General features: G+C 60.8%; 46 protein-coding genes and 3 pseudogenes (2 of these 49 running past the window's edge). 17 read left to right on the top strand and 32 right to left on the bottom strand.

Going from position 1 to position 57,671, the window contains the following annotated elements; all coding sequences use genetic code 11:
• A protein-coding gene (ilvA, locus tag AB4N84_RS08810) for a threonine ammonia-lyase, biosynthetic (protein WP_460046017.1) crosses the window boundary here: on the top strand, positions 1-332 show its 3' portion. The gene continues 1,183 nt to the left of window position 1, outside the view; 332 of the gene's 1,515 nt are visible here — the last part of the coding sequence; its start codon lies off the left edge, out of view; its stop codon occupies positions 330-332.
• 505 nt (positions 333-837) lie between these two features.
• Positions 838-1,266, top strand: coding sequence for a DUF2269 family protein (locus AB4N84_RS08805; RefSeq protein WP_074751430.1), 429 nt, complete (start codon positions 838-840; stop codon positions 1,264-1,266).
• Between the two features lie 37 nt (positions 1,267-1,303).
• Here AB4N84_RS08805 and AB4N84_RS08800 read toward each other — a convergent pair whose 3' ends face one another.
• Positions 1,304-1,960, bottom strand: a complete 657-nt coding sequence (locus tag AB4N84_RS08800; protein WP_460046015.1) for a histidinol-phosphatase — start codon at positions 1,958-1,960, stop codon at positions 1,304-1,306.
• Positions 1,961-2,125: 165 nt separating this feature from the next.
• Here AB4N84_RS08800 and AB4N84_RS08795 point away from each other — a divergent pair, with 165 nt between their 5' ends.
• Together AB4N84_RS08795 and ptsP are read left to right on the top strand one after the other, a co-directional pair.
• Positions 2,126-2,605 carry an RNA pyrophosphohydrolase gene (locus AB4N84_RS08795; protein ID WP_074751434.1) on the top strand — a complete coding sequence of 160 codons (480 nt, stop codon included), beginning with the start codon at positions 2,126-2,128 and terminating at the stop codon, positions 2,603-2,605.
• A gap of 21 nt (positions 2,606-2,626) precedes the next feature.
• Complete coding sequence (ptsP, locus tag AB4N84_RS08790; protein WP_460046013.1) at positions 2,627-4,906, top strand: phosphoenolpyruvate--protein phosphotransferase; 2,280 nt, start codon at positions 2,627-2,629, stop codon at positions 4,904-4,906.
• Positions 4,907-5,043: 137 nt separating this feature from the next.
• Here ptsP and AB4N84_RS08785 read toward each other — a convergent pair whose 3' ends face one another.
• On the bottom strand, positions 5,044-5,790 hold the full coding sequence (locus AB4N84_RS08785; RefSeq protein ID WP_460046012.1) for an NRDE family protein: 747 nt from the start codon (positions 5,788-5,790) through the stop codon (positions 5,044-5,046).
• 115 nt (positions 5,791-5,905) lie between these two features.
• On the opposite strand from AB4N84_RS08785, the gene AB4N84_RS08780 reads away from it, so the two are divergent.
• The 5 genes from AB4N84_RS08780 (at position 5,906) to AB4N84_RS08760 (ending at position 12,392) form a co-directional block, all read left to right on the top strand.
• The gene (locus AB4N84_RS08780; protein ID WP_460046011.1) at positions 5,906-6,688 is read left to right on the top strand and encodes a sulfite exporter TauE/SafE family protein; all 783 of its coding nucleotides are present in this window, start codon (positions 5,906-5,908) and stop codon (positions 6,686-6,688) included.
• Between the two features lie 39 nt (positions 6,689-6,727).
• A complete protein-coding gene (gene lgt, locus AB4N84_RS08775; protein ID WP_460046010.1) occupies positions 6,728-7,540 on the top strand; it encodes a prolipoprotein diacylglyceryl transferase in 813 nt (270 codons plus the stop codon).
• Positions 7,541-7,597: 57 nt separating this feature from the next.
• Entirely contained in the window at positions 7,598-8,431 is an 834-nt protein-coding gene (locus AB4N84_RS08770) for a thymidylate synthase (RefSeq protein WP_074751444.1), read from the top strand.
• A gap of 1,070 nt (positions 8,432-9,501) precedes the next feature.
• Positions 9,502-10,659, top strand: coding sequence for a cyclopropane fatty acyl phospholipid synthase (cfa, locus tag AB4N84_RS08765; RefSeq protein ID WP_460046009.1), 1,158 nt, complete (start codon positions 9,502-9,504; stop codon positions 10,657-10,659).
• A 284-nt stretch (positions 10,660-10,943) separates the two neighbouring features.
• Entirely contained in the window at positions 10,944-12,392 is a 1,449-nt protein-coding gene (locus tag AB4N84_RS08760) for a catalase (protein ID WP_460046007.1), read from the top strand.
• Positions 12,393-12,568: 176 nt separating this feature from the next.
• On the opposite strand, the gene cadR is transcribed toward AB4N84_RS08760, so the two are convergent.
• Entirely contained in the window at positions 12,569-13,027 is a 459-nt protein-coding gene (gene cadR / locus AB4N84_RS08755; protein ID WP_460046006.1) for a Cd(II)/Pb(II)-responsive transcriptional regulator, read from the bottom strand.
• A 138-nt stretch (positions 13,028-13,165) separates the two neighbouring features.
• On the bottom strand, positions 13,166-13,294 hold the full coding sequence (locus AB4N84_RS08750) for a hypothetical protein (protein WP_425262211.1): 129 nt from the start codon (positions 13,292-13,294) through the stop codon (positions 13,166-13,168).
• Here AB4N84_RS08750 and AB4N84_RS08745 point away from each other — a divergent pair.
• Positions 13,253-15,451 carry a heavy metal translocating P-type ATPase gene (locus AB4N84_RS08745; protein ID WP_460046972.1) on the top strand — a complete coding sequence of 733 codons (2,199 nt, stop codon included), beginning with the start codon at positions 13,253-13,255 and terminating at the stop codon, positions 15,449-15,451. The genes AB4N84_RS08750 and AB4N84_RS08745 overlap by 42 nt on opposite strands.
• Positions 15,452-15,824: 373 nt before the next feature.
• Here AB4N84_RS08745 and hutG read toward each other — a convergent pair whose 3' ends face one another.
• The 10 genes and pseudogenes from hutG to hutU form a co-directional block, all read right to left on the bottom strand.
• The gene (gene hutG / locus AB4N84_RS08740; RefSeq protein ID WP_460046005.1) at positions 15,825-16,628 is read right to left on the bottom strand and encodes an N-formylglutamate deformylase; all 804 of its coding nucleotides are present in this window, start codon (positions 16,626-16,628) and stop codon (positions 15,825-15,827) included.
• Positions 16,629-16,641: 13 nt separating this feature from the next.
• On the bottom strand, positions 16,642-17,847 hold the full coding sequence (gene hutI / locus AB4N84_RS08735) for an imidazolonepropionase (RefSeq protein ID WP_460046004.1): 1,206 nt from the start codon (positions 17,845-17,847) through the stop codon (positions 16,642-16,644).
• A 150-nt stretch (positions 17,848-17,997) separates the two neighbouring features.
• Positions 17,998-19,404 carry an amino acid permease gene (locus AB4N84_RS08730; protein WP_460046002.1) on the bottom strand — a complete coding sequence of 469 codons (1,407 nt, stop codon included), beginning with the start codon at positions 19,402-19,404 and terminating at the stop codon, positions 17,998-18,000.
• Positions 19,405-19,609: 205 nt separating this feature from the next.
• Positions 19,610-21,133 (bottom strand): histidine ammonia-lyase, encoded by a 1,524-nt coding sequence (hutH, locus tag AB4N84_RS08725; protein ID WP_460046971.1) that lies wholly within the window; start codon positions 21,131-21,133, stop codon positions 19,610-19,612.
• A gap of 23 nt (positions 21,134-21,156) precedes the next feature.
• Positions 21,157-22,806: a histidine ammonia-lyase gene (gene hutH / locus AB4N84_RS08720; protein WP_460046000.1), complete on the bottom strand. Its 1,650-nt coding sequence runs from the start codon at positions 22,804-22,806 to the stop codon at positions 21,157-21,159.
• A gap of 14 nt (positions 22,807-22,820) precedes the next feature.
• Positions 22,821-23,651 carry a quaternary amine ABC transporter ATP-binding protein gene (locus AB4N84_RS08715; RefSeq protein WP_460045999.1) on the bottom strand — a complete coding sequence of 277 codons (831 nt, stop codon included), beginning with the start codon at positions 23,649-23,651 and terminating at the stop codon, positions 22,821-22,823.
• Positions 23,648-24,499: an ABC transporter permease gene (locus AB4N84_RS08710; protein ID WP_074751460.1), complete on the bottom strand. Its 852-nt coding sequence runs from the start codon at positions 24,497-24,499 to the stop codon at positions 23,648-23,650. The genes AB4N84_RS08715 and AB4N84_RS08710 overlap by 4 nt, the downstream gene beginning before the upstream one ends.
• Positions 24,500-24,657: 158 nt before the next feature.
• A pseudogene (locus tag AB4N84_RS08705) lies at positions 24,658-24,767 on the bottom strand (histidine ABC transporter substrate-binding protein); the annotation flags it as partial.
• Between the two features lie 65 nt (positions 24,768-24,832).
• Positions 24,833-26,302 (bottom strand): purine-cytosine permease family protein, encoded by a 1,470-nt coding sequence (locus tag AB4N84_RS08700; protein ID WP_460045998.1) that lies wholly within the window; start codon positions 26,300-26,302, stop codon positions 24,833-24,835.
• Positions 26,303-26,499: 197 nt separating this feature from the next.
• Positions 26,500-28,197 (bottom strand): urocanate hydratase, encoded by a 1,698-nt coding sequence (hutU, locus tag AB4N84_RS08695; protein ID WP_460045996.1) that lies wholly within the window; start codon positions 28,195-28,197, stop codon positions 26,500-26,502.
• Between the two features lie 425 nt (positions 28,198-28,622).
• On the opposite strand from hutU, the gene AB4N84_RS08690 reads away from it, so the two are divergent.
• Together AB4N84_RS08690 and AB4N84_RS08685 are read left to right on the top strand one after the other, a co-directional pair.
• Positions 28,623-29,207: a sigma-70 family RNA polymerase sigma factor gene (locus tag AB4N84_RS08690; RefSeq protein WP_460045995.1), complete on the top strand. Its 585-nt coding sequence runs from the start codon at positions 28,623-28,625 to the stop codon at positions 29,205-29,207.
• Positions 29,204-29,845 carry a DUF1109 domain-containing protein gene (locus tag AB4N84_RS08685; RefSeq protein ID WP_074751468.1) on the top strand — a complete coding sequence of 214 codons (642 nt, stop codon included), beginning with the start codon at positions 29,204-29,206 and terminating at the stop codon, positions 29,843-29,845. The genes AB4N84_RS08690 and AB4N84_RS08685 overlap by 4 nt, the downstream gene beginning before the upstream one ends.
• Positions 29,846-29,904: 59 nt before the next feature.
• On the opposite strand, the gene AB4N84_RS08680 is transcribed toward AB4N84_RS08685, so the two are convergent.
• The 7 genes from AB4N84_RS08680 to hutC form a co-directional block, all read right to left on the bottom strand.
• Positions 29,905-30,654: an anti-sigma factor gene (locus AB4N84_RS08680; protein WP_460045993.1), complete on the bottom strand. Its 750-nt coding sequence runs from the start codon at positions 30,652-30,654 to the stop codon at positions 29,905-29,907.
• 191 nt (positions 30,655-30,845) lie between these two features.
• Complete coding sequence (locus tag AB4N84_RS08675) at positions 30,846-31,583, bottom strand: anti-sigma factor (protein ID WP_460045992.1); 738 nt, start codon at positions 31,581-31,583, stop codon at positions 30,846-30,848.
• Positions 31,580-32,146, bottom strand: a complete 567-nt coding sequence (locus AB4N84_RS08670) for a sigma-70 family RNA polymerase sigma factor (RefSeq protein ID WP_074751474.1) — start codon at positions 32,144-32,146, stop codon at positions 31,580-31,582. The genes AB4N84_RS08675 and AB4N84_RS08670 overlap by 4 nt, the downstream gene beginning before the upstream one ends.
• Positions 32,147-32,247: 101 nt before the next feature.
• Complete coding sequence (locus AB4N84_RS08665; RefSeq protein ID WP_460045990.1) at positions 32,248-32,778, bottom strand: DUF3455 domain-containing protein; 531 nt, start codon at positions 32,776-32,778, stop codon at positions 32,248-32,250.
• Between the two features lie 122 nt (positions 32,779-32,900).
• Positions 32,901-34,079 carry a Na+/H+ antiporter NhaA gene (nhaA, locus tag AB4N84_RS08660; RefSeq protein ID WP_460045989.1) on the bottom strand — a complete coding sequence of 393 codons (1,179 nt, stop codon included), beginning with the start codon at positions 34,077-34,079 and terminating at the stop codon, positions 32,901-32,903.
• Between the two features lie 148 nt (positions 34,080-34,227).
• Entirely contained in the window at positions 34,228-34,821 is a 594-nt protein-coding gene (locus tag AB4N84_RS08655) for a HutD/Ves family protein (RefSeq protein ID WP_460045988.1), read from the bottom strand.
• Positions 34,818-35,528 (bottom strand): histidine utilization repressor, encoded by a 711-nt coding sequence (hutC, locus tag AB4N84_RS08650; RefSeq protein WP_167362044.1) that lies wholly within the window; start codon positions 35,526-35,528, stop codon positions 34,818-34,820. The genes AB4N84_RS08655 and hutC overlap by 4 nt, the downstream gene beginning before the upstream one ends.
• A 196-nt stretch (positions 35,529-35,724) precedes the next feature.
• On the opposite strand from hutC, the gene AB4N84_RS08645 reads away from it, so the two are divergent.
• The gene (locus AB4N84_RS08645; protein WP_460045986.1) at positions 35,725-37,089 is read left to right on the top strand and encodes a formimidoylglutamate deiminase; all 1,365 of its coding nucleotides are present in this window, start codon (positions 35,725-35,727) and stop codon (positions 37,087-37,089) included.
• A gap of 268 nt (positions 37,090-37,357) precedes the next feature.
• On the opposite strand, the gene AB4N84_RS08640 is transcribed toward AB4N84_RS08645, so the two are convergent.
• The 7 genes from AB4N84_RS08640 to AB4N84_RS08610 all read right to left on the bottom strand — a co-directional run bounded on the left by AB4N84_RS08640 (position 37,358) and on the right by AB4N84_RS08610 (position 47,361).
• Positions 37,358-37,903, bottom strand: a complete 546-nt coding sequence (locus AB4N84_RS08640) for a lipocalin family protein (RefSeq protein ID WP_244165815.1) — start codon at positions 37,901-37,903, stop codon at positions 37,358-37,360.
• Between the two features lie 35 nt (positions 37,904-37,938).
• The gene (locus AB4N84_RS08635; protein ID WP_346828728.1) at positions 37,939-38,193 is read right to left on the bottom strand and encodes an outer membrane protein assembly factor BamE; all 255 of its coding nucleotides are present in this window, start codon (positions 38,191-38,193) and stop codon (positions 37,939-37,941) included.
• Between the two features lie 255 nt (positions 38,194-38,448).
• Positions 38,449-39,051, bottom strand: coding sequence for a DUF924 family protein (locus AB4N84_RS08630; protein ID WP_460045985.1), 603 nt, complete (start codon positions 39,049-39,051; stop codon positions 38,449-38,451).
• Positions 39,052-39,057: 6 nt separating this feature from the next.
• Positions 39,058-40,068: a class 1 fructose-bisphosphatase gene (locus tag AB4N84_RS08625; protein ID WP_074751491.1), complete on the bottom strand. Its 1,011-nt coding sequence runs from the start codon at positions 40,066-40,068 to the stop codon at positions 39,058-39,060.
• A gap of 199 nt (positions 40,069-40,267) precedes the next feature.
• Entirely contained in the window at positions 40,268-41,659 is a 1,392-nt protein-coding gene (locus AB4N84_RS08620; protein ID WP_460046970.1) for a DUF3999 domain-containing protein, read from the bottom strand.
• Positions 41,659-44,508: a DUF2339 domain-containing protein gene (locus AB4N84_RS08615; protein WP_460045983.1), complete on the bottom strand. Its 2,850-nt coding sequence runs from the start codon at positions 44,506-44,508 to the stop codon at positions 41,659-41,661. The genes AB4N84_RS08620 and AB4N84_RS08615 overlap by 1 nt, the downstream gene beginning before the upstream one ends.
• Positions 44,509-44,877: 369 nt before the next feature.
• The gene (locus AB4N84_RS08610; protein ID WP_460045981.1) at positions 44,878-47,361 is read right to left on the bottom strand and encodes a glycogen/starch/alpha-glucan phosphorylase; all 2,484 of its coding nucleotides are present in this window, start codon (positions 47,359-47,361) and stop codon (positions 44,878-44,880) included.
• Between the two features lie 447 nt (positions 47,362-47,808).
• Between AB4N84_RS08610 and pip the strand changes: the two genes are divergently transcribed.
• From pip to mdoH, 4 genes are all read left to right on the top strand, one after another.
• Positions 47,809-48,780, top strand: a complete 972-nt coding sequence (gene pip, locus AB4N84_RS08605) for a prolyl aminopeptidase (protein ID WP_074751497.1) — start codon at positions 47,809-47,811, stop codon at positions 48,778-48,780.
• 150 nt (positions 48,781-48,930) lie between these two features.
• Positions 48,931-49,368, top strand: a complete 438-nt coding sequence (dtd, locus tag AB4N84_RS08600) for a D-aminoacyl-tRNA deacylase (RefSeq protein WP_460045980.1) — start codon at positions 48,931-48,933, stop codon at positions 49,366-49,368.
• A 257-nt stretch (positions 49,369-49,625) separates the two neighbouring features.
• The gene (locus tag AB4N84_RS08595) at positions 49,626-51,626 is read left to right on the top strand and encodes a glucan biosynthesis protein G (RefSeq protein WP_460045979.1); all 2,001 of its coding nucleotides are present in this window, start codon (positions 49,626-49,628) and stop codon (positions 51,624-51,626) included.
• The gene (gene mdoH, locus AB4N84_RS08590) at positions 51,619-54,207 is read left to right on the top strand and encodes a glucans biosynthesis glucosyltransferase MdoH (RefSeq protein ID WP_460045977.1); all 2,589 of its coding nucleotides are present in this window, start codon (positions 51,619-51,621) and stop codon (positions 54,205-54,207) included. The genes AB4N84_RS08595 and mdoH overlap by 8 nt, the downstream gene beginning before the upstream one ends.
• A gap of 83 nt (positions 54,208-54,290) precedes the next feature.
• Here mdoH and AB4N84_RS08585 read toward each other — a convergent pair whose 3' ends face one another.
• The 4 genes and pseudogenes from AB4N84_RS08585 to AB4N84_RS08570 form a co-directional block, all read right to left on the bottom strand.
• Positions 54,291-54,998 carry a methyl-accepting chemotaxis protein gene (locus AB4N84_RS08585; protein WP_460046968.1) on the bottom strand — a complete coding sequence of 236 codons (708 nt, stop codon included), beginning with the start codon at positions 54,996-54,998 and terminating at the stop codon, positions 54,291-54,293.
• Between the two features lie 201 nt (positions 54,999-55,199).
• Positions 55,200-56,108, bottom strand: a pseudogene (locus AB4N84_RS08580) (methyl-accepting chemotaxis protein); the annotation flags it as partial.
• Positions 56,109-56,508: 400 nt separating this feature from the next.
• On the bottom strand, positions 56,509-57,213 hold the full coding sequence (locus AB4N84_RS08575; RefSeq protein ID WP_460046967.1) for a methyl-accepting chemotaxis protein: 705 nt from the start codon (positions 57,211-57,213) through the stop codon (positions 56,509-56,511).
• Positions 57,214-57,411: 198 nt separating this feature from the next.
• Positions 57,412-57,671: pseudogene (locus tag AB4N84_RS08570) on the bottom strand (methyl-accepting chemotaxis protein); its annotated part runs 754 nt beyond the window's last position; the annotation flags it as partial.

The raw sequence follows: 57,671 nt of genomic DNA, 5'->3' as shown, positions 1-57,671 counted from the left end.
CGGTGCTGGACCTCACCGACAACGAGCTGGCCAAGCTGCACCTGCGGCACATGGTGGGCGGGCATTCGGAACGGGTCAGCGATGAAGTGGTGTTTCGCTTCGAATTCCCCGAGCGGCCGGGCGCGCTGTTCAACTTCCTCAACAAGCTGGGCGGCAAATGGAACATCTCGATGTTCCACTACCGCAACCACGGCGCGGCGGACGGGCGTGTCGTCGCGGGGCTGGTGGTGCCGGAGGATGAACGGCATCTGGTGCCCAAGGCGCTGGCGGAGATTGGTTATCCGTACTGGGATGAGACGAACAACCCGGCGTACAGGCTGTTTCTGGGCTGATTGAGTAGCGCCCACTGTAGGAGCGCGCTTGCCCGCGAATGCGGTGAGTCAGTGAACACATCCATGACTGACACACCGCATTCGCTGCCGTCGTAACCTCCGACGTCTCCCACAGGGACCGGGCACACCCAGAACCCCCGGTTGCCGCAAGACCTCTGCCTGCCGCAAGGCTTGTGACTGCCGCAGAACCTGTGGTTGCCTCAAATGTGCGGCTGGCGCAAACCTGGGGTTGCCTCAAATGTGGCTGGCGCAAACCTGTGGGAGCTGCTGGAGGTTACAGTGGCGAATGCGGTGGGCCAGTCAGCACATCCATGACTGACACACCGCATTCGCGAGCAAGCTCACTCCTACAGGTTTTGCGTTGACGCGCGATACGGGGTGAACTTACAGCACATTCGCGGGCAAGCGCGCTCCTACGCCTTCGGCAGAAGCGGATAACGCCGACGCAACTTCCCGGCCACGACTACGCTCAAAGCACGGCTTCTCGATTAAGGATCAAACCCGCATGGAACACTTCGCTGCACTGAAAATCCTGCACACGGTTACCACCGCCTTGCTGTTCATCTGCGGGCTGGCGCTTACGGTCTGGATCGTTCGCGGGCGCAGGGCAGGGGATTTGACGGTACAGAATCGCGCCATGCAGCGGCCTTGGGTGTTCGTCTGGCTGTTGATGGGGTTGTGCTTACTGACCTTGCCCATCAGTGGCTGGTGGCTGGTGCATTACGCGGGGTGGTCGCTGGGGCAGACCTGGCTCCTGGCCGCGAGCATTCTTTATACCTTCGGCGCCTTGAGCTGGGCCTGGCTTGCGGTGCGGGTCAACCGGCTGCGTCGGCCGGTGATCGTGGGCAATCCGACGTTCACCCTGGCGCTGGCGATCTTCAGTGCCGTGTGTTTCGTCGCGATCGCCGGATTGATGGGCGCCAAACCCGTCTAGAGCAACGTCGATACGACGTGCCCCAGTGCGGGCCTCTTCAGTCGCGCAGCGAAATCACTGGCCAGCCGCGACGGGTGGCCTCCGCCCGCAGTTTGTCGTCCGGATCGACCGCCACCGGATTCGCGACCTGCTCCAGCAGGGGCAGGTCGTTCATCGAGTCGCTATAGAAATAGCTGCCTTCCAGGTTGAAGCCGTTCTCTTCGATCCAGCGGTTCAGGCGAGTGACCTTGCCTTCGCGGAAGCAAGGCACGTCAGTGGTCCGACCGGTGTAGCGACCCTCGACGATCTCGCATTCGGTGGCCAGCAGCGTGTCGATGCCCAGGCGATCAACGACCGGGGCGGTCACGAAGCGGTTCGTCGCGGTGATCACCACCAGTTTGTCGCCCGCAGTACGGTGTTTCTCGATCAGCGCCAGCGCCTTGGGCAGGATCAACGGCTCGATGCAGTCGCGCATGAAGTCACGATGCCATTCGTCGAGCTGTGCCATGTCGGTGCGGCCGAGAATTTCCAGGCTGAAATTCAGGTAGTCGGTCAGGTTCAGAGTGCCGGCCAGGTAGTCCTGGTAAAAGGCATCGTTACGCGCTTTGTAGGCGGCACCGTCAAGGATGCCGCGTTCGCACAGGTAATCGCCCCAGGCGTGATCGCTGTCACCGCCGAGAAGGGTGTTGTCGAGGTCGAATAATGCCAGGCGCATGCGGTTACTCGCTGAAATAGCTGAAAAAAGAGCACAAGAATACGAGGTTTCATCAAGAGATCGCATCTATTAATGCAGTTGTCACGATAAGCTGTCGAAGCCTCGTTGCTGCCTTCACGATCTTTGTGGAACAATGCGGCGACATGCGTTTGCGAGGTTGTAGCCGTGATCGACCCCGATGGTTTCCGCCCTAATGTCGGGATAATTCTGACAAATGATGCTGGCCAGGTCTTATGGGCTCGCCGTATCAATCAAGATGCCTGGCAGTTTCCGCAAGGGGGAATCAACCCTCAGGAGACGCCGGAAGACGCGCTCTACCGTGAATTGAACGAAGAAGTCGGGCTGGAACGGCATGATGTTGAAATTCTTGCCTGCACCCGTGGTTGGTTGCGCTATCGTCTGCCGCAACGTTTGGTTCGTACCCACAGCCAGCCGCTGTGTATTGGCCAGAAGCAAAAATGGTTTCTCCTGCGCCTGATCTCCAATGAGCAGCGGGTGCGGATGGATTTGACCGGTAAACCGGAGTTCGATGGCTGGAAGTGGGTCAGCTATTGGTATCCGTTGGGCCAGGTGGTGACATTCAAGCGCGAGGTGTACCGACGCGCACTCAAAGAGCTTGCCCCGCGCCTGTTGGCGCGCGACTGACACGGAGTTCGACCCCGAGCCATGCTCAATACGCTGCGCAAGATCGTCCAGGAAGTTAACTCCGCCAAGGATCTCAAGGCGGCGTTGGGGATTATTGTGTTACGCGTCAAAGAGGCCATGAGCAGCCAGGTCTGCTCGGTCTATTTGCTCGACCCCGAAAGCAATCGTTTCGTGTTGATGGCCACAGAGGGCTTGAACAAGCGCTCTATCGGCAAGGTCAGCATGGCCCCCAATGAGGGTCTCGTCGGCCTGGTCGGTACGCGCGAAGAGCCGCTGAACCTGGAAAACGCCGCCGATCACCCTCGTTATCGCTACTTTGCCGAAACCGGCGAAGAGCGTTATGCGTCTTTCCTCGGTGCGCCGATCATCCACCATCGCCGCGTGGTTGGCGTTCTGGTGATTCAGCAAAAGGAGCGTCGTCAGTTCGACGAGGGCGAAGAAGCCTTCCTCGTGACCATGAGCGCGCAGCTTGCCGGTGTTATCGCCCACGCTGAAGCCACGGGCTCGATTCGCGGATTGGGGCGCCAAGGCAAGGGCATCCAGGAAGCCAAGTTCGTCGGCGTGCCGGGATCGCCGGGTGCGGCGGTCGGTACGGCGCTGGTCATGCTCCCGCCAGCCGACCTTGAAGTGGTGCCGGACAAGACCGTCACCGACATAAGCGCCGAGCTTAAGCTCTTTCAGAACGCCCTTGAGGGCGTTCGTAGCGATATGCGTACCCTTTCGGCGAAGTTGGCTACACAATTGCGCCCGGAAGAGCGTGCGCTGTTCGACGTCTACCTGATGATGCTCGACGATGCCTCGCTGGGCAGCGAAGTCACCAACGTGATCAAGACCGGCCAGTGGGCTCAGGGCGCATTGCGTTCGGTGGTCAACGAGCACGTCAAACGTTTCGAGCTGATGGACGACGCCTACCTGCGCGAGCGTGCATCGGACGTCAAAGACCTGGGTCGTCGTCTGCTGGCGTACCTTCAAGAAGCGCGTCAGCAAGCCCTGGTCTATCCCGACAACACCATTCTGGTCAGTGAAGAGCTGACGCCGGCGATGCTGGGCGAGGTGCCGGAGGGCAAGCTGGTCGGCCTGGTGTCGGTATTGGGTTCGGGTAACTCCCACGTCGCGATTCTGGCCCGGGCCATGGGCATTCCCACGGTCATGGGCGCGGTCGATCTGCCGTATTCGAAGGTCGATGGCATCGAGCTGATCGTCGACGGCTACCACGGCGAGGTCTACACCAACCCGAGTGAAGTGCTGCGCAAGCAGTACTCCGTGGTGGTCGAGGAAGAGCGCCAGCTGTCTCAGGGCCTGGATGCGTTGCGCGAGTTGCCCTGCGTCACGCTGGACGGTCACCGCATGCCGTTGTGGGTCAACACCGGTCTGCTGGCAGACGTGGCGCGCGCTCAACAGCGCGGCGCTGAAGGCGTTGGTCTGTACCGCACCGAAGTCCCGTTCATGATCAACCAGCGCTTCCCGAGCGAGAAGGAACAGCTGGCGATCTACCGCGAGCAACTGGCCGCGTTCCATCCCTTGCCCGTGACCATGCGGACGCTGGACATCGGCGGTGACAAGGCGCTGTCTTATTTCCCGATCAAGGAAGACAACCCGTTTCTGGGCTGGCGCGGCATTCGCGTTACCCTCGATCACCCGGAGATCTTCCTGGTGCAGACCCGCGCCATGCTCAAGGCCAGCGAAGGCTTGAACAACCTGCGGATCCTGCTGCCGATGATTTCCGGCACGCACGAAACCGAAGAAGCCCTGCACCTGATCCACCGTGCGTGGGGCGAAGTGCGCGACGAAGGCACCGATGTGCCGATGCCGCCTGTGGGTGTGATGATTGAAGTCCCTGCGGCGGTCTATCAGACCCGCGAGTTGGCGCGTCAGGTGGACTTCCTGTCGGTAGGCTCCAACGACCTGACTCAGTACCTACTGGCGGTCGACCGGAACAACCCGCGCGTGGCCGATCTGTACGACTACTTGCACCCGGCGGTGCTGCAAGCGCTGCAAAATGTGGTGCGCGACGCGCATGCCGAGGGCAAGCCGGTGAGTATCTGCGGCGAAATGGCGGGTGATCCGGCCGCTGCGGTGCTGTTGATGGCGATGGGTTTCGACAGCCTGTCGATGAACGCCACCAACTTGCCGAAAGTGAAATGGATGCTGCGTCAGATCAACCTGAGCAAGGCCAAGGAACTGTTGGCCCAACTGATGAAAAACGACAATCCGCAGGTCATCAGCAGCTCGCTGCAGCTGGCGCTGAGAAATCTAGGGTTGTCGAGGATGATCAATCCTGGGTCAGTCAAAGGGCATTGATCGGTAGTCAATCCTCTAAAATACCCTCTGTGGGAGCGAATTCATTCGCGAGGGGCCGGTACATTCCACACATGTCTGTCGGATGCACCACCGTATCGCGAATGAATTCGCTCCCACAGGAAATCTGCTTCCGTATGTTAAATCGCTAACTCCACCTCACCCAATCGCCCGCCATACGGCCCGAAACTGTGCTCGATCAATCGCCGACTGCCATCGGCGTTGACGATCAGCACCGTGCTCGCGCGCGTGCCGTAGTTGGGGCTGGCGATGAACACGCTGGACAGCAGTTTCTCGGTGGCCAGGCCCACGCCGGTGCTGGGCAAATCTGCGTCGGCGGCCGCGTCGGGGTCGGCCAGGAATCTGAACAATGCGTCAGGCTGCGGGTCGTCCAGGTGTTCGGAAAGCGCGGCCTTGGCTTTCGTCAGTTTCGGCCATGGCGTATCGAGCCCGGCGTTGGAGACACCGTAGACGCCGGCCTGCAAGCGGCGGGGCACGGGATCGGTGGCGTTGAGAAAGTGCAGCTCCTGACGATCACCCACCAGTAGATTGAAGCCGCCGTACTCTGTCGAACGCCCGGCGACTTCGCTCAGGTATTGGTCAATCGACAATGAACCGCTCAAAAAATGAGCAACGAGTTCACCCCGGGAGCGTCGGCCCAAGGGCTTTCCCGGGGCGCGAATATTGGTCAGTGCCGCAAAACGCCCCTGCGCACTGACACCCAGCCACGTGCCGCCTGCCTCCAGATCACGCCCGGCGTAAACGTGCGGCGTCTCTTCCCATTGCGCGAGGGGCAGGGTCGGACGGGCATAGAATTCGTCACGGTTGGCCGCCAGGATCAGCGGTTGTGAGTGGTCAGGTCGCCAGGCGAAGACGATCAGGCACATGCGGGGCCTCCTTTTTTCGCCACTCTACGCACAGATCCGGCGGACATCCATCGCGCGCTGCTAGAGGTCAATTGCCGGGTCCGGTAACATGCCGCACTGGTTTTCGGAGGCACCCATGGAATTTCTGCTCTATCTGGCCCTGGGCGCCTGCGCGGGCGTGCTGGCTGGCCTGTTCGGTGTGGGTGGCGGCATCATCATCGTTCCGGTGTTGGTGTTCAGCTTCACGCTGCAAGGGTTCGACGCTTCCGTTCTGACGCACCTGGCGGTGGGGACCTCGCTGGCCACCATCGTCTTCACCTCGATCCAGTCGGTCCGCGCGCATCATCGCGTGGGAGCCGTGCAGTGGCGGGTGTTCGCCTGGATGACCGTGGGGATTCTCATCGGTGCAGGGCTCGGCTCGCTGACGGCCAGCTACATTGCCGGGCCTAATTTGCAGAAAATCATCGGGGTGTTCGCCATTCTGGTGGCGATCCAGATGGCGCTGAACTTCAAACCCAAGGCCAGTCTGGGCGTCCCCGGCAAGCCGGGTTTGACCGCGGCAGGCGTGGTGATCGGTTGGGCATCGGCGATTTTCGGCATCGGCGGCGGTTCGCTCACGGTGCCGTTTCTGACGTGGCGCAGTCTGACCATGCAGCAAGCCGTCGCGACATCATCGGCCTGTGGGTTTCCCATCGCGGTGGCCAGTGCCATAAGTTTCATGATTCTTGGGTGGCACGACCCCATGTTGCCACCGCATAGTTTGGGTTTCGTGTATTTGCCCGCATTGATTGGCATTGCCGTAACCAGCATGTTTTTCGCCCGTTTCGGCGCGAAGCTGGCGCACAAACTGTCACCCAGGGTGCTGAAACGACTGTTCGCGCTGTTGCTGGTAGTGGTCGGTACAAGTTTTCTGATTTGATCTGTCGCTCCCCGAGCGTCCTATTTTTAAGGAGTCGCAATGCTGCCTTACCCGCAGATTGACCCGGTAGCCGTGGCCATCGGTCCGCTGCAAATTCACTGGTACGGCCTGATGTATCTGGTCGGCATCGGCAGTGCCTGGTTTCTGGCTTCACGTCGTCTGAATCGATTCGACCCGACGTGGACCAAGGAAAAACTCTCGGACATGATCTTCTGGGTCGCGATGGGTGTAATCGTCGGAGGGCGGCTGGGCTACGTGCTGTTCTATGACCTGCCTAACTACATCGCCAACCCGCTGCTGATCTTCGAGGTGTGGAAGGGCGGCATGGCGTTCCACGGTGGCTTCATCGGTGTGATGATCGCGACCTACTGGTTCGGCAAGCGCAACGGCAAGTCGTTCTTCCAGTTGATGGACTTCATCGCGCCGATGGTGCCGATCGGCCTGGGCGCCGGGCGCATCGGTAACTTCATCAATGGCGAATTGTGGGGCAAACCGACCGACCTACCTTGGGCCATGGTTTTCCCGCCGTACAGCGACCCTGCACAGCTGCCGCGTCATCCGTCGCAGCTCTACCAGTTCGCGCTGGAAGGTGTGGCATTGTTCGTCATTCTTTACTTCTTTTCACGCAAGCCGCGTCCGACCATGGCCGTATCCGGCATGTTCGCGCTGTTCTACGGGATTTTCCGTTTCGTCGTGGAATTCGTTCGCGTGCCGGATGCCCAGTTGGGTTACCTGGCCTGGGGTTGGGTCACCATGGGGCAGATCCTCAGCCTGCCGATGATCATCGGTGGTCTGGTGTTGATCTGGCTGGCGTACCACCGCGCGCCTGCTGCCAACAAGGCAGCCGTTTGATTTGAATGGCCGGGCCTGCACGCCCGGCGGATTCACCGATACAGAGGGCCTTTGGGCATGAAGCAATACCTTGAGCTGTTACAGGACGTCATTGCCAACGGGACGCGTAAGGGCGACCGCACCGGCACCGGCACCACCGCTGTGTTCGGTCGTCAGATTCGCCACAATCTGGCCGATGGTTTCCCGCTGCTGACCACCAAGAAGCTGCACTTCAAGAGCATCGCCAACGAGCTCATCTGGATGCTCAGTGGCAACACCAACACCAAATGGTTGAACGAAAATGGCGTGACCATCTGGGATGAGTGGGCGACCGAAGAGGGCGATCTGGGGCCTGTCTACGGCGCGCAATGGACCGGCTGGCCAACGAAGGACGGCGGGAAGATCAACCAGATCGACTACATGGTCGACTGCCTGAAAAACAACCCGAACAGCCGCCGCATCCTGTTCCACGGCTGGAACACCGAATACCTGCCCGACGAGAAACTCTCGCCGCAGGAGAACGTGAAGGCCGGGCGTCAGGCGCTGGCGGTGTGTCATCTGCTGTACCAGGCGTTCGTTGCCGACGGCAAGCTGTCCATGCAGTTGTACATTCGCAGCTCCGACGTGTTCCTCGGCCTGCCGTACAACATCGCCGCATTGGCGCTGCTGACCCATATGCTGGCCCAGCAATGCGACCTGATCCCGCACGAGATCATCGTGAGTCTGGGTGATACCCATGCGTATTCGAACCACGAAGAGCAGATTGCCACCCAACTGACCCGTACGCCCAAAAAGCTGCCTCAGTTGAAGATCAACCGTCGCCCGGAAAGCATCTACGACTACCGCTTCGAAGATTTCGAAATCGTGGGCTACGACGCCGACCCGAGCATCAAGGCGCCGGTGGCCGTTTAAGTCGAATGTTCGTAACCTCGGATTGCTCCTACAAAGATCGCGTAATGCCGTGGGTGCTGCCCGGCACAATCCTTGTGGGAGCTGCAGGAGGTTACGACGGTGGCGAATGCGGTCTGTCACCCGCCGGAAGTGCGTTGACTGTACCGGCCTCTTCGCGGCCCTCGTAACCTCGGACTGCTCCTACAGGGATCGCGTGACGCGATGGTGGCCCAACACCAATACAGGGACCGCGTGCTGCGATGGTGGTGCCCGGCACAAACCGTGTGGGAGCTGCAAGAGGTTACGACGGTGGCGAATGCGGTCTATCACCCGCCAGAAGTGCGTTGGCTGTACCGGCCTCTTCGCGGCCCTCGTAACCTCGGACTGCTCCTACAGGGACCGCGTGACGCGATGGTGGCCCACCACCAATACAGGGACCGCGTGCTGCGATGGTGGTGCCCGGCACAAATCTTGTGGGAGCTGCCGGAGGTTACGACGGTGGCGAATGCGGTCTATCACCCGCCAGAAGTGCGTTGGCTGTACCGGCCTCTTCGCGGCCCTCGTAACCTCGGACTACTCCTACAGGGACCGCGTGACGCGATGGTGGCCCAACACAAATACAGGGACCGCGTGCTGCGATGGTGGTGCCCGGCACAAACCGTGTGGTAGCTGCAGGAGGTTACGACGGTGGCGAATGCGGTCTATCACCCGCCAGAAGTGCGTTGGCTGTACCGGCCTCTTCGCGGCCCTCTAAACTCGGACTGCTTACAGGGATCGCGGCGGTTTGATGCTTGCGGTGCACTTCCCGCCGAGAAGGATTTCTGGGATTCCAGATTACGTATAAAACCGCACAAACCTTCTATGTTCTAACCGGTACGAACTTGTTTTGTTTTGGTTTATATGTCGGCATGGAAGTTCGTATTGTTGCAGTTGTGTAATAACTGTTTTGCAAGGTGGTAAACAAAATTGTCTTGATAGATATTTTCAATCTACAGATTGAAACTATCGAGTTTAAATCCGTTGAATGTTTGTTCTATAGTCGGCGTCTACCCGAAAGTCTTAGCCTGACACGCGTTTGGAAATAGCCATCCATGACCACGACGAACTTCAGCACTGACACCTTCTCCGACCACACCTCCGGTCTTTATCGCACCGCCGCAAGAATACTCAACGAAGCCGGGATCCAGATTAATGGAACGGCCCCTTCGGATATCCGTTTCAATGGTCCAGGCGTTATCGAAAGGGCGTTTGCGCAAGGGAATCTGGGGTTGGGCGAGGCGTACATGGATGGCCAGTGGGACAGCGAACATCTGGACGAGTTTTTCCACCGGTTGCTCAAGACCGGGATGACCGATGATGTGAAACCCGTCCGCCTGGTGTTGTATGCACTGATGGCGAAGTTCATGAACCGTCAGAACATCAAACGTTCCAAAACGGTCGGCGAAGTGCATTACGACCTCGGCAACGAATTCTATTCGACCATGCTCGATTCCCGAATGACCTACACCTGTGGGTATTGGGAGAACGCGAGCAATCTGGAAGAAGCGCAAGCCGCCAAGCTGGACCTGATATGCCGCAAACTTCAATTGAAGCCGGGTATGCGGGTGTTGGACATCGGCTGTGGTTGGGGAAGCTTCATGAGTTACGCCGCTGAACACTACGGTGTGGAGGCGGTGGGCGTGAGCATTTCAAAAGAGCAGATCGCCTGGGCCAAAGAGCGGTACAAGGACCTGCCACTGGAGTTCCGCTTCCAGGACTATCGCGAACTGGATGAGCCGTTCGATGCCATCGCCAGTGTCGGTATGTTTGAGCACGTAGGTCGCAAGAATCATCGCGAATACATGGAACTGGCCCACCGTTGTTTGAAACCGGGTGGATTGTTTCTGTTGCACACCATCGGCAAGAACCAGCGCAATTCTTATCCTGATCCCTGGATCGACAAATACATATTCCCCAACGGTGATCTGCCGTCGATAGGCCAGATGGGCGATGCCATGGACGGGTTGTTTGTCGTCGAAGACTTGCACAACTTCGGTTCCGATTACGACAAGACACTGATGGCCTGGCACGACAACTTCATGAAAGCCTGGCCGCAGTTCGAGGCGCAGTTGGGTGAGCGCTTCTTCCGCATGTGGCGTTATTACCTGCTGTCTTGCGCTGGGGCGTTCCGGGCACGAGACATCCAGCTGTGGCAGTGGGTCCTGTCCAAAGGCGGCGTGCCACACGGCTACCATCGCAGCCAGATCTAACCCTCTCTACCCGTAGGAGCGCGCTTGCCCGCGATGAACGATGACGAGTTCTGCCTGAGGGACCGCATTGTATTTTTCGCGGGCAAGCGCGCTCCTACATGGCGGCAGGGTCATCACTGCACGCTATCGATCAATAAATAACCGATTGAATTCCTCTATTCACCCAGTGCGGACTCACAATGAGCGTATGCGCCGGGTTTTCCTTATCGTTCTCCCCATCGGACAGACAAAGGTCGGCTTCAACAGAGGTCGCCCAAACAGTGATCATCTGTGGAGAAAAGCGCATGAGCAACAAACTGACGACCGCATTCGGCGCCCCCGTAGTCGATAACCAGAACATCCAGACCGCTGGCCCGAACGGCCCTGCGCTGCTGCAGGATGTCTGGTTCCTGGAAAAGCTGGCTCACTTTGATCGCGAAGTGATCCCGGAGCGCCGCATGCACGCCAAAGGCTCGGGCGCATTCGGCACCTTCACGGTGACCCACGACATCACCCAATACACCCGTGCAAAACTCTTCTCGCAGGTCGGCAAGCAGACTGAAATGTTCGCCCGCTTCTCTACCGTTGCCGGTGAGCGTGGCGCGGCGGACGCCGAACGCGACATCCGTGGTTTTGCGCTGAAGTTCTACACCGAAGAAGGCAACTGGGACCTGGTCGGCAACAACACACCAGTGTTCTTCCTGCGCGATCCGCTCAAATTCCCGGACCTGAACCACGCCGTGAAACGCGATCCACGCACCGGCATGCGTAGCGCCGAGAACAACTGGGACTTCTGGACTCAGCTGCCTGAGTCGTTCCACCAGGTCACTGTGGTCATGAGTGAGCGCGGTATTCCGCGCAGCTACCGTGAGATGCACGGTTTCGGCAGCCACACCTACAGCTTCCTGAACGCGCAGCATGAGCGCTTCTGGGTGAAGTTCCACTTCGTCTCGCAGCAAGGCATCGCCAACCTGAGCGACGCCGAAGCACAGGATCTGGTCGGTCGTGACCGTGAGTCGCACCACCGTGACCTGTACGAGAACATCGAGAGCGGCAACTTCCCGCGCTGGAAACTGTTCGTGCAGATCATGCCGGAGAAGGAAGCAGGCGCGTATCACATCAACCCGTTCGACCTGACCAAAGTCTGGCCGAAGGCTGATTACCCGCTGATCGAAGTGGGTGTGTTCGAGCTGAACCGCAACCCGGAAAACAACTTTGCCGACGTCGAACAGGCTGCCTTCGCGCCCTCCAGCGTCGTACCGGGCATCAGCTTCTCGCCAGACAAGATGCTGCAAGGCCGGTTGTTCTCCTACGGTGATGCGCAGCGCTACCGCTTGACCGTCAACTTTCACCAGATCCCGGTGAACTCGCCACGGGCTGCGCTGCACGTGAACAGCTACCACCGCGACGGCGTGATGCGGATCGACGGTAATCGCGGCGGCATGACCTCATACGAGCCCAACACCAAGGGCGCGTTCGTGGAACAACCTGATTTCAGAGAGCCACCGCTCTCTATCGAAGGCGCGGCGGGGCACTGGAATCACCGTGTGGATGACGACTACTTCTCGCAGGCGGGCAACCTGTTCCGCAACATGAGCCCGACAGAGAAACAGTCCCTGTTCGACAACACCGCTCGCTCACTGCGCGGTGTGTCGGCTCCGATCATTCAGCTGCACATCAAGCACTGCACCCTGGCGGATGCGGCGTACGGCGCTGGCGTGACGGAGGCGATTGAGCGCATTCACCACGCGTGATCACCGCTAAAACAACGCCCCCGACCTGAGAGCCAGGTCGGGGGCTTTTTTGTATCCACACGTTGACGCGTCCAATGTAGGAGCGCGCTTGCCCGCGATGGGGAGTCTCGTGACGAATATGTCGATTTGAGGACCCTTATCGCGGGCAAGCGCGCTCCTACAATGGATCGCATTGATCAATGCCCGTGGCTTCTGCCCACATGGGACTGCTCAACCTCAGGCGTGACCACGCTGCCGCTCACTTCCAGCCGATCCAGAATCCCGCAATGGTCCGGCGCACCTTCACTGCAACGCTGGCGCAGATCGACCAGCTGCTCCTGTAATGCCTGCAAGCTGGCGATGCGCGCGCTGACGTGCCGGATATGCTCGTCGATCAGGGCGTTCACGTTCTCGCACTGATCCTGCGGGCTGTCGCGCAGGGTCAGCAGGCTGCGGATTTCATCCAGGGTCATGTCCAGGCTGCGGCAGTTGCGAATGAACGTCAGGCGCTCGACGTGCTCTTGGGTGTACAGCCGATAATTGCCTTCGCTACGTGCGGGTTCAGCCAGCAGCCCCTCACGCTCGTAATAACGGATGGTTTCCACCGGGCAGTCGGTGAGTTTGGCCAGTTCGCCGATCTTGAAAGACGCGTTCATGGTCATCGCTCTCAAATGGTGTCTTGACCCTATAGTGGCTACAGGGTGTTCACTTGGCAACACGCACCTTTAGAGACTCAACCCATGAGTGACTCTGTACACAAACATTCGCCTCAACGTCCGCTTGATCATGCGCATTCAGATCATGACCATGCCGGGCACGATCACTCGGCCCATGGGCATGACCACGATCACGATCACGCTGCCGACAATCATTCGGCTCCAGTGAAATTCACCCCCGTGGTTAAGCACGAGCACCACGCGCATTCCTGCTGCTCCCACGAAAGCGCCCCGGCCGTCGTGAGCGTTGGCAATGGCTCCACGGAAAACGCGCAGCTGAGCAGTTTCCGCATCGAAGCCATGGACTGCCCGACCGAGCAGACGTTGATCCAGAACAAGCTGGGCAAGATGTCTGGCATCCAGAAGCTGGAATTCAACCTGATCAACCGCGTGCTCGGCGTCTGGCATGAGTTGCCATCGACCGACCCCATCCGCGAGGCCATCGGGTCGTTGGGCATGCAGGCTGATTTGATCGAGCAGGGCGCCGACAGTGAAACGGCGTCGTTGCCGGCGCCTAAAAAGCCTTGGTGGCCGCTGGCGCTGTCGGGCGTCATGGCCGTGGCGGCCGAGGTCATTCACTTCACCGATGCCGCCCCCAATTGGGTGGTGGCGATCGTTGCTCTGGTCGCCATTCTCAGCGGCGGCTTGACCACCTATAAGAAGGGCTGGATTGCGCTCAAGAACTTCAACCTGAACATCAATGCGCTGATGAGCATTGCCGTCACCGGTGCCGTGCTGATCGGGCAATGGCCGGAAGCAGCGATGGTGATGTTCCTGTTCACCGTGGCTGAACTGATCGAGGCCAAATCCCTTGATCGCGCGCGCAATGCCATTGGCGGTCTGATGCAGCTCACGCCTGAAACCGCGACCGTGCAGCAGGACGGTCAGTGGGTGGAGGTCGAGGTCAAGCAGATCGCGCTGGGCAGCGTTGTGCGGGTCAAACCGGGTGAGCGTATCGGTCTGGACGGTGAGGTGGTTTCAGGTCAGTCGACGATTGACCAGGCGCCGATCACGGGTGAGAGCCTGCCGGTGGAAAAAACCGTGGGCGACAAGGTGTTCGCGGGCACCATCAATCAGGCCGGCTCGCTGGAATACGCGGTGACGGCGGCTGCGAACAACTCGACGCTGGCGCGGATCATTCATGCGGTCGAAGCGGCTCAAGGCGCGCGTGCGCCGACGCAGCGTTTCGTCGACAGTTTCTCGAAAATATATACGCCTGCGGTGTTCCTCCTGGCGTTGGCCGTGGCCGTCATCCCTCCGCTGTTCATGGACGCGGCCTGGTTTGACTGGATTTATCGCGCGCTGGTGTTGCTGGTGGTGGCGTGTCCGTGTGCGCTGGTGATTTCTACACCGGTGAGCATTGTCAGCGGCCTGGCGGCTGCGGCGCGCAAAGGGATTCTGGTGAAGGGCGGCGTCTACCTGGAAATGGGCCATAAGCTCGATTACCTGGCGCTGGACAAGACGGGGACCATTACCCATGGCAAGCCGGTCCAGACCGACTACGTGGTGCTCGATGAGGCGTTCGGCGAGAAAGCCGTGGCGATTTCGGCAAGCCTGGCGGGGCGTTCCGATCACCCGGTTTCTCAGGCGATTGCCACGTCGGCCCGGTTGGACGTGCATCTGCAGGTTGAATCGTTCGAAGCGCTCAGCGGACGCGGCGTGAAAGGTGAAGTCGAAGGGCGGCTGTACCACTTGGGCAACCACCGTCTGGTGCACGAGGCTGGGCTGTGTTCGCCTGAGCTTGAGGCGCGACTTGAGGCGCTTGAAAGCCAGGGCAAAACGGTGGTGTTGCTGTTTGATGAGACAGGTCCGCTGGCGCTGTTCGCAGTCGCCGATACCGTCAAGGACAGCAGCCGGGAGGCCATCGCGCAACTGCATGCGCTGGGCGTGAAAACCGTGATGCTCACGGGCGATAACCCGCACACGGCCAAGGCGATTGCGGCCCAGGTGGGTATCGATCAGGCGCAGGGCAACCTGTTGCCGACCGACAAGCTGCAAGCTATCGAGGATCTTTATGCGAAGAATCACCGTGTCGGCATGGTCGGCGACGGGATCAACGACGCACCGGCGCTGGCGCGCGCAGAGATCGGTTTTGCCATGGCGGCGGCCGGGACCGACACGGCGATAGAGACTGCCGATGTCGCCTTGATGGACGATGATTTGCGCAAGATCCCGGCGTTCATCCGGCTGTCGCGAGACACCTCGGCAGTGCTCAAGCAAAACATCGCGCTGGCGCTGGTGATCAAAGTGATCTTCCTGGCCGTGACCTTTGCGGGTGTCGCGACCATGTGGATGGCGGTGTTCGCCGACATGGGCGTGAGCCTGCTGGTGGTGTTCAACGGGTTGCGGTTGTTGAGGAAGTAAGCAGTCCCGCGCCTATGTGGGTACATCGCACTGTATGCCGGCTTGCTGGCGAATGCGGTGGGTCAGCTCCCTCCACAGTGACTGACACTCCGCTTTCGCTGCCCTCGTAACCTCGGACGTCTCCCACAGGGTCCGGGTTGACGCACGAACGTGTGTTCACCTCAGACCTGTGGGAGCGAGCCTGCTCGCGAATGCATCTGACCCGTCACCGCTGCGGTGCCTGAACGGACGTCTTCGCGAGCAAGCTACAACCTTGATCGTGCCCTCGCTTGGCGTGGGCACGCCCGGCCCGGACACTCCGCGTCCCGTGACGCGGAGCGTCACAGAATTCATGCCCACGCGTAGCGTGGGTACGATCATCACAGAGGGCGTTTTACTTTCTGTACTTCTCGCGTCCCCAGGCGATCATGCCTTCCAGCAACGCCTTCAACACCTCGCGGGTCGGCTCTGCCAGGTCCGCGCGGTAATGAAAGGGTACGAACTCCTCCATGTACGTGCTTTGCACCAGTTCCAGTTGCACGGCGTGGATGTGTTCGGCCGGGTTGCCGTAATGACGCGTTATGTGGCCGCCCTTGAAGCGCCCGTTGAGCACGTGGCTGTAGAGCTTGGCGGCGGCGCAGGTGGCTTCCAGACGACGGGCCAGCGACTCGTCGCAGCTGGCGCCGTTGAATGTGCCGAGGTTGAAGTCCGGCAGGCGGCCGTCGAACAGGTGCGGGATGTGCCCGCGAATCGAATGCGCATCAAACAGCAGGGCATAGCCGAACTCGTCGCGCAGACGCTCCAGCTCGTTGCGCAACGTGTCGTGGTACGGCGTCCAGATCTGCTCCAGGTACGTCGCGCGCTCTTCCTTGCTCGGCGTTTTGCCTTCTTTGAAGAGCGGATCGCCCTCGAACAGTGTCGACGGGAACAGCCCGGTGGTGGCGCCGGCGTACAGCGGCGTGTCGTCGGACGGGCGATTGAGGTCGATCACGAAGCGCGAATATTCGGCGCTCAACACGCTTGCGCCCAGGTCATGTGCGAAGTCGTAGAGGCGCGGGATGTGCCAGTCGGTGTCCGGCAGGCTCACGGCCTCGTCGACCAGGCCCTCACGCACGGTCGGCGTCAGGTTCAGGCCAGGGTGCGGCATGCTGATCAGCAGCGGTACGCGACCGCGAGTGAAACTCAGAACCTTGTCCACAGTAGTCTCCCGATTAAAAGGTACTCTCGACGCCGTGACGCACGACGCGTTTTTCAAGATCGCCGCCGAGCCAGTACGCCAGGTCAGCCGGCCGTTCAATGTTCCAGGCGACAAAGTCCGCGACCTTGCCGGCTTCCAGCGAACCGTGGGTGTCGGCCATGCCCAATGCCTTGGCCGCGTGAATCGTGGCGCCTGCCAGTGCCTCTTCCGGCGTCATGCGGAACAGCGTGCACGCCATGTTCAGCATCAGTCGCAGCGACAGGCCCGGCGAGGTGCCGGGGTTGAGGTCGGTGGCGATGGCGATCTTCACGCCGTGCTTGCGCAAGGCGTCCATCGGCGGTAGCTGGGTTTCGCGCAGGAAATAGAAAGCGCCCGGCAACAGCACGGCCACCGTGTCAGAGGCGGCCATGGCGATGGCATCTTCTTCGGTCATGAACTCCAGGTGATCAGCGGACAGCGCTTGATAGCGCGCGGCCAGACTCGACCCGTGCAGCGACGACAATTGTTCGGCATGCAGTTTCACGGGCAGGCCGAGTTGCCCTGCCGTGATGAAGACCTGCTCGACCTGTTCGGTCGAAAAGGCCAGGTATTCGCAGAAGGCATCGACCGCATCCACCAGATTTTCCGCTGCCAGTGCGGGCAGCATTTCACTGCAGATGTGGGCGATGTAATCGTCGGCGCGATCTTTGTATTCCGGCGGCAGGGCGTGAGCCGCAAGGCAGGTATTGCGCACCGTGACGGGCAGTTGTTCGCCGAGTTGGCGCGCAACGCGCAGCATCTTGCGTTCGCTGGCGAGGTCCAGGCCATAGCCTGATTTGATTTCCACCGTGGTCACGCCGTCCTTGAGCAATTGCTGCAAACGGCGCTTGGCGCTGGCGAACAGCTCTTCTTCGCTGGCGGCTCGGGTGGCGCGCACGGTACTGGCGATGCCGCCACCCGCCGCTGCGATTTCCGCATAGCTGACGCCCTGCAGGCGCTGCTCGAATTCGCCGCTGCGATTGCCACCGAATACGGTGTGGGTGTGGCAGTCGATCAGGCCGGGCGTGACCCAGGCGCCCTTCAAGTCTACGGTTTTGATGTCGCCCTGATCCGGCAGCTCGGCGTGCGGGCCGATCCAGACGATGTGCGCGCCTTCGGTCACGATGGCGGCATCCTCGATGATCGAGTAAGTGCCGTTCGCCATGCTTGCTGCGTGACAGTTTTGCCAGAGCGTTTTCATCATTGCCTCCCAGAGTCTTGAATGGTGTCTTGCGCGCCATGCGCAGAACCCTGTGGGAGCGAATTCATTCGCGAGAGGCCCTTACATTCGATAGATATCTACTGGATGTAATCCCGCATCGCGAATGAATTCGCTCCCACAGGCTGTATGTCAGTCAACGAATCGGCGTTTCGCCTCGGGGTTGCTCCTCTGCTGACCTGGCTTTACCCACACCGAATAAGCGATCACCAGCAACACGATCCAGACGGCGCCGACCACCAGGGCGGCCTGGGTGTCGGGGAAATACCCCAACACGCCGAACACGAACACCATGAAAGCTGTTGCCACGATCGGTGCCACCGGCCAGAACGGCACCGGGAACTTGAGCTGCGCGACTTCATCGGCGCTCATCGAGCGGCGCATTGCGATTTGGGTAACCAGAATCATCAGCCACACCCAAACCGTGGCAAAGGTCGCGATGGACGCAATCAGCAGGAACACGTTTTCCGGAATCAGGTAGTTCAGCACCACGCCGCAGAGCAGGGCAGCGCCCATCACCAGCACGGTCATCCACGGCACGCCGTTGGCCGACAATTGCGCAAAGCCTGCGGGGGCCTGGCCCTGTTTCGCCAGGCCGTACATCATGCGTCCGGCACCGAAGATGTCGCTGTTGATCGCCGACACGGCGGCGGAGATCACTACGATGTTGAGGATGATGGCCGCAGAGGAAATCCCCAGATGGTCGAAAATCTGGACGAACGGGCTGCCTTGATCGCCGATCTGGTGCCACGGATACAGTGACATCAATACGAACAGCGTCAGCACGTAAAACAACAGAATGCGCAGCGGCACCGCGTTGATCGCACGGGGAATCACGCGCTCCGGGTTGCGCGCTTCGCCGGCTGCAACGCCAATGATTTCGATGCCGCCGAAGGCGAACATCACCACCGCCAGCGACGCGACGAGGCCACCAATGCCGTTGGGCATGAAGCCGCCCTGTGTCCAGAGATTGCTCACGTGGCTCACGGATTCGCCAGACGCCGAACCGATGCCGAACAGCATGATGCCGAAGCCCGCCAGGATCATCGCAATGATGGCGCCGACCTTGAGCAGCGACAGCCAGAATTCCAGCTCGCCGAAGACTTTGACGCTGCACAGGTTAAGCGCGCCGATCAGGAAGACAATGCCCAGCACCCAGATCCAGCGCGGGACGTCCGGAAACCAGAAGCCCATGTAAATGCCGAAGGCGGTGACATCCGCCAGGCAGACGATGATCATCTCGAAGGCGTAGGTCCAGCCCAGGACGAAGCCTGCCAGCGGACCCAGATACGTCGTGGCGTACTGGCCGAAAGAGCCTGACACCGGGTTGCGCACGGCCATTTCGCCGAGCGCACGCATGACCATGTACACCATGGCCCCCGCGATGAGGTAGACCAGCAGGACCGCGGGCCCCGCAAGCTTGATGGCAGAGGCCGAGCCGTAGAACAGCCCGGTGCCGATGGCCGAACCCAGCGCCATGAAGCGAATGTGACGAGCGCTGAGCCCGCGTTTCAGATCTGTTGCGTTTTGCGGTTTCATTTCACACTTTCCTAGTCTTTCTTTGCTGTGAAACGAAGGTGAGTACACAAGTCCCCGTAGGAGCGCGCTTGCCCGCGATTGCAGTGTGTCAGCCAATGCATTCATGTCTGATCCACCGCCATCGCGGGCAGGCGCGCTCCTACAAAAGAACAGCGTCATGCCTTCACCCTCATTCCAACGACAGGCCCTCCTGGCCTGTCACCGATCAGAAACTCGGTAGCAGATCAGCAGAAACCAGCTCGCTCAGGCAGTTCGAAGCCAGCAGATCAGTGGCGGCTTCGATGTCTGGCGCGAAGAAGCGGTCTTTTTCGTAGAACGGTACTTTGCCGCGCAGGGTGGTGCGGGCCGTTTCCAGTTTTTGAGAGGTCTTCAGGCCGTTACGCAGGTCCAGGCCCTGACACGCAGCCAGCCATTCTACAGCCAGCACGCCTCGGGTGTTCTCTGCCATTTCCCAGAGGCGCTTGCCGGCCGCCGGGGCCATCGACACGTGGTCTTCCTGGTTGGCGGATGTTGGCAGGCTGTCGACGCTGTGCGGATGCGCCAGTGCCTTGTTTTCACTGGCCAGGGCCGCTGCCGTCACCTGCGCGATCATGAAGCCGGAGTTCACGCCGCCATTGGCCACCAGGAACGGCGGCAGTTGCGACATGTGCTTGTCCATCATCAGCGAGATGCGCCGCTCGCTCAGCGAGCCGATTTCAGCGATGGCCAGTGCGATGTTGTCAGCGGCCATGGCCACAGGCTCGGCATGGAAGTTACCGCCCGAGATCACTTCGCCTTCCGCCGCGAACACCAACGGGTTGTCCGACACAGCGTTGGATTCGATCGCCAGCACTTCAGCGGCCTGACGCAGTTGAGTCAGGCAGGCGCCCATGACTTGCGGCTGGCAACGCAGCGAGTACGGGTCCTGCACCTTGTCGCAGTCGCGATGGGACTCGGAAACCTCGCTGCCGTCACCCAGCAGGTCACGGTAGGCGGCAGCGGCGTCGATCTGACCGCGCTGGCCACGGGCAGCATGAATGCGCGGGTCGAACGGTGCACGTGAGCCGAGCACCGCTTCAACCGTGAGGGCGCCGCAGCTCAAGGCGCCCGCGAACAGGTCTTCACCTTCGAACAGGCCACGCAGCGCATACGCGGTCGACACCTGGGTGCCGTTGAGCAGCGCCAGACCTTCCTTGGCCGCCAGCGTCAGCGGCGTGAGACCGGCGACGGCCAGCGCTTCGACCGCATTCAGCCATTGGCCTTTGTAACGCGCCTTGCCTTCGCCCAGCAGCACCAGCGACATGTGGGCCAGTGGCGCCAAGTCGCCGGATGCACCGACCGAACCCTTGAGCGGGATATGCGGATACACCTGGGCGTTGATCAGGGCGATCAGTGCGTCGATGACCTGACGACGAATGCCGGAGAAACCACGGCTCAGGCTGTTGACCTTGAGGACCATGATCAAACGCACCAGATCATCGCTGAGCGGCGCACCGACGCCCGCTGCGTGCGAGAGCACCAGGGAACGCTGAAGGTTTTCCAGGTCGGCGCTGGCGATGCGGGTCGAGGCCAGCAGGCCGAAGCCGGTGTTGATGCCGTAGGCCGTGCGGTTCTCGGCCAGGATCTGCTCGACGCACGCCACGCTGTTGTCGATCTGCTGATCGGCGCTGGCGTCCAGTGTGAGGGTCACGGGTTGCTGATAGATCGCGCGCAGTTGCGCCAGGGTCAACTGGCCGGGGATCAGGTTCAGCGGGTTCGCCTGTTGGGTATTCGTCACGATGCTGCTACTCCTTCGTTGATGTCGGTCGTGAGCCTTGAACTGGCTCCTGCCTGTTCTGCGCTTGTGGCGCCTGGGCTGCGACTGTGGCGGGTGTTGTGGTCGTTGTGCGTCTGCGCATAATCGCGGCAGACCTGAAATACGGTTTCCAATGACTCCTCGTTCTTGAGCAGCGTCACGCTGCTGGCGATGTCCGGCGCCAGCCAGCGGTCCTCGTCGTAGGCCGGAACGCGCTCACGCAGCAGACGCCAGGCCACTTCGGTGCCCACGCCGAAGCGCGGGCCTTTGAAGAACTCGAACGCCTGAGCCGCCAGGAGGTACTCGATGGCGAGGATCTGCGTGACGTTCTCCAGCACCTTGTGCAGCTTCAAGGCGGCGCTGGTGCCCATGCTCAGATGATCTTCCTGCAGGCCGGAGGTGACGTAGTTGTCGATGACCGCCGGTTGCGCCAATTGGCGGTTTTCGGCGCACAGCGAGGCCGCGACGTACTGCACGATCATCATCCCGGAGTTGACGCCCGGCTGGCTCACCAGAAACGCGGGCAGTCCGCTGACGGTCGGGTTGATCAGGCGATCCAGACGCCGCTCGGCGATCGAGCCCAGTTCGGCCATGGCGATGGCAAGCAGGTCGGCCGCCATCGCGACGGACTGGCCGTGCGGATTCGCCTGAGACACCACGCGGTAGGCGTCCGGCGTCCCGAGCAATAACGGGTTGTCGGTGGCTGAGTTAAGCTCGGTTTCGATCTGTCGCGTGGCATGCGTGAGCTGATCGCGGGTCGCGCCGTGGACCTGCGGAATCGAGCGGATGCTCAATGCGTCCTGCGTGCGAATGCCCTTGCTGTTGGCGAGCACTTCACTGCCCGCCAGCAGACCACGCAGGTTCTTGCCGACTTGCTGCATGCCGGGGTGCGGCTTGAGCGCGATGATTTCTTCATCGAAGGCGTCAAGTTGACCGCGCAGGCCCTCGAAGGTCATGGCGCTGATCACGTCCGCCCATTGCATCAGGCGGTTCACGTCGGCGATGGCCAGGCAACTGAGGCCGGTCATGCACGGCGTGCCGTTGACCAGGCACAGACCGTCCTTGGCCCCCAGCTCAACCGGTGACAGGCCTTCTTCGCTCAAGGCTTGCAGCGCGGAGATGATCTGGCCGCGATAACTCACCTGGCCGACGCCCAGCAGCGCGATGCCGATGTGCGCCATGTGGGTGAGGTAACCGACCGAACCCTGAGAGGGCACTTGTGGGGTGATGCGGTGGTTGAGCAGGGCGATCAGCGCTTCGACCACCTGACGGTGAATCCCCGATTTGCCCTGGCTGTAATTGATAATCGCGGCGCAGATGATCGCGCGGGTCTGCTCATCGGGCAGCGCTGCACCCACACCGCACGCATGGCTGAGCAGCGTGTTGCGTGACAGGCGGCTCAGCTGCTCGCCTTCCAGCGACACGTTGCACAGCGCGCCCAGACCGGTGTTGACGCCGTACGCGCGCTCACCGCTGGTGACGATGCGCTGCACGATGGCCTGAGCATTGTCGATGCGCGCCCAGGCGTTTTCCGAGAGGGTCAACGTGGCGCCGTGACGGGCCACGGCGGTAACGTCCTGCCAGGTGACCAGGCGATCGCCGATGATGATCTGTTCCGCTCGCGACATGACTGCAACCGTCCTTAAAGGGTCGCCACGCGCCGCTGGACGAAACGATCAACGTAGTCGTCTGCAGGCGAGTAGAGGATTTCTTTCGGGGTTCCGACCTGAATCAACCGGCCGTCCTTGAGGATGGCGATGCGGTTGCCGATGCGCACGGCTTCGTCGAGGTCGTGGGTGATGAACACAATGGTTTTCTTCAGTGTCGATTGCAGTTCCAGCAACTGGTCCTGCATTTCGGCACGGATCAACGGGTCGAGCGCGCTGAAGGCTTCGTCCATGAGGAGGATGTCGGTGTCGGCTGCAAGTGCCCGGGCCAGACCCACCCGCTGGCGCATGCCGCCTGACAGTTGATGCGGGTACTTCTTCTCATAGCCCTTCAGGCCCACGGTGGTGATCCAGTGTTGGGCGCGCTCGGCGCATTGCGCCTTGCTCTCCCCGCGCACGGTCAGGCCGTAGGCGACGTTGTCCATGACGGTCTTGTGCGGCAGCAGGCCGAAGCTCTGGAACACCATGCTGATCTTGTGCCTACGGAAGTTGCGCAGCGCGTCCATGTCGTAGGTCAGGATGTTCTCGCCGTCGACCAGAATTTCGCCACTGGTGGGGTCGATCAGACGATTGATGTGACGCACCAGCGTGGATTTGCCGGAGCCGGACAGGCCCATGATGACGAAGATCTCGCCACTGTCGATGGACAGCGACAGGTCGTTCACGCCGACCACGCAGCCGGTCTGCGCCAGCACCTCATCCTTGCTTAGATTTTGACGGACCATCGCCAGCGCATCCTTGGCTCGGTTGCCGAAGATCTTGTAGACGTTCTTGACCACGATCTTGTTGGGCTCAGCACTCATCATTTGCTCGCCTCATGCCGTGGACGGCCGTAGGCCTGCGTGATCCGGTCAATCACGACCGCCAGAATGACGATGGCCAGACCCGCTTCCAGGCCACGACCAACGTTGAGGGTCTGAATCCCTATCAGCACGTCTTCGCCCAGACCGCGTGCGCCGATCATCGAGGCGATCACCACCATCGACAGGGCCATCATGGTGGTCTGGTTGATCCCCGCCATGATGCTCGGCAGGGCCAGCGGCAGTTGCACGCCGAACAGTTGCTGCCAGCGGTTGGCGCCGAACGCGTTGATCGCTTCCATGACTTCGCCGTCCACCTGACGGATGCCCAGGTCGGTCAGACGAATCAGCGGCGGTGCGGCGTAGATCACGGTGGCGAAGATCGCCGGAACCTTGCCCAGTCCAAACAGCATCAGCACCGGAATCAGGTACACGAAGCTGGGCATGGTCTGCATGATGTCGAGCAGCGGCATCAGCACCGAGCGCAGGCGGTTGCTGCGGGCGGAAAGAATACCCAACGGCACACCGATCAGCACCGATATGAACGTGGCGACCAGCATCAGCGCCAGGGTCTGCATCAGCTTGTCCCACAGCCCGACCGCGCCGACCAGGAACAGCAGGCCGATGATGATGACGGTCGTGGTGAGCTTGCGGGTCGCGTGCCAGGCGATGAGGCCGACGATTGCCAGCAACACCCACCACGGCGCCACGCGCAGCAGGCCTTCGAGTTTGACGATCGCCCACAGCAACGTGTCGGAGATGTGCCGGAACACGTCGCCGTACTGGGTGACCAGCTTGTCGACCCAGTCGTTGACCCAGTCGGCGATGGAGAACGTGAAGCTTTCGGGGAACATAAGCATGTCTCTATCTGTTAGGTGGTGCGGGCCCGTTGTCGGGTGCAGCGCTGTTCGTGTAGGGGCGCGCTTGCCCGCGAACGCAGTGTGTCAGGCGAAAAATTCATGTTTGACACACCGCCTTCGCGGGCAAGCGCGCTCCTACCGTAAGTTAGCCCTCAGCCTTGCAACGACGCATCGACCTTGTTCCAGGGTCTTCGCTGACCCACGGGTGCCAGACTTCAGGATGTTCCATGAGGAAGATCTCCGCCAGTTCTGGTGACCCGACAGCCGCGTGGACAGTGGGATTTCTGGTCATTCGTCGCGTTTCTAACAGATGTTCAGGTCAGTCGGTCAGTTCACCGCCGCGCGGGCCGGTGCAGCGTTATGGCTCGCCTGAGGCGTGTCCTGCTCGGTCGGCAGGATCAAACGGTCGGCGATCTTGCCGGGCCACTTCTTCGCCACGACGTAATACAGCGCAGCAGGCACCACCAGGCCGATGATCCACGAGATATCGGTATCGTCCAGGCTCGCCACCAGCGGGCCGGTGTAGAAATGGGTGGAGATGAACGGCATTTGAATCAACACGCCGAGCACGTAGATGCCAATGCCGATCCAGTTCCAGCGACCGTAACGGCCATCCGGGTTGGAAAGCGCCGGGATGTCGTAACGTTCTTTGGTGATGCAATAGAAATCGACGAGGTTGATCGCGCTCCACGGTGTGAAGAACGCCAGCAGGAACAGGATGAACGCCGAGAAATCCTTGAGGAACGAGTCCTTGCCCAACAGCGCCAGCGCGGTGGCGATGCCGACCATCGCAAAGATGTAGGTCAGGCGCAGTGCGCTGGAGATGTGGCGATTGCCACGGAAGCCGCTGACGATGGTGGCGATCGACATGAAACTGCCGTAAGCGTTGAGCGTGGTGATGGTCACTTTGCCGAAGGCGATGCTGAAATACAGCGCCGCCGCGACAGCGCCTGTGCCGCCCAGGCCGACGATGTACGAGACCTCATGGTGGGCGAAGTTCTTGCCGGCCAGCGCCGCGGCGAACACGCCGAACACCATGGACGCCTGCGCACCGATCACAGCCCCCAGGCCAACAGCCCAGAACGTTTTGCTCGCCGAGGTGCTGCGCGGCAGGTAGCGCGAATAGTCAGCGACGTACGGGCCGAACGCGATCTGCCAGGAGGCCGAGAGGGAAATCGCCAGCAGGAAGCTGCTCAGCGAAAAGTGTTTGTTGCCCAGCAGCGCGCCGACGTCGTTACCGGCCAGCAGGGCGCCGAACAGGTAGATGAACGCGATCACGCCGATGACGCTGGCGACCCGGCCGATCATGTGGATGACCCGGTAGCCGAAGATGGTCAGGACGACGATGGCGGCGGCGAAGATCACGATGCCTTGCCAGTCGGGAACCTGAATCAGTTGAGCGACGGCTTGCCCGGCCAGCAACGAGCCGCTGGCGGAAAAACCGATGTACATGAGGCACACCAGCACCAACGGGATCACGGCCCCGTAGACGCCGAATTGCACCCGACTGGAAATCATTTGTGGCAGGCCCAGTTTCGGACCTTGCGCCGCGTGCAGCGCCATGACGCCACCGCCCAGCAACTGACCGACGAACAGCCCGATCAGCGACCAGAACACATCGCCGCCCAGCACCACGGCCAGAGCCCCGGTAACAATCGCGGTGATCTGCAGGTTGGCGCCCAGCCACAGGGTGAATTGACTGAACAGACGGCCATGTCTTTCCGCGTCAGGGATGTAGTCGATCGAACGCTTTTCGATCACGGAAGAGGGTGCAGCACGATCATCTGGAACAGCCATCTAAAACATCCTCAAAAGTCTGGGCAGGACATCAAGTAAAACTGTGCGAACCACGTAGGACTCATTGCTGAACCCGGTTCCTGTGGGAGCGAATTCATTCGCGATTGGCCGGTACAGCCGAAAGGTTTCCATCGGCTGTACGATTTTTCGCGAATGAATTCGCTCCCACAGGGGTTGCGTACACCCGTGGGGCTTTATCAGTTATTGATCATCGGCAGGTTCAGGCCCTGCTCTTTGGCGCAGTCGATCGCGATCTGGTAGCCCGCGTCGGCGTGGCGCATGACGCCGGTCGCCGGGTCGTTGTGCAGCACGCGGGCAATGCGCTCGGCCGCTTCGTCGGTGCCGTCACAGACGATGACCATGCCGGAGTGTTGCGAGAAGCCCATGCCGACGCCGCCACCGTGGTGCAGCGATACCCAGGTCGCGCCGCTCGCGGTATTGAGCAGGGCGTTGAGCAGTGGCCAGTCGGACACCGCGTCCGAGCCGTCCTGCATGGATTCGGTTTCACGGTTCGGGCTGGCGACCGAGCCGGAGTCCAGGTGGTCACGCCCGATCACGACCGGTGCCGACAGCTCACCGCGACGCACCATTTCGTTGAACGCCAGGCCCAGCTTGGCGCGCTGGCCCAGACCGACCCAGCAAATACGGGCCGGCAGACCCTGGAAGCTGATGCGCTCGCGCGCCATGTCCAGCCAGTTGTGCAGGTGCGCGTCGTCCGGGATCAGCTCCTTGACCTTCGCGTCGGTCTTGTAGATGTCTTCCGGATTGCCCGACAGTGCGGCCCAGCGGAACGGACCGATGCCACGGCAGAACAGCGGGCGGATGTACGCAGGGACGAAACCCGGGAAGTCGAACGCGTTGCTTACGCCTTCTTCTTTGGCCATCTGGCGGATGTTGTTGCCGTAGTCGAAGGTCGGGATGCCTTGTTTCTGGAACGCCAGCATCGCTTCAACGTGTTTGGCCATCGACTGTTTGGCGGCTTTGACCACAGCGGCCGGTTCGGTCGCGGCGCGGTCGCGGTACTGCTCCCAGGTCCAGCCAGCTGGCAGGTAGCCATTGAGCGGGTCGTGGGCGCTGGTCTGGTCGGTGACCATGTCCGGGCGCACGCCACGCTTGACCAGCTCGGGAAGGATTTCAGCCGCATTGCCCAGCAGCGCGATGGAGATCGCCTTGCCTTCGGCGGTGTACTTGGCGATGCGTGCCAGCGCGTCGTCGAGGTCGTTGGCCTGTTCGTCGACGTAACGGCTTTTCAGACGGAAATCGATGCGGCTCTGCTGGCACTCGATGTTCAGCGAGCACGCGCCGGCCAATGTCGCGGCCAGGGGCTGTGCGCCGCCCATGCCGCCCAGGCCTGCGGTCAGTACCCACTTGCCTTTCAGGCTGCCGTTGTAATGCTGGCGACCGGCTTCTACGAACGTTTCGTAAGTGCCCTGAACGATGCCCTGGCTGCCGATGTAGATCCAGCTGCCGGCAGTCATCTGGCCGTACATGGCCAGGCCTTTAGCGTCCAGTTCGTTGAAGTGTTCCCAGCTCGCCCAGTGCGGAACCAGGTTAGAGTTGGCGATCAGCACACGAGGGGCGTTGCTGTGGGTCTTGAACACGCCGACCGGCTTGCCGGATTGCACCAACAGGGTCTCGTCGTCGTTCAGGTGGGTCAGGCTTTCGACGATTTTGTCGTAGCACTCCCAGTTACGCGCTGCGCGACCGATACCGCCGTAGACCACCAGTTCGTTCGGGTTCTCGGCGACTTCCGGATCGAGGTTGTTCATCAACATCCGCAACGGCGCTTCGGTCAGCCAGCTCTTGGCGGTCAGTTGGGTACCACGGGCGGCGCGGATTTCCACGTCGCGGCGTTTGGTCCATTGCTGAGCTGGGGTTTTGTTGTCAGTAGTCACGTCACAATCCTCGATGATCAATCCGGCCCAGGCACTGGGCTGACGGTGCCTGTGTCGAACAGGCGGAATATGGGTTTAGCAGATCGGGTGCCGCAGTCGGTGTCTCGAAGCGGGGCACTGCCGGTACTCTTGCATACTCATATTTACTTGTACATACAAGCATATGCAACCAAGGGGCCAACTCGTCGATTGCTTGAGTTAAAACACGGCAAAGCTGCGTCTGCTCTGGCCTGAGCTAGATTGAGAGGCTGCAGAAGTTGCAGGCCGCAGCGTTACTCGCCGGGCACAATTGTTACTTTTGGGGGCGCGTGCCCTGCGACAGTGCAATCGGTAACAGAAAGTTGAATTGTTTCTGGCGGCTATTCGGCATCTACTGCGCCAGCTTTCATAAAAATATTTCACCGCAGGTGTAACCAGGGCGAGCGATGGACCGAACTACTGATCACGCTGCGCACAATGCGGCTTTGCGCAACCGGGAGATGCACCTGAAATCGCTGTTCGTGGCGGGGCAGGACGGGGATGGGCGTGCGTACCGAACATTCCTCTCGGAGTTGAGTACCCATTTGCGCGGGTATTTGAGAGGACGGCTGCAGCGGCAGCCAGGTGAAATCGAGGATCTGCTTCAGGAAGTGTTGCTGGCCGTCCACAATGGCCGCCACACGTACCGCTCGGATCAGCCTCTGACCGCCTGGGTATTCGCCATTGCCCGTTATAAACTCACCGACTTTTTTCGCGCCCGATCACGGGGCGATGTGTTCAACGACTCGCTGGACGACACGGCCGAACTGTTCGCCGAACCCGAGCTTGAGCCTGCTCAGGCCAGTCGCGATCTGGGCAAGCTGCTCAGTGAGCTGCCTGATCGTCAGCGTTTGCCGATCATGCACGTGAAGCTGGAAGGGCTGTCGGTGACCGAAACAGCGAAAATGACGGGGCTTTCCGAATCCGCCGTCAAGATTGGCGTGCATCGCGGCCTCAAGGCGCTGGCGGCGCGCATACGAGGTACACGATGAAAACAGATGACCTGATTTCGATGCTCGCAGGCGGTGTCGCCCCGGTGGATCGTGGGCTGCTTGCCAAGCGTTTCAGCCTGGCCGTGGTCCTTGCTGCGCTGGGTTCGCTGCTGCTGATGCTGGCTGTTTTTGGCGTTCGGCCTGATTTGCCGGTCATGACCCGAACCCCGTTGTTCTGGGGCAAGGTCGCGTTGCCGCTGTGTCTGGCCATCGGTTCGCTGTGGATGGTTACGCGTCTGGCCAGGCCAGGCATGAGCGCAGGCTCGGGCCGCTGGGTGGTCAGTGCCGGTGTGCTGGTTGTCTGGCTGGCGGGGCTGTATGCCTTGCTTCAGGCTGAGCCGGACACGCGAGTGGCCATGATCTTCGGCAAAACCTGGCGCACCTGTGCGTTCAACATCACGCTTCTGGCGATCCCCGGTTTTATCTCGATCTTCTGGGCGTTGCGCGGCATGGCCCCGACCCGACTGGGCCTGGCGGGCGCATGCGGCGGGTTGCTTGCCGGGTCTCTGGCGACCATCGCCTATTGCCTTCATTGCCCGGAGATGGAAATTCCGTTCTGGGGCGTGTGGTATCTGCTGGGATTGTTGCTGTCCACCGCAATCGGCGCGTTGATCGGGCCACGCGTGTTGAGGTGGTAGTCAGGCCGGTATCCAGCCTGTGAGCGCCCATTCAACGGTTACTTGCCCAAGGGATTGTCTTAACCCGCCTTGACCGTCCGCCCCGCGAACTGGATAGGCCCGCTCGGCTTGTTGGTCGGCGAGCCTCCGGCTTTCTCCAGCGACAGTTCGAACAGTTGATTGGATTGCAGCGGCGGCAGCCGGTCGGTCGGCACTTTCAGCGTTTGCCCGGGCGCGACGAGCCCCAGCGAGATCGGGCCTTCCCAATCATCGGCCTGGGTCCAGAACTGCAGCACCTTGCCCGGCGGCGGCACATCGGAGGTGTCGACAGGCACAAGCTCTATTCCGCGCAGGTTGCTGGCCTGAACCACCCAGCCGGGGTGGTTGCTGTCCGGCGTGGACAGCACCGACAGGTACGCCGATGCGGGCGGAGTCGGAACTTGCCCAAGCAGTTGCGTGGTCAATATCACCGAAACCGCCAGACCGAGGCCGGCCAGCATGCGCCACAGGCCGGCGTTGTCCCAGGTATTGGTGCGGCGTCTCTTGCGCGGGGATTTCCCCGCCTTCGTGGCAAACGGCAGCCCACCCAGGTTACGTTCGATGCGCTGCCACAGGCGAGGAGAGGGCATGGGCGGTTCGGGCGGTTCGGCCATTTCGGTCAGCGTCAGCAGCCGCGACCGCCAGCCGTCTATGGCTTTGCGCAGCGCCGCGTCGTGCAGCAGGCGCTGTTGTACTTGCGCCCGCTGCTGGGCGCTCAGGGTTCCCAGTACGTACTCACCGGCGAGGGTCTGTACGTCCATTTCAGGAATCTTGTCTTGTTTTTCACTCATCCAAGCCACTCCCGCAGCGCAGCAGGCCCGCGCTCAATGCAGGCTTTGACCGTGCCCGACGGCGCACCGAAGACGCGTGCGATTGCTGATGAGAATAACCGCCGGCGCATTCCTGAAACACACTGTTACGACGCACGGGGACGATTTTTCAGCATCTGCCCGCTGATGTCAGCGGCTTCATGCGAGCACCTTCAGATGACCTTGACCGCGCGCCCGATGAACTGAATCGGCCCTGTTGGTTTATTGATCGGCGAGCCCGTGGATTTTTCGAGGGTCAGCTCAAACAACTGGTTGGGTTGCAGGGGTGGCAAGGCGTCCAGCGGCACACTCAGCACTTCGCCGGGTTTGACCAGACCGAGAGAGACGGGACCTTGCCAGTCGTCGGCCTTGGTCCAGAACTGCAGCGCCTTGTCATCGGGTATGGATGTTTCACTCAATGGAATCAGCTGAATATCACGGCTATTGTTGGCCTGAATCACCCAGCCAGGCGCCTTGTCCTGAGGGGCGACGAGCACCACCAGATAAGAAGGCAGCGGTTTGACGGGCTGCTGGGTCACCAGCACTGCCGCCAAGACGACCGAAGCGGCGATGCCGAACCCAGCCACGCTGCGCCACAGATTGAGGCTGTCCCACCAGCGTGTGACTCGGCCGCGTTGTGCGGTTGCCTGCCTCTCGGGTGCTGCTGACAGCGCGTCGAGGGACTGCTCGATCCGGTTCCAGAGTGAGGCGTGCGGAGTAACAGGCTCTGCCAGGTCAGTGAGCGACAGCAGGCGGATTTCCCAATCGTCCACCGCCTTGCGCAAGTCGGCCTCCCGTTCCAGGCGCTTCTGAACCTGTGCGCGCTGCTGTGCGTCAAGGGTGCCCAGTACGTACTCACCGGCCAGAGAGTCGATGTCGTGATCGGGCGGGGTGCCTGGTTTTTCGTTCATCCGATGCACTCCCGCAACGAGGCCAGGCTGCGTTTGATCCAGGCTTTCACCGTGCCCAGCGGCGCCCCTAGTTTCTGTGCAATCTGCTGATGAGAGTAGCCGTCCACGTAGGCATGAAAAATACAGTTGCGGCGCACCGGCTCCAATTGTTCAAGGCAGGTGTAGACCCGCCCCGGGTTCACTCGCCAATCGAATGCGTCGCCCATCTCCTGCCAACCTTCAAGCGTTGTCTGAACGTGACTGTCGCTATCGCTGTCATCGTCCATCGACACTTCCCGCGCGCGGTTGCGCACGCTGTTGAGCGCCAGGTGCCGCGCCACGGTGAACATCCAGCCTCGAGCGCTGCCACGTGTGGCGTCAAAGCTGGCAGCGCCGCTCCAGATCTTGATGAACGCGTCGTGCACGATGTCTTCCGCGCGTGCACGATCGTTCACGATCCGTTGCACCACGCCGAGCAAGCGAGGGCTTTCCTGTTCGTAAAGTCGTTGCAGCGCCGACCGCTCACCGCGGGCGCAGGCATGCAACGCTGCTTCGTAGTCAAAGGGTGTCTGAAGTGCGGACAAATTGATCAGCCATGAAAAAATACGCCGTCCACGAACCTGATTCGGGGCTCCTGCGCAGGAGCATAGACCACTTCCTGCGCAGGATACGGAATCGCCAGCGATCAGTTACTGGCCCAGAAAATGTAGTCAGCCTGGTACTTCACCACTTCCTTGGCGCCTTTGTTGGCTTGCGTGCAACCGCTGGAAGGCGCAACGCCACCTTTGAGCGCGACGCGCTGGATGTAGGTGACGCCGGTCATGGCGCCTTTGCCTTCTGCAGGATTGGCTTTGACCAACTGGTAAGGAAGGTTGCCTGCGCCGGAGGGTGCAACGGCCAATTGGGTGCCGGTTACTTTCGAGCCGTCTCTGGCTTCCCAGGTCGCTGGCGGACCGAAGTAGCTGCCGACCTGCTTGCCACTGCGGTCATTGAGGACCGCTTTGGGGCCTACGAATACCCATTCCGTTTCCGTGGCACTGTTGGCTTTGGCTTTGCACTCGTAGGTGATTTCGCCGACGCCTGTCGTTTGCATGCTGACTTTATGGCCGTCAGGGACTTTGATGCTGTCGGGCAGGTCGGCTTGGGCAAACACAGAGGTGACACAGGCCAGGGTGAGGGTGCTGGTGGCCAGTCGCAGGCAGTTTTTAGCATTCATCGCAGTTTCTCCTGGAGGGTATTCCGTTTGGCAGCAGGTGCTGCTGTCTGTACTACCCGCCAGAAGAACGACTGGATGCAGCGGATTAAAAATATTCTTCCGCTAACCGAATGTCCGGTTGCTCAAGGTCGACACAGGCGGCTGCGCAGCAACAGCACGCCCACCACCGCCGACAGAATCGAACCTATCAGAACGCCCACTTTCACCTCATCGATCAAATGCGGTGCGCCAGGGAACGCCAGGTTGCCGATGAACAGGCTCATGGTGAAGCCGATGCCGCACAGCAACGCCACGCCGTACATCTGCATCCAGTTGCTGCCTTCAGGCAGCGTGGCGAGCCCTGAGCGAATCGCCAGCGCTGCGGCGACGAACACACCGATCTGCTTGCCGACGAACAGCCCAAGCGCGACGCCGAGCGGTACCGGATCGACCAGATTGGCCAAGGTCATACCGGACAACGACACGCCAGCATTGGCGAACCCGAACACGGGCACCACGGCGAACGCGACCCAGTAGTGCATCTTTTCTTCGAGGAACAGCAGCGGTGAGCGCGCTTCTTCCTGACGCGTCCCCAGCGGTATGCACAGTGCCAGCGCGACGCCGGCCAGCGTCGCGTGTACGCCTGACTGCAAAACGAAGAACCACAGGAGCAGACCCAGCAGCAGATACGGCAGCAGGCGCTGCACGCCCATGCGGTTCATGATGATGAGGACCGCCAGTGTGGTGAAGGAGGCGCCGAGCATCGGCAGGTTCAGGCCGGTGCTGTAGAACAGCGCGATGATGGTGACGGCGCCGAGATCATCAAGAATGGCCAGCGCAGCCAGAAAGACCTTCAGCGACGTGGGAACACGTTTACCCAGCAGCGACAAAACGCCCAGCGCGAACGCAATGTCAGTGGCCGCTGGAATGGCCCAGCCACTCAGCGTCTCGGCGTTTCCCCTGTTGATAGCGACGTAGATCAGCGCGGGTATCAGCATGCCGCCTACCGCCGCGAACCCGGGCAGGGCGCGCTGCCCCCAACTGGCCAGGCCGCCGGCCAGCACTTCGCGCTTGATTTCCATCCCGACCATCAGAAAGAAGATCGCCATCAGGCCATCGTTGATCCACAACTCGATCGACAACCCGCCCCACACGCTGTGCAGCGCGGCGAAGTAGAGAGAGGCCATGGGCGAGTTTGCGACGATGATCGCCGCGAGCGCCGCACCCATCAACACGATGCCGCCAGCGGATTCCGACGCGAGGAAGCTGGCTAGAATGGCGAGGGCTCGCGGGCTTTCTTTCTGGTTGTTGAGCGTCGTCATTGGCGTCCCTGTGCAGGTGAAAAAGAACGCAAATTAACACAGGTAGCCGGGTTTCTTTATGTAGGTGCGCGCTTGCCCGCGATTCAGCCGACACGGATATTCATCTGCACCGCGTCATCGTTCACCGCGGGCAAGCGCGCGCCTACAATCAGATCGCAGTCAGTTCGATCACGCAGCAGCGGCTTGCGCGCGGTGCGTAGAGCACGACTTCCAGCAAGGAGCCCTCGGCGTTATCCAGTTGCAGGCAGTCATGGCGTTCGAGCAGTTGCGGCGGGTGTTCGCCGACGTTGGCTGCCATCTGTTCGGCAGCGCTGAACACCAGGAACACGTTGGCCGAACTGAAGAAGCGTTGAGGCTGCAGCACGTCGATCCATTGCAGGCGCGCACGGTAGCGGGTGGGCGAGTAGATCAGGTTGAAATCGCGAATTGGCCCGTCCAGCAAGGTGCAGGACACTTGGCTGTCGCCGCTGAAGGCAAATGGATCGGACACCAGCAATGGCTCGCTGTCCTTGCCGTCGATGTTCAGCGTCATACCGGCGCCTTGCAGCACCGTGATGATGCGCAAGTAACCGGCAAACACCGAAAACCCACCGGATTCACCAATGTCGGCAATCGACAGCCGCCAGCCGAAGCCGTCCAGCCCTTCACCGGCATCGCGGGTGATTTCCTCGGTGCTGCCGCCGCCGTTTTTCCAGGGCATGCGCGGGTAATCGACGGCGCGCAGAACAGTCAGTCGGGTCATTTGCTGAAGCGTCCTTCGAGGCGGTGGCGGGAGCCGGGGTGAATCAGGCGCGCGGCGGTCACCGGCTGACGACCCGACCAGGTGCGACGACGCACCAGCAGGCACGGTTCGCCTTTCTCGATTTGCAGCAGCTTGCACTCGTCAGGCTCGGCGAGGATGGCTTCAACCACATGCTCGCCTTCCGTCAGCGGAGCCACCTGATTGAGGTACGCGTACGGCGTCTGCAGGGTGAAGTCCTGTTGAAGATAATCCGGCGCGACCAGTGCATTGACGAAACGGTCTTCGATCTGCACGGGAATGTCATTTTCGAAATGCACGATCAACGAATGAAACACGCGCTGACCTTCGCGCATGTCCAGCGCCAATGCGCGCTCGGAGCCCGCCGCTTCTTCGCAGAGGATGATCACCTGGCAGGTGTGCGTGTGGCCGCGCGCCGCGATTTCATCGGCGATGTTGTGGACCTCGAACAGCGCAGACTGTGTCTTGGGTTCGGCGACGAACGTACCGACGCCTTGCATGCGCACGAGCATCCCCTCGGCGGTCATCTCGCGCAGGGCGCGGTTGATGGTCATGCGGCTGAAGCCCAGTTGCGTCACCAGCTCGCTTTCGGACGGCACGCGATGGTGCGGCGGCCAGGTTCCGTTTTGAATCTGCTGGGTGATCATTTGCTTCACCCTGGCGTACAACGGCGCCGGACTGTCACCCATCTGGGCGGCCAGCGGCGAATTGGCAGGCGGAGTCGGCACAGAAAAATCCTTGTTATGGCGTAAAAGTCGGAGGCAAATGGCGTGGTATGGCGCTCACGCTAACCATTTACTCGTTTAACGACAAGCTTGCCGCAGTTTACCGGGCAGGCAAACGTCTGTATATGTATAGACAATTTCACGCAAGGGGTGCGAAGCCATGTCCGTTTTCTTTGCCGAACGAGCGTTATTGCCCGCAGGCTGGGCCAATAATGTGCGTTTTGAGGTCAGCGCCGAGGGTGTTTTGACTCACGTCCAGGCCGATGCCGAGTGTCATGGCGCTGAACGGATCAACGGTCCTGTGGTGCCGGGCATGCCTAATCTGCATTCCCATGCCTTTCAGCGCGCGATGGCCGGTCTTGCGGAAGTGGCGGGCAACCCGAACGACAGCTTCTGGACCTGGCGTGACCTGATGTATCGCCTCGTCGGGCAGATCAGTCCGGAGCAACTGGGCGTCATCGCGCGTCAGTTGTACATCGAGATGCTCAAGGGCGGTTTTACCTCGGTGGCGGAGTTTCATTACGTTCACCAGGATACCAGCGGCAAGCCGTACGCGAACCCGGCGGAGTTGGCGTTGCAGGTCAGTCAGGCCGCCGCTTCTGTCGGCATTGGCATGACGCTCTTGCCCGTGCTGTACACGCATTCCGGGTTTGGCGGGCTGGCCCCCAACGAAGGCCAGCGTCGCTTCATCAACAGCACGGACCGCTACCTCGATCTGCAATCACGCTTGAAACCTCTCATCGATGCACAACCGGCGCAGGCGCTGGGTCTGTGTTTCCACTCGCTGCGCGCGGTCACGCCGCAACAGATCAGCGATGTGCTGGCGGCCAGCAACACGCAGTGCCCGGTTCATATCCATATTGCCGAACAGCAAAAAGAAGTCGACGACTGCCTGGCCTGGAGCGGGCGTCGCCCGTTGCAATGGCTGTACGACAATGTGGCGGTCGATGAGCGCTGGTGCCTGGTGCACGCGACCCATGCCGAAGCCGATGAAGTCGCCTCGATGGCCAAAAGCGGTGCAGTGGCCGGCTTGTGCCTGACGACTGAAGCCAACCTGGGCGACGGTATCTTCCCGGCTGTCGATTACATCGCTCAGGGCGGACGCTGGGGCATTGGATCGGACAGCCATGTTTCGTTGAGTGTGGTTGAGGAGCTGCGTTGGCTGGAATATGGCCAGCGTTTGCGCGATCAACGTCGTAACCGTCTGTATCGACCGGATCAGCCAATGGTAGGTCGCACGCTGTATGACGCTGCGCTGGTGGGCGGGGCTCAGGCGATGGGGCAGCCGACGGGGGCGCTGGAAGTGGGCAAGCGCGCGGATTGGTTGGTCCTCGATGGCAACGATCCATACCTGGCCACTGCTTCGGGTGACGCGATCCTCAACCGCTGGCTGTTCGCGGGCAGTGCCCGGCAGATACAGGACGTGATGGTCAATGGTCGCTGGGTAATCCGCGAAGGTCGGCACGCCGATGAAGCCGAGAGCAGCCGAGCGTTTGCGCAGGTATTGCGGGAGTTGTTGGGCTGAGTCGCTGGCTTGCGGAAGGTGAATGCCTGTAGGAGCGCGCTTGGTCTGGGCCGCATCCGGACGCTTGCGGTGGGTCATCTGACATTTTCGCCACTGACCCACCGCGTTCGCTGACCTCGTAACCTCGGACGTCTCCTACAGGGATGAGGGCGTCAGAGGCAAGTGCGTCAGGCATCGTATGGGTGGCTGGCTTGCTGGCGAAAACGTCAAATCAGGCACATGGATCCTGACTGACACACCGCAATCGCGCTCCTACACGGAAGCGACGCTATTCAGCCACCTTGGCGATCTTCGAATCCTCCACCCGCCAGATCAACCGGGTGGTGTCATAGCCCTGCTGTTGGGCCTTCATCAGCAGGTCATTGCGGGTCTTGTCATCGACATGCGCCGTACGCGACAGCAGCCACAGGTACTTGCGGTTCGGGTTGCCGACAATTGCCAGCTTGTAATCGTCGCTGACGTCGAGCACCCAGTAATTGCCTTTCGCGACGCCGGGCAGCAGCCTTGAGAACCAGTTATCGAACACGACCCAGAGCTTGTCGGTCTTGCCCTCGACCTGAGGCGACGCGGTGCCCGTGGCTTCCTCCCACTTGCCTTCCATCGTTCGGCAGCGGTTGGTCACGGCAATGTTGCCGTCAGGTTTGAGCGCGTAGTGCGCCTCGGATTGCGCGCAGTTGCGCTGAAAAAACATCGGCAGGCGCGCCAGTTCGTACCACGTGCCCTGATAACGTTTGAGGTCAACATGGCCTTCAGTTCTTGGCGCCATCGACTCTCCGGGTGTCGACGCGCACGCTGTCAGCCACAACGTTGCCATCGCCAATGCACCTGCGCGGATCATGCGTGAGATAGTCATTTGAGCCCCTGACCCGAATACAGTACGACTTTGTCAGCGGCGTATTGAACGCTGATGAACGTCTTTTGATCGCCCCAGGTGCAGCTCGCCATCCCCAATGCGCCCGAGCACTCGGTCGGGCTGCCGAGCAACTGCTCGATTTCGGCCTTGGACATGCCCGCCGATATTTTCGAATAGTTTTCCTGATTGATCTTGCTGCAGGCGGCCAGCAGCACGCAGAACGACAGCAACATGAGAGAGCGCAAAGACATGGGTGAAGCTCCTGAACCGAGAGGGGGCGACGTCGCAGTGGTACGCCTTGGGCGCACTCACTGGCGTGATGCCGAAAGCTTAGAAGAGAAAAGGGTGGATCTGGTTCCGTGAGAGGAATAACAAGGTTTGGAACGCATGCATTCCCTCTGTGGGAGCGAATTCATTCGCGATGCGGTAGGGCATTCAACACAGGTGCATCGGCTGTAGCGGCCAATCGCGAATGAATTCGCTCCCACGGTGGGTTTGTGTCGTCATCAAAACCGCGACCCACGCTCCTTCAGAAACGCCACTTCTTCAGCCGTGGGCTCACGCCCCAGCACCTCATTGCGATGCGGAAAGCGGCCAAACCGTTCGATCACCCCGCGGTGCTTCTTCGCGTAATTCAGCGTCTGGGTGAAGTAGTCGCGGTCGGTCGCGGGCAGTAACAGGAGAAGGTCGGCGAAGCGGCGGATGGCTTCGTCCTGAGCGTCCAGTTGCTCGGTGTGTTCGAGCACCAGATAGATAAAGGTGCGTTGTATCGGCGTCAGCGCCAGATCGCGCTCGAGCTTCAGACCATGTTTGACCAGCGCCTGAGCACGGCTGTCGCCTGCATAAGACTTGGGTGTATCGCGATAAATCATGCGCGGCAGTTGATCGAACAACAACACCAGCGCCAGCCAGCCCTGCGGGGTTTCCGTCCATGCGGACAGCTCACCCTTGAGTGCCAGCTCGACCAGTCCACCGAAGCGGTGCAACGCGTCGGTGTCCTGGGACTTCTTCTTGCCGAACCAGAGCTTGTTTTTTGCCTTGGCGATGTCGGCGGGTGATTCGGCAGAACCGAACCACCAGTCCAACAGCGGCAGCCAAGGCGCGCTCATGATGGCTTACTCTTTGTGGTACGAGGTCGCGCGTTCAACTTCTTCTTTCGAACCCAGGAACACCGCTACGCGCTGGTGCAGGCCTTCGGGCTGAATGTCGAGAATGCGTTGATGGCCGTCGGTGGACGCGCCGCCCGCCTGTTCCACCAGGAACGACATCGGGTTGGCTTCGTACATCAGACGCAGTTTGCCCGGCTTGGACGGCTCGCGAGCGTCGCGCGGGTACATGAACAGGCCGCCACGGGTCAGGATGCGGTGTACGTCGGCAACCATCGCCGCGACCCAGCGCATGTTGTAGTTCTTTTTCAGCGGGCCTTCTTCGCCAGCCAGCAGTTCTTCGACGTAGCGCTTGACCGGAGCTTCCCAGTGGCGCTGGTTGGACATGTTGACGGCAAATTCCTGAGTGGACTCTGGAATCTTGATGTCTTCATGGCTCAGCACGAAGCTGCCCATCTCGCGGTCCAGGGTGAAGCCTTTGACGCCGTCGCCCAGTGTCAGTACCAGCATGGTCTGCGGGCCGTAGATCGCGTAACCGGCGGCCACCTGTTGGGTGCCCGGCTGCAGGAAGGCTTTTTCGTTCAGGGCTTCGTTTTGGCTCAGGTATTCGTTAGGGCAACGCAATACCGAGAAGATGGTGCCGACCGGGGCGTTGATGTCGATGTTCGACGAACCGTCGAGCGGGTCGAACACCAGCAGGTAGGCGCCCTTCGGGTATTTGCCCGGAATCTGGTAGGCGTTGTCCATTTCTTCCGACGCCATGCCAGCCAGGTGACCGCCCCATTCGTTGGCTTCGAGCAGGATTTCGTTGGACATCACGTCCAGCTTCTTCTGCACTTCACCTTGAACGTTTTCAGTACCCATGCTGCCCAGCACGCCACCCAGGGCGCCTTTGGATACTGCGTGGCTGATTTCCTTGCACGCACGCGCCACCACTTCGATAAGGAAGCGCAGATCGGCAGGAGTGTTGTTGCTGCGGGTCTGCTCAATCAGATAGCGACTCAGGGTAACGCGGGACATGGAGAGCTCCGAAGAAGGGGATAAAAAACGCGCACAGTTTAACGCGTGTAACGACTTAATACTGCCTGTCAGACCGACTTGGTAGTGATTGAGTTCACGGGCTACAGAATCGTAAACGCTCCACAGTGACAAGACGGTGTACATCTTCTGCGTTTTTCGAGGTGCGGGATCGGTTCAGCCAGCGGGACAACACCGATCATTATTTAAGCCGGGATGCGCGGAGCGTGCCAATCGCCATCCAGCCCAGAAAAATCACACCGAGCACCAGTACACCCCACAGCCCTATGCGTTTCCAGTCAGGCCCCGCCGCCAGCGGCGCCGCAGCCGTGGGGACCGAGACGGGCGTTACCGAAAGCTTTGCGCTGCCCAGCGCCGCAAGCTTCTCGGGCGTCACCCCCGGCACCAGGGTCGACAAGGGCAAGTTGGCGCCCTTTAGCGTCGCGTTGCCAATGGCGAGGCTGTAAGGCGGGGCGCCACGGGCGAGGAACACCAACTGCGTGGCGCGTACCGCGAAGCTTAGCGTGGGTGCGTCGTTGCCCAGACCGCCGCCTCGATCGTCGACCTCCACCTTCAATTGCTGCACGACATTGCCCGGCAGCTCCATCTCGTCCTGCACCACGTCCTGACCATTCTGGGTCAGCCGATAGAGCAGGCCGCTGTCGATCAGTTGCCACGGCGCGGTGTTGTCGCGGCGTCCATACAGGGTCGCAGGCGCAAGACTGTTGGGCTGCGCGATGGCGACTTTCATGCGCTCGAGCGGCAGGGCGACCGGCAATTGCCAGACATACACGCCCGGCTTCTCGACGCTGCCGTTGATGCTCGGCGACCAACTGAGCGGCATGACACCGGGGCGCGTGCTGATCAGTTGCGCGGACGTGAGCGTCGGGGCGGTTTGTGGCGTGGTCCACAACAGACGCAGGTAACGGGCATTACGCCCCGGCAACGTCACGACGCGCTGCTCGACCAACTCGTCGGCAAACGACAGCCGCGCCACTTGGCCTTCGCCCCAGCGCCTCCAGTGCTGAAGGTCGTCGCTGGCCTCGATGCTGAACCGCTGGAAGCCTTCGCGTTCGGTGCTCCAGTCGAGCACGAGTCGGTCCAGCGGCCCGTGGATGGCGCTGGTGTCGAGTAACCAGCCCCGAAGGATTTCTTCACCGGCCTCGATTTCGCCCTGAGGCAGCACCTCCACCAGCGTGCCCGTGGTCGTGCGCTCGACCCGAATCTTTGGCTCGGCGTCCTTGGCGTCATCGCTGTTGTAGAGCGCAAACCACTTCACCGCGACCGGCGTCTGGTCTTCTTCACGCGCAGGCTGACTGAACGTCAGCGCGTAGGGTTGGGCCTGGCCATCAGCATTGAATACCCGCACATCATTGAGGTTGCTTTGACGTGCATTCAGCTGCAGCGCCAACGGCAGTTCGAGCCGATACCACGGGCCGTCGCCGCTGAGGGTGAGCGGCGTATGGTGAGTGAAGTCGTCGGGGAGATCTTCAGCCTGAACCTGGGCGTGTGCCAGCGGCGCCGCGGACAGCAATACACTGAGCACGGCGCTCGTGATGAAGGACAGACGAATCAACGGCGGGCTCCTGGGCATCATTGCGGTGCCGAATCCGGAGGTGCAGCGTCGGTTGAAGACGGACTGCGTGCAGGGCTTTTCGGCGGTAATGGTGCGAAATATCCCACTACGAGCAACAGAATGCCAACGCCGATAAACGACACGATGCGCTCAAGCCCGCCCCGGTTGCTCAGCTCGACGAAGAATAATTTGGCGACCACGACGCCGATCAACACCGCGCCGACGATCCACATGTCGCGGCGTGCGCGCAGGTGACCGCCGATCATCAGCGTCAGCGCCATCAAGGTCCAGACGATGGAAAGGCCCGCCTGTACGCGCATGGATTCAAGCAGCGCGTCGGTGTGCCAGGCAACGCCCGCCCAGTGATGGGCGCCGCGCATGACCATGGCGGTGACCAACGCGAAGATCGACGCGCCTGCAATGATCAGTGCGACCTTGCGCGCATGCGCTGCGCTGACCCCCAACTTCGGGAGTTGCGTGCGGGTCCAGTTGAAAATGGCGGCGAGGGAGATGAGCAACCCAAGCTCAAGCGGGTTGATCAACGGGATGTACGGCAGTGGGTCGGCGTTGCCATCGCTGAACACGTTGGCCAGCCAGAACCACACCAGCATCAGCAGTGCGAGCGGCGCGGCGGCCCAGACCCGGTATTCGCGGGGGTATGCACCGACCGGCCAAGGCCAGTTGCGTGGAGCGGTCATGGCCAACAGGTACAGGCTTGGCAGCAGTGCCCAGCCTAGCCAGCGCCAAGCGTTGTACGACTCCGACAGCACCAGCAATCCATAACGCAGTTCAAGGGAGAGCACGCTGATCATCAACCAGCAGCCCACGACATGCGCGGCGCTGCGCAGGCGCGGGAGCAACAGGCGGTCGAGACGTTTCAGAGACAGGAAATGGGCGACGAACACTGCGAGCCAGCCCAGCCACCCGCCATCGTCCGCCGGGTTGAAATACGGATTGAACAGCATCAAGCCCAGAAGCACAGCACTGGCCGGGGTCAGTAAAACGCAGAGCTGAGCCAGTCCGGCCCATTTCAGACGCAGCGAGACGACAGTCCACATACCCACGCTGACAGCGCCGAGCAGTAGCAGCGTTGGCACTTCCCGCTCGCCGGTAACGTAATAGGTGCTGACGCACAGCGCAATCGCCCACCACAACGCGCCCCAGATCAGCAATGACGGCTGCAGAAACCGCTCGCTGAACGCCAGGCGCAGGGTGCCAATCCGCTCGACCGTAAAGGCGCTGATCAACGCCGCCAGAGAAATGATCAAGGGCGTCCAGAAGTCTCCATGGTTGAAGCTCGGTGAGTACCAGCGCCCGACAACCCCCAGGAACGCAAACCCGGCCCCAAGCTGCAGCAGCACGCCAAAGAAACGCGCCAACAACCGGTTCTGTCGCATGCCGAGCCAGAACACAGCAGCGCCTTCGACGGCCCAGGCCACCGTGGTCCATTGCGCGCTCAGGCCCAGGGGAATCGCCAACGTGGCGAACACGACGCCCAGCGCCAGGCAGGTTTCCACCAACAGCAGCGCGCGCCCTGGCGCACGGCCCGCGAGCACCCGCGCGATACCCATATATAAGAGGCCCATGACCAGCGCGCTGAAAGCGGCGCCGAACTCAATGTGCTGGATGATTGCGTATTGCAGGCCAAACCCTGCGATGGGCGTGCCGAACAGCAGGCTGCCATCGACGTATTGGCTCTGCTTCGCCGACCCGCGCAACATCGCTTCCCGGCTGTCGCCTTCAGGGCCGGTACTGTGTGCCTGCAACGTGCGCCGGGCGAACAACAGCCCGATCGCCAGGTACATCAGGAAGAACAGAATCAGGAACGGTTCGGTGCTCCAGAAAAGCGCTGGCGTGTAGGCCTTCAAACCCCACGCGAAACCGATGCCGAAGGTGCCGACGAAGCCTATCAGGTTCAGCGGACGCCAGGCCTTGAACCACGCAATGGCAAAGATGCCCGCGTTGAGCAGTGCGAAATAACTGAACAGCGCAACATGGCTGCCTTCCCCGGTGGACGTCAGCAACGGCGCCGCGAAGCCGCCGAGCGCCGCCACGCAGGCCAGGGCCAGGGAGTTCTGCGTCAGCGCCAGGATCGCCGAGAACACGGTCACCGCGACCAGCAGTCCAAAGGCCATGCCGGGGGCCAGCAACGTGTGGACTTTCATGGCGGCGAACACCGTCAGGTACATCACCGCCACGCCCGTGCCTTGCAGCATCAATGCAAAAGACGCATTTCTCTGTCGCAGCCACCAGCCCAGACCCAGCAACACCAGTGCGGCACACGCGACGCCGGCGTAACGCGCTTCGATCGGCACAACCATTCCTTCGGTGGCGTAGCGCAACAGGAACGCCAGGCCGAGAAACAGCAACACCACGCCGACACGCAACACCGTATTGCCGCCCAATAGCCAGTCTTTGGCGCGCAGCAGCGTGCTGTCGAACACAGTGGGTTCGGCGCGAACGGGCGGTTTGGCGGCCGGGCGAACGGGTTGCGCGGCGTCGGGCGGTTTGCGCCATTCGGAGTCGCCGGGGAGGTCGGGCGCTGCCGGTTCCAGGTCCGGCAGGTCCCAGAGCAGTTCAGGTCCGGCGTCAGCGATGGGCTGAATGTCCAGCGGAGCGGGGGCGGGCGCATCCGGCATCTGCGCGGCGGCTGAATCGAGCTGATTCAGGCGTTGCTGGATCGCTTGCAAGTCTGATCGGGTTTTCGCCAGTTCAACCTTCTGCTCGGCCGCTTCGCGGGACACCGAGGACAGACGGAAGCTCAAGCCAAGTGCCAGGCCGATCGCTGCACCCACGGCGCCGCCTGTCAGCGACTCATCGAGCACCGCGCCGATAAACAGGCCAGCCAGCAAAAGAATCCATTGCACGCGACGACATCCCTTCTCGGCCGGCGACCGGCGATGGCGAGAAGTATATCGGGCGCAGGGGAAGAGGAAACAATTTGTGTCGGGTACTGGGGCTCCTACAGGTTATCTTTTGCGTTCGCGAACGTGGTGATCGACAGAGATTCTGTAGGAGCGAGGCTTGTCTCTGGGCCGCATCCCGCGATCGGCCGCGAAGCGGTCGTCAAATCGGTGAACGCGATATGTCAGGCGTACCGCATTCACCCAATGTGCTGTTGCTGCGCAACAGATCGTCCGGATGCGGCCCAGAGACAAGCCACGCTCCTACAGGTATCTGCGTCGTTCGCCGATGCAGGAATCGGCACCAGTCAATGTAGGAGCGCTTGCAGGCTATTAATCCAGCGCCTTCCAGATCTCGTTGGCGTACTCGCGAATGGTCCGGTCCGAGGAGAACCAGCCCATGCGCGCGGTGTTGAGCACCGCCGAGCGCCACCATTCTTTCGCGTCGTGCCAGCGTGCCTCCACTCTCGCTTGTGCCGCCCAGTACGACTCGAAGTCCGCACAGACGAAGAAGCGGTCGTAGTTGATCAACTGCTCGATCAGACCGACATAACGATACGGATCATCCGGCGAGAACACGCCGCCACGAATCGCCTGCAACACGTCGTTCAGGCGCGCGGACGATGCAATGTCGTTGTGGGCATTGAATTCACCGGCATGTTTGCGCGCTTCGACTTCTTGCGCAGTCATGCCGAAAATGAACATGTGCTCCAGCCCGACCTGCTCACTCATCTCCACGTTGGCGCCATCCAGGGTGCCGATGGTCAACGCGCCGTTAAGGCCGAACTTCATGTTACTGGTGCCCGAGGCCTCCAGGCCCGCTGTGGAAATCTGCTCCGACAGGTCGGCCGCCGGGATGATGCTTTCCGCCAGACTCACGTTGTAGTTGGGGATGAACACCACTTTCAGCCGACCGCGCAAGGTCGGGTCGTTGTTGACCGTCCGTGCGATGTCGTTGGCCAGCTTGATGATCAGTTTGGCCGAGTGATAACTGGCCGCGGCCTTGCCCGCGAAGATCTTCACGCGGGGCACCCAGTTGGTGCTCGGGTCGGCGCGCATGGCCTGATACAGCGCCACCGTGTGGAACAGGTTGAGCAACTGGCGTTTGTACTCGTGAATCCGTTTGACCTGCACGTCGAACATCGCTTCAGGGTTGAGGGTGATCCCCATGCGGTCCTGAATGATCGCCGCCAAAGCCTGCTTACTGTGCAACCGCTGCGCCGCGAACTCCTTCTGGAAGGAAGGCTTGTCGGCCAGCGGTTCCAGTTTCAGCAGCGCGGTTTCGTGATTGTCGAGCACCTGCTCGCCCAACTCCTTGACCAACATCGCCGTCAGCTTCGGGTTGGACTGGAACAACCAGCGGCGGAAGGTGATGCCGTTGGTTTTGTTGTTGATGCGCTCGGGATAGAGCTTGTGCAGTTGCGCGAAAACGGTCTTGCGCATCAGTTGAGTGTGCAGTGCCGATACGCCGTTGATGCTGTGTGAACCGATGAACGCCAGGTTACCCATGCGCACGCGGCGACCGTTCTCTTCCTCAATCAGAGAAACGGCGCGCAGCAGGCCGAACAAATCAGGGTCGTCTTTGTGCTTGACCCGCACGTCATCGATATGCTGCGCGTTGATCATGTAGATGATCTGCATGTGGCGCGGCAGCATCCGCTCCATCAGACCGACCGACCAGGTTTCCAGCGCTTCGGGCAGCAGGGTGTGGTTGGTGTAGGCCAGGGTGCCAACGGTGATGCGCCAGGCCTCGTCCCACTCCACGTCGTACAGGTCGATGAGGATGCGCATCAGCTCCGCCACGGCGATCGACGGGTGCGTGTCATTCATCTGGATGGCGGCGTGTTCCGGCAGGCTGTTGATGGTGTAACCCATGTTCTTGTGGCGGCGCAGCAGGTCTTGCAGCGAGGCCGACACAAAGAAGTATTCCTGGCGCAGACGCAGTTCCTGGCCGGCTTCGGTGCTGTCGTTCGGGTAAAGGACGCGCGAGATACTTTCGGCGCGGACAACCTCGGCCACGGCGCCGACGTGGTCACCGGCGTTGAAGCGTTCAAGGTGAAGGTCTTCCACGGCACGTGCACGCCACAAACGAAGGGTGTTCACGGCTTTGCCACGCCAGCCCACGACCGGCGTGTCATAGGCAATCGCCCGCACGGTTTCGCCTGCATGCCACACCTGACGGGTTTCACCCGAGGCGTCCAGCACGGGGTTTCCGGTCACATCAAGCACAGGCTGTACGCTGCCGCCGAAACCGATCTGGTAGATCACTTCGGGGCGTTCGAACTCCCACGGGTTACCGAAATCCAGCCAGTTTTCGGTCTGTTCCTGTTGCCAGCCGTCGACGATCGCCTGACGGAACAGGCCGTGCTCATAACGAATGCCATAGCCATGGCCGGCGATGCCCAGGGTCGACATGCTCTCCATGAAGCAGGCCGCCAGCCGGCCCAGACCGCCGTTGCCCAGTGCAGCATCGGGTTCCAGCGTGCGTATGTTGTCCAGATCGACATTCAAGCCCTTGAGGGCTTCGCGGGCAATTTCCATGATGCCCAGGTTGCTCAGGCTGTCGAACATCAGACGCCCGATCAGGAACTCGAGCGAGAGGTAATACACACGCTTCCTTTCCTGCTTATAGATGTAGCGCGTGTGGTTCATCCAGCGCTCTGCCATCTTGTCGCGAGTCGCCAGGGCGATGGCCATGAACCAGTCATGGTCGAATGCATGGGCGGCGTCCTTGCCTACGGCATACTCGAGTTTGTTCAGCACAGCTTCACGAAAGGCTGCCACTTCAGCGTCACGAACGTTGGGTTCCGGAGACATCGGGTACGACCTCAAGTTGGTTGGACGATTAAATGGGGTTGATTGACTGTAGGGCGTGTCATGGGTTATTTCCTGCCGACTGGATGAAATATCCCGTTGCACGACCCTCGGTTCGACTCAGACATCCCGCTCTGGTTCGCGACCATTTTTATCGCATGAATCGCTTGCATTGATCGTTCCAGTTCTTTTGAAGGCAGCGATGGCATTTGCAGGCGCGTGCCTGCCCACGATACAGACGGCGCATTCTTTCAGGGACACCACGTCAGGACTCCTTGCGGGCAAGCGCGCTCCGACGGCGATTTATCCTCGATATTGCTCAAGGGTGAATCGCAAAATCAGGGGTGACAGCCGTGCAGAAACAGGCAAGCATGATCATTCCTCGATTCGGGTTTATGATGCCCAACGGCAGATAAATAGAAGCCCCTGAATTGGACTTATGGAGCACCTATGCAGACTTTGTACCCGCAGATCAAACCTTATGCCCGGCACGATCTGGCAGTGGAAGAGCCTCATGTGCTGTATGTCGATGAAAGCGGCTCGCCAGAAGGCTTGCCGGTGGTGTTCATCCACGGTGGGCCGGGTGCGGGATGCGACGCGCAGAGCCGTCGCTTCTTCGATCCGAACCTGTACCGCATCATCACCTTCGACCAGCGCGGCTGTGGCCGTTCTACGCCCCACGCCAACCTCGAAAACAACACCACCTGGCATCTGGTCGAAGACCTTGAGCGCATTCGCAAACACCTGGGCATCGACAAGTGGGTGTTGTTCGGCGGCTCGTGGGGTTCGACGCTGTCGCTGGCCTACGCCCAAACTCACCCGGACCGTGTGCATGCACTGATTTTGCGCGGCGTCTTTTTGTGCCGTCCGCAGGAGATCAAGTGGTTCTACCAGGAAGGCGCGAGCCGCCTGTTCCCGGATTACTGGCAGGATTACCTGGCGCCCATTCCGCTGGATGAGCGTGGCGACCTGCTCACCGCCTTCCACAAACGCCTGGTCGGCAGCGACCAGATCGCCCAGATGCACGCCGCCAAAGCCTGGTCCACGTGGGAAGGCCGCACCGCGACGCTGCGTCCCAACCCGCTGGTGGTCGACCGTTTCTCCGAACCGCAGCGTGCCTTGTCCATCGCCCGGATCGAATGCCACTACTTCACCAACAATGCCTTCCTTGAAGAGAACCAACTGATCCGCGACATGCCCAAGATCGCGCACCTGCCGGGCATCATCGTGCACGGCCGTTATGACGTGATCTGTCCGCTGGACAACGCCTGGGAGCTGCATCAGGCCTGGCCGAACAGCGAGCTGCAGGTGATTCGCGATGCGGGCCACGCCGCTTCCGAACCGGGTATCACCGATGCGCTGGTGCGCGCAGCGTCACAAGTGGCTCGGCGTTTGCTGGATTTACCGCCGGAAGAGGCTTAATTGTCTTACTTGGATTAAAACCGTGGGAGCGAATTCATTCGCGATTGGCCGGTACATCCGACACCTTTGTGTCGGATGTACCAACGCCTCGCGAATGAATTCGCTCCCACAGGGTTTGGGTGAACTCGAGAGAATCGCAGGAAGGCTTAAATGAAAGGTTTGCTTCAACGCGTGCGCGGTGCACGCGTCGATGTCGATGGCGCGACAGTGGGCGCCATCGATCAGGGGCTGCTGGTGCTGGTCGGCATTGAGCCTCAGGACACCCGCGCCAGCGCCGACAAATTGCTGCACAAGCTGCTTAACTATCGTGTGTTCAGCGACGCCGACGGCAAGATGAATCTTTCATTGAGTGACGTAGGCGGCGGATTGTTACTGGTTTCCCAGTTCACGCTGGCAGCCGATACGCGCAGCGGCATGCGCCCCAGCTTCTCGAAGGCAGCGCCGCCGGCATTAGGCGCCGAATTGTTTGACTATTTACTGGAAAAGGCTAAAACCTCGCACAGGACAGTCGCTTCGGGCCAATTTGGTGCGGATATGCAGGTTCATTTGATCAATGATGGCCCTGTGACATTTTTGCTTGAGACCTAAAGCGCCGTTTTGCCTGTCGTACCCGAATTTATTAGGCAAAAAGCCATAAATACTTTGTTTCCCCTGATGCGTTGTAACGCGAGCTACTAGATAATCGCGCGCTACAAAGACGGGCGATTGCCCGTCCAATCGGTAAAAACGCAGACTGGTCCGAAGTCGTTTGGGGAATCATTGGCCCCTTTCGGAGTCGGAACAATGCTCGCCAACCCGGCATTTGATAGCTGGCCGTTGGTTTCTTCATCTGTTTTCGGCGAGGGTTGCTCGTGATTGTTAGTCCATGTAATGCACCAAAGACCCCTGGCAAGCGCCTGCGCAGCGCCTTGTTAGCCGGGTCGGCTTTGTTTTGTCTGTTCGGCGCCGGTCAGCTGTGGGCGTTCGATCTCGACGACGTGGCGACAAAGGCCAAAGAACTGGCCGGACAGAAGTTCGCAGCACCCAAAAGCAACCTTCCAGCGGAATTCCGCGACATGAAGTTTGCGGATTATCAGAAGATTCGCTTCCTGCAGGACAAGGCTGAATGGGCCAATGACAAAACCCCGTTCAAGATCTCGTTCTACCACCAGGGCATGCACTTCGACACCCCGGTCAAGATCAACGAAGTGACGGCCACCTCCGTCAACGAGATCAAGTACGACCCGAGTCGTTTTGATTTTGGCGACGTGAAGTTCGATCCCAAGTCGACCGAGAACCTGGGCTATGCCGGTTTCCGCGTCATGTACCCGATCAACAAAGACGACAAACAAGACGAAATCATGACCATGCTGGGCGCGAGCTATTTCCGCGTCATCGGCAAAGGTCAGGTTTACGGCCTGTCGGCACGCGGCATGGCCATCGACACCGCGATGCCGTCCGGCGAAGAATTCCCGCGTTTCACCGAGTTCTGGATCGAGAAGCCGAACCCGGATGACAACCACCTGGTGATTTTCGCGCTGTTGGACTCCCCGCGTGCCACCGGTGCTTACAAATTGACCCTGCGTCCGGGCACCAACACCCTGGTCGACGTCCAATCGCGCATGTACCTGCGTGAAAAGGTCGGCAAACTAGGCGTTGCACCGCTGACCAGCATGTTCCTGTTCGGCGCGAACCAGCCTTCGAAGGTCCTTAACTACCGTCGCGAACTGCACGATTCCAGCGGTCTGTCGATTCAGGCGGCCAATGGCGAGTGGATCTGGCGTCCTCTGAACAACCCGAAACACCTGGCCGTCAGCAGCTTCTCGGTTGAGAACCCGCGCGGCTTCGGTCTGCTGCAACGTGGCCGCAACTTCAGCCACTACGAAGACCTGGACGACCGTTACGACAAGCGCCCAAGCGCCTGGATCGAGCCTAAGGGCGACTGGGGCAAAGGCACCGTCGACCTGGTAGAAATCCCGACAGCCGATGAAACCAACGACAACATCGTTGCCTTCTGGAAGCCGGAAACCCAACCTGAGCCAGGTCAACCGATCGACTTCAACTATCGCCTGCACTGGACCATGGACGAAGATTCCATTCACTCGCCTGATCTGGGCTGGGTCAAGCAGACCCTGCGTTCGACCGGTGACGTGAAGCAGTCCAACCTGATCCGCCAGCCAGACGGCAGCGTCGCCTACCTGGTCGATTTCGTCGGCCCGACCCTGGCCAAACTGGGTGAAGACCCGGCGATCCGTAGCCAGGTCACCACCGACGACAACACCGATCTGGTCGAGAACAACCTGCGCTACAACCCGGTAACCAAAGGCTGGCGCCTGACGCTGCGCCTGAAGGTCAAAGACACCAACAAGTCCGTCGAGATGCGCGCTTACTTGCTGCGTGAGACCCCGGTTGAGCCTGGCAAGGAGCCTGCGATTATCACCGCGGACAAATCAGACAAGAAGCCTGAGAAGAAAGCAGACGCCAAGGCCGTTGCCGCAGCGGCGGCGCCAAAGGATGACAAAGCCGAAATCGTCAAGACCGACGCTGTGAAAGCCGGTGATGCGAAAGACGCCAAAGTGGCTAAAGCCGACGCGAAAGCCGATGGCAAAGACGCTTCTGCTAAAGACGCCGCCAAAGGCGACAAGGCCGAAGCCGCTAAATCCGCTGACGCCGCCAAGGTTGCAGAAGCCAAGTCCGACGAGGCTTCGCGTCCTGAAGCCGCTCTAGCCGACGCCGCCAAAGCGAACAAAGGCAGTAAAGACACCTCGCAGCCAGCGGTAGAGGCTGCATCCACCCAACAGGGCCCGGCCATGAATCAACAAGTTCTGACCGAGACCTGGAGCTACCAGTTGCCAGCCGATGAGTAATTCACAAGCCGTGCCAGAGTCTCTGAACGAGTACCTGGCACACCTGCCGATGAGCGACGAGCAGCGGGCCGAACTGGCCAGCTGCACCTCGTTCGCTGAGCTGCATGAACGCCTTTCGGCGCAGACCGTCACTGATTCTGCCGAGGCCGCTCAGGCCTCGGTGGGTCGTCGGTTGACGCTGACGACCGCCGACGAACTGCAGGAAGCAGAAATGCTGAGTGTGGACGCCAGCGGTCGGGTTCGCCTGAAGGCTACGCCACCGATTCGCCGTACCAAGGTGGTCCCCGAGCCTTGGCGTACTAACGTTCTGCACCGTGCCTGGCGCCGGATGACCGGCAAGAAAAACCCGCCCAAGCCGAGCAAGGACGACCTGCCGCGCGACTTGCCCAAGTCTCGCTGGCGCACCGTCGGGTCGATTCGTCGTTATATCCTGCTGATCCTCATGCTGGGCCAGACCATCGTGGCTGGCTTCTACATGAAAGGCATCCTGCCGTATCAAGGCTGGTCACTGGTTTCGTTTGATGAAATCAGTCACCAGACCCTCTGGCAGACCGCCGTTCAAGTGATGCCGTACGCACTGCAGACCAGCATTCTGCTGCTGTTCGGGATTCTGTTCTGCTGGGTGTCGGCCGGTTTCTGGACTGCACTGATGGGCTTCCTCGAGTTGCTCACCGGTCGCGACAAATACCGTATCTCCGGCGCAAGCGCTGGCAACGAGCCGATTGAAGTCGGTGCGCGTACTGCCCTGGTGATGCCGATCTGTAACGAAGACGTACCGCGCGTGTTCGCCGGTCTGCGTGCAACGTTCGAGTCGGTTGCCGCCACGGGCGATCTGGACCGCTTCGACTTCTTCGTGCTCAGCGACACCAACGAAACCGACATCGCCGTTGCCGAGCAGCAGGCCTGGCTGGACGTCTGCCGCGAAACCGGCGGGTTCGGCAAGATCTTCTATCGTCGTCGTCGCCGTCGCGTAAAACGCAAAAGCGGCAACCTCGACGACTTCTGCCGTCGTTGGGGCGGTGACTATCGTTACATGGTCGTCCTCGACGCCGACTCCGTAATGAGCGGTGAGTGCCTGACCAGTCTGGTGCGCTTGATGGAAGCCACGCCGGACGCCGGTATCATTCAGACCGCGCCACGCGCCTCGGGCATGGACACGCTCTATGCTCGTATGCAGCAGTTCGCGACCCGCGTGTATGGCCCGCTGTTTACGGCCGGTCTGCACTTCTGGCAGCTGGGTGAATCCCACTACTGGGGTCACAACGCGATCATCCGCATGAAACCGTTTATCGAGCACTGCGCCTTGGCGCCGCTGCCGGGTAAAGGTGCGTTCGCGGGTGCGATCCTGTCTCACGACTTCGTTGAAGCCGCATTGATGCGCCGTGCTGGCTGGGGCGTGTGGATTGCCTACGACTTGCCGGGCAGCTACGAAGAGCTTCCGCCGAACCTGCTGGACGAACTCAAGCGTGACCGTCGCTGGTGCCACGGTAACCTGATGAACTTCCGCCTATTCCTGGTAAAAGGCATGCACCCGGTTCACCGCGCGGTGTTCCTGACGGGCGTGATGTCTTACCTGTCGGCGCCGTTGTGGTTCTTCTTCCTGGTGTTGTCCACGGCGCTGCTGGCGGTGAACACGCTCATGGAGCCGACCTACTTCATGGAGCCACGTCAGCTCTATCCGCTGTGGCCACAATGGCACCCGGAAAAAGCCGTCGCGCTGTTCTCTACCACCATCGTGTTGCTGTTCCTGCCGAAGCTGCTGAGTATCGTGCTTATCTGGGCCAAGGGCGCGGTCGGTTACGGTGGTCGCATCAAGGTGACGCTGTCGATGCTGCTGGAGATGCTGTTCTCCATGCTGCTGGCGCCTGTGCGCATGATCTTCCATACCCGTTTCGTACTGGCCGCATTCCTGGGCTGGGCCGCGACCTGGAACTCGCCGCAGCGTGACGACGACTCGACGCCGTGGAGCGAAGCGGTCAAGCGTCACGGTCCGCAGACCTTGCTGGGCTTTGGCTGGGCGTTGCTGGTCGCTTGGTTGAACCCGAGCTTCCTGTGGTGGCTGGTGCCTATCGTAGGTTCGTTGATCCTGTCGATTCCGGTTTCCGTGATTTCGAGCCGGACCAATCTGGGCCTGAAGGCGCGCGACGAAAGTCTGTTCCTGATCCCGGAAGAGCACACGCCGCCTCAGGAACTGGTCTCCACCGATCAGTACACCCATGAGAACCGCTGGCATGCGCTCAACGACGGCTTTGTTCGCGCCGTGGTCGATCCACGGCAGAACGCTCTGGCGTGTGCGTTGGCGACCTCTCGCCACCGTCATGCCGAGCCTATCGAGTGGATGCGCGTCGAGCGCGTGCGCCACGCGATCAAAGGCGGTCCCGAGCACTTGAACAACAACGAACGCCTGCAACTGCTGAGCGACCCTGTTGCGCTGGCTCGTCTGCATGAGCTGGTCTGGGCCGAAGGCAATGAAGCGTGGCTGGAGGCGTGGAGAGCTTCGGTGAAAGCCGACCCTCATGCGCCGCTGCTGCCGTTGCAACCTGCGACTCACGTCAATGAGCACACGCTCGCTAACGCTTGAGTGAACCGCTGAACGACAACGCCGCCGAAGCGTCATCTTCGGCGGCGTTTTTGTGTGCGTTTGCCTCTGTAGCGCTCGGCTTGTTACCTCACCCGAAACTTGCCCACCATCGCCTGCAACTGCGCGCCCAGCCGCGCGAGTTCGACGCTGGAGGCGGCGGTTTCTTCGCTGGCGGCGGCGGTCTGTTCTGAAACATCCCTGACGTTGATCACGCTGCGGTTAATTTGATCGGCGACCACGGTCTGCTCCTCGCCGGCCGTAGCGATCTGCTGATTCATGTTCTGAATCGTCGAAACTGTGCGTGTGATGTGCTCGAGCGCGGTGCCAGCACGGCGGCTCAGCTCCACGCTGCTGTCGGACAGGCTACGGCTGGCGTCTAGTGTACCGACGACCTGCTGTGTTCCATTCTGCAAGGCGGCGATCAGGACTTCGATTTCTTCCGTGGACTCTTGGGTCCGCTGAGCCAGGCTGCGCACCTCGTCGGCGACCACCGCAAACCCGCGTCCGGCTTCGCCTGCCCGGGCCGCTTCGATGGCGGCGTTCAGCGCCAGCAGATTGGTCTGCTGGGAGACGGATTTGATCACGTCGAGAACGCCGCCGATCTTGTCGCTTTCGAGCTTCAGTTGCCCCATTGCCAAGGTTGAATTGTTGACTTCCGTGGCGAGACGCTCGATCTGAGTAATCGCATCACTTACTACTTTGTCGCCTTCGCGGGCCTGTTGGTCCGCCTGTTGGGCGGCTTCGCTGGCTTCTTCGGCGTTGCGCGCGACCTCCAGCACGGTGGAGGTCATCTGGTTCATCGCCGTGGCGACCTGATCGGTTTCGTCCTTTTGATTGTTCACGCCTGCGCTGGTCTGTTCGGTCACGGCAGACAACTGGGTCGCCGCGCTGGCGATCTGTGCGACCCCGTCGCTGATGCCGCTGATCAATGTGCGCAGGCTCTGCGTCATGTCCTGGATGCTGTGCTGCAGATCGCCCATTTCATCGCGGCGCTGAACATCGAGGTCGACGCTGAGATCGCCTTGGGCGATGCGTTTGGCGGCGCTCAGCGTATCGCGTAGCGGCGCGATGATCTGTTGGGTGATCATCCAGGCTGCCATCAATCCCAGCATCATGGCCAGCGCAGCCACGCTGATCAGTGCTTTACGCGATTGCGTGGCCTCGTCGTCACGTCGCTGGCTTTGCAATGTGCTGATTTCATGGGTGGAGGACAGCAGGGTGTCGCCCATCGCCTCCATCGATTCATGTGCCGCCTCCACCTGAGTCTGTACCTCCTTGAACCGGATCAGCTGTTCGCGGTATCGCTGTAACGCCTGTTTAGCGGTGAGCAACCCGCTGATGTCCCCGTCAGACTGGCCAGCGGTTACCTTTTCGAGGTCCTTGAATGCCTCATCAATGGCCGCCAACGAGGATGCTTCATATGACGCAAGTCCGCTAAAGACGTACGCCTGAACCTCATAACGTGCGCTCTGGATCTGTCGGCGCAGTTGCAGAAGGTTGGTGAGTTCACCCAGTTGCTCGCTGCTGTCCGGTTCTTCACTGACGGCTTTCAAGACCTCGCGTTCAACCTCATCCATGACCTTGATCGCGGCGTCGGACAGCGCCGTTAGCTGGACCTTGGCGGCTTCTTTGTTGAGGAGTGACTGACCCAGTTGGGTGAACGTTTTCTCAAGCGAGCGTGCGGTGTCGCTCTGGCTGTCGATCAGTTTTAGGATGTCTGCGGGCGGGCTGTCGTCGCGAAGTGTCGTCAACTGCGCCTCGATCTGATCGAGGCGCGCGGTCACGCGCTTCGCGTCCTCGGCTGTGTTATCCACCCGAAAGACAATGCGCTCGGCGCGCAGGTCCTTGGTCAGCTCGTTGAGCCGGGCGATCTCGGTCAGCGACTCTGAACGCTCGATCATCGTGTCCAGCCCGTGCCACCCCGTCAGCGTGATGGCCAGCGTCAATACCAGCACCAGGCCAAAGCCCAGCGACAGCTTGAGTTTGACGCTGGTGTTGGCCAGTGCCCTGTTGATGCCTTGCAACATGATGCGTCTCCTGCGAATGAGCGATAAACGCGCATCGGCAGGGGAGCGTGAGGCGTGACCTGAAGAGGGTGTAGGAGATTTCTGAGCGCAGGCATTGGGTGATGCAGGTCACAGTTTGGTCAGTAGAACCCTGTCCTCTGGCAGAACACTACTCTGGCCTGTGGGAGCGAATTCATTCGCGATGCGGCATTCCTGACGAGGAAGGTATGTCGGATGGACCAACCTCTCGCGAATGAATTCGCTCCCACAGTGTTTTCAGTTGCCTTGAGATCCATCAAACCCTGAACCGGCCGACCAGCCCTTGCAGATGCGTGCCGAGCCGCGCCAGTTCCACGCTCGACGCCGCTGTCTCTTCGCTGGCCGCCGAGGTCTGCTCCGAGACATCGCGCACGTTGAGTACGCTGCGGTTGATCTCTTCGGCCGTTGCGCTTTGCTGCTCGGCGGCGGCCGCGATCTGCTGGTTCATGGCCTGAATCGCGGAGACCGTCCGGGTGATGCTTTCCAGCGATCCACCCGCCCGACGCGTCAGCTCGACACTGCTGACCGTCAACTCGCGACTGTTGTCCATGATCGTCGCCACCCGCTGGGTGCCGCTCTGCAAGCCTGCGATGAGGTCTTCGATCTCCTCGGTGGATTTCTGCGTGCGTTGCGCCAGGCTGCGCACCTCGTCCGCGACCACGGCAAAACCACGGCCGGCCTCGCCTGCGCGTGCGGCTTCGATCGCTGCGTTCAAGGCCAGCAGGTTGGTCTGTTGAGCGACCGACTTGATGACGTCCAGCACACTGCCGATTTTGTCGCTCTCGCGCTTGAGTTCGCCCATGGCTGTCGTGGAATGTCCCACTTCGCTGGCCAGACGCTCGATCTGTGCAATGGCTTCGTTGACGACCTTGTCACCCTCGCGGGCTTGCTGATCGGCGGCGAGAGCGGCCTCTGAGGCTTCCTCGGCGTTGCGCGCCACTTCCTGCACCGTCGCTGTCATCTGGTGCATGGCGGTGGCCACCTGATCGGTTTCGACCTTCTGGCTGTTGACGCCCGCGCTGGTCTGCTCGGTGACCGCGGAGAGTTCTTCGGCGGCGCTGGCGATCTGGGTCACGCTGTCGCTGATGCCGCCGATCAGTGCCCGCAGGCTCAAGGTCATGCGCTGGATACCGCCTTGCAACTGGCCCAGCTCGTCGCGACGTTCGATATTCAGGTTATGGGTCAAATCGCCGGATGCCACGCGATCCACGGCAAGCAGGGTCTGCTTTAACGGGAGGGTGATCTGGCGCGTGATCGCCCAGGCCGCGAGGATGCCGAAGAACAGGGCGAGCACCGTGGCAAGGCCGAGCATGGACTGTGCCTGGCTGCTGTCAGCATCACGCTTGGCGTTTTGCGAAGCGGTCAGTTTGTCGCTGACATCTAGCAGTTGCTGGCCCAGGTTGGTCATCTTTTCCAGCG

Source organism: Pseudomonas sp. S2_H01, assembly GCF_054668305.1.
Note: the sequence above shows the minus strand (reverse complement) of the source record. Positions and strands in the feature narration are given on the sequence as shown.

Excerpts from the sequence above, each read along its gene's own strand:
- AB4N84_RS08805 (WP_074751430.1), top strand. The coding sequence starts at position 838 with ATGGAACACTTCGCTGCACTGAAAATCCTGCACACGGTTACCACCGCC.
- AB4N84_RS08800 (WP_460046015.1), bottom strand. The coding sequence starts at position 1,960 with ATGCGCCTGGCATTATTCGACCTCGACAACACCCTTCTCGGCGGTGAC.
- ptsP (WP_460046013.1), top strand. The coding sequence starts at position 2,627 with ATGCTCAATACGCTGCGCAAGATCGTCCAGGAAGTTAACTCCGCCAAG.
- AB4N84_RS08785 (WP_460046012.1), bottom strand. The coding sequence starts at position 5,790 with ATGTGCCTGATCGTCTTCGCCTGGCGACCTGACCACTCACAACCGCTG.
- AB4N84_RS08780 (WP_460046011.1), top strand. The coding sequence starts at position 5,906 with ATGGAATTTCTGCTCTATCTGGCCCTGGGCGCCTGCGCGGGCGTGCTG.
- lgt (WP_460046010.1), top strand. The coding sequence starts at position 6,728 with ATGCTGCCTTACCCGCAGATTGACCCGGTAGCCGTGGCCATCGGTCCG.
- AB4N84_RS08770 (WP_074751444.1), top strand. The coding sequence starts at position 7,598 with ATGAAGCAATACCTTGAGCTGTTACAGGACGTCATTGCCAACGGGACG.
- cfa (WP_460046009.1), top strand. The coding sequence starts at position 9,502 with ATGACCACGACGAACTTCAGCACTGACACCTTCTCCGACCACACCTCC.
- AB4N84_RS08760 (WP_460046007.1), top strand. The coding sequence starts at position 10,944 with ATGAGCAACAAACTGACGACCGCATTCGGCGCCCCCGTAGTCGATAAC.
- cadR (WP_460046006.1), bottom strand. The coding sequence starts at position 13,027 with ATGAACGCGTCTTTCAAGATCGGCGAACTGGCCAAACTCACCGACTGC.
- AB4N84_RS08750 (WP_425262211.1), bottom strand. The coding sequence starts at position 13,294 with ATGCGCGTGGTGCTCGTGCTTAACCACGGGGGTGAATTTCACTGGAGC.
- hutI (WP_460046004.1), bottom strand. The coding sequence starts at position 17,847 with ATGAAAACGCTCTGGCAAAACTGTCACGCAGCAAGCATGGCGAACGGC.
- AB4N84_RS08730 (WP_460046002.1), bottom strand. The coding sequence starts at position 19,404 with ATGAAACCGCAAAACGCAACAGATCTGAAACGCGGGCTCAGCGCTCGT.
- hutH (WP_460046000.1), bottom strand. The coding sequence starts at position 22,806 with ATGTCGCGAGCGGAACAGATCATCATCGGCGATCGCCTGGTCACCTGG.
- AB4N84_RS08715 (WP_460045999.1), bottom strand. The coding sequence starts at position 23,651 with ATGATGAGTGCTGAGCCCAACAAGATCGTGGTCAAGAACGTCTACAAG.
- AB4N84_RS08710 (WP_074751460.1), bottom strand. The coding sequence starts at position 24,499 with ATGTTCCCCGAAAGCTTCACGTTCTCCATCGCCGACTGGGTCAACGAC.
- AB4N84_RS08700 (WP_460045998.1), bottom strand. The coding sequence starts at position 26,302 with ATGGCTGTTCCAGATGATCGTGCTGCACCCTCTTCCGTGATCGAAAAG.
- AB4N84_RS08690 (WP_460045995.1), top strand. The coding sequence starts at position 28,623 with ATGGACCGAACTACTGATCACGCTGCGCACAATGCGGCTTTGCGCAAC.
- AB4N84_RS08685 (WP_074751468.1), top strand. The coding sequence starts at position 29,204 with ATGAAAACAGATGACCTGATTTCGATGCTCGCAGGCGGTGTCGCCCCG.
- AB4N84_RS08680 (WP_460045993.1), bottom strand. The coding sequence starts at position 30,654 with ATGAGTGAAAAACAAGACAAGATTCCTGAAATGGACGTACAGACCCTC.
- AB4N84_RS08675 (WP_460045992.1), bottom strand. The coding sequence starts at position 31,583 with ATGAACGAAAAACCAGGCACCCCGCCCGATCACGACATCGACTCTCTG.
- AB4N84_RS08665 (WP_460045990.1), bottom strand. The coding sequence starts at position 32,778 with ATGAATGCTAAAAACTGCCTGCGACTGGCCACCAGCACCCTCACCCTG.
- nhaA (WP_460045989.1), bottom strand. The coding sequence starts at position 34,079 with ATGACGACGCTCAACAACCAGAAAGAAAGCCCGCGAGCCCTCGCCATT.
- AB4N84_RS08655 (WP_460045988.1), bottom strand. The coding sequence starts at position 34,821 with ATGACCCGACTGACTGTTCTGCGCGCCGTCGATTACCCGCGCATGCCC.
- hutC (WP_167362044.1), bottom strand. The coding sequence starts at position 35,528 with ATGGGTGACAGTCCGGCGCCGTTGTACGCCAGGGTGAAGCAAATGATC.
- AB4N84_RS08645 (WP_460045986.1), top strand. The coding sequence starts at position 35,725 with ATGTCCGTTTTCTTTGCCGAACGAGCGTTATTGCCCGCAGGCTGGGCC.
- AB4N84_RS08640 (WP_244165815.1), bottom strand. The coding sequence starts at position 37,903 with ATGGCAACGTTGTGGCTGACAGCGTGCGCGTCGACACCCGGAGAGTCG.
- AB4N84_RS08635 (WP_346828728.1), bottom strand. The coding sequence starts at position 38,193 with ATGTCTTTGCGCTCTCTCATGTTGCTGTCGTTCTGCGTGCTGCTGGCC.
- AB4N84_RS08630 (WP_460045985.1), bottom strand. The coding sequence starts at position 39,051 with ATGAGCGCGCCTTGGCTGCCGCTGTTGGACTGGTGGTTCGGTTCTGCC.
- AB4N84_RS08625 (WP_074751491.1), bottom strand. The coding sequence starts at position 40,068 with ATGTCCCGCGTTACCCTGAGTCGCTATCTGATTGAGCAGACCCGCAGC.
- AB4N84_RS08620 (WP_460046970.1), bottom strand. The coding sequence starts at position 41,659 with ATGCCCAGGAGCCCGCCGTTGATTCGTCTGTCCTTCATCACGAGCGCC.
- AB4N84_RS08610 (WP_460045981.1), bottom strand. The coding sequence starts at position 47,361 with ATGTCTCCGGAACCCAACGTTCGTGACGCTGAAGTGGCAGCCTTTCGT.
- pip (WP_074751497.1), top strand. The coding sequence starts at position 47,809 with ATGCAGACTTTGTACCCGCAGATCAAACCTTATGCCCGGCACGATCTG.
- dtd (WP_460045980.1), top strand. The coding sequence starts at position 48,931 with ATGAAAGGTTTGCTTCAACGCGTGCGCGGTGCACGCGTCGATGTCGAT.
- mdoH (WP_460045977.1), top strand. The coding sequence starts at position 51,619 with ATGAGTAATTCACAAGCCGTGCCAGAGTCTCTGAACGAGTACCTGGCA.
- AB4N84_RS08585 (WP_460046968.1), bottom strand. The coding sequence starts at position 54,998 with ATGACCTCCACCGTGCTGGAGGTCGCGCGCAACGCCGAAGAAGCCAGC.
- AB4N84_RS08575 (WP_460046967.1), bottom strand. The coding sequence starts at position 57,213 with ATGACAGCGACGGTGCAGGAAGTGGCGCGCAACGCCGAGGAAGCCTCA.